The 44,950-nt window shown below is 44.4% G+C and carries 40 protein-coding genes (1 of these 40 cut by a window edge); 26 read left to right on the forward strand and 14 right to left on the reverse strand.

All coding sequences use genetic code 11. The features are described 5' to 3' along the window. From zapD to nadC, 7 genes are all read right to left on the reverse strand, one after another. Nucleotides 1-281, reverse strand: the start of a protein-coding gene (gene zapD, locus HW45_RS02055; RefSeq protein ID WP_031494891.1) for a cell division protein ZapD. It extends 460 nt beyond the left edge of the window; 281 of the gene's 741 nt are visible here — the first part of the coding sequence; its start codon is at nucleotides 279-281; its stop codon lies beyond the left edge, outside the window. Between the two features lie 31 nt (nucleotides 282-312). Then, the gene (coaE, locus tag HW45_RS02060; protein WP_038224313.1) at nucleotides 313-921 is read right to left on the reverse strand and encodes a dephospho-CoA kinase; all 609 of its coding nucleotides are present in this window, start codon (nucleotides 919-921) and stop codon (nucleotides 313-315) included. A 2-nt stretch (nucleotides 922-923) separates the two neighbouring features. Then, nucleotides 924-1,793 carry a prepilin peptidase gene (locus HW45_RS02065; protein WP_038224315.1) on the reverse strand — a complete coding sequence of 290 codons (870 nt, stop codon included), beginning with the start codon at nucleotides 1,791-1,793 and terminating at the stop codon, nucleotides 924-926. 42 nt (nucleotides 1,794-1,835) lie between these two features. Further along, nucleotides 1,836-3,062: a type II secretion system F family protein gene (locus tag HW45_RS02070; protein WP_038224317.1), complete on the reverse strand. Its 1,227-nt coding sequence runs from the start codon at nucleotides 3,060-3,062 to the stop codon at nucleotides 1,836-1,838. A 10-nt stretch (nucleotides 3,063-3,072) separates the two neighbouring features. Beyond that, nucleotides 3,073-4,764 carry a type IV-A pilus assembly ATPase PilB gene (pilB, locus tag HW45_RS02075; protein ID WP_038224379.1) on the reverse strand — a complete coding sequence of 564 codons (1,692 nt, stop codon included), beginning with the start codon at nucleotides 4,762-4,764 and terminating at the stop codon, nucleotides 3,073-3,075. Further along, nucleotides 4,764-5,243, reverse strand: coding sequence for a pilin (locus tag HW45_RS02080; protein ID WP_038224319.1), 480 nt, complete (start codon nucleotides 5,241-5,243; stop codon nucleotides 4,764-4,766). The genes pilB and HW45_RS02080 overlap by 1 nt, the downstream gene beginning before the upstream one ends. Before the next feature lie 241 nt (nucleotides 5,244-5,484). Next, entirely contained in the window at nucleotides 5,485-6,375 is an 891-nt protein-coding gene (gene nadC, locus HW45_RS02085) for a carboxylating nicotinate-nucleotide diphosphorylase (protein WP_006074430.1), read from the reverse strand. A 135-nt stretch (nucleotides 6,376-6,510) separates the two neighbouring features. Between nadC and ampD the strand changes: the two genes are divergently transcribed. The 5 genes from ampD (at nucleotide 6,511) to lpdA (ending at nucleotide 14,660) form a co-directional block, all read left to right on the forward strand. Beyond that, entirely contained in the window at nucleotides 6,511-7,095 is a 585-nt protein-coding gene (gene ampD, locus HW45_RS02090; protein WP_006074431.1) for a 1,6-anhydro-N-acetylmuramyl-L-alanine amidase AmpD, read from the forward strand. Between the two features lie 384 nt (nucleotides 7,096-7,479). Then, on the forward strand, nucleotides 7,480-8,247 hold the full coding sequence (gene pdhR, locus HW45_RS02095) for a pyruvate dehydrogenase complex transcriptional repressor PdhR (RefSeq protein WP_006074432.1): 768 nt from the start codon (nucleotides 7,480-7,482) through the stop codon (nucleotides 8,245-8,247). A gap of 56 nt (nucleotides 8,248-8,303) precedes the next feature. Continuing rightward, a complete protein-coding gene (gene aceE, locus HW45_RS02100; RefSeq protein ID WP_038224321.1) occupies nucleotides 8,304-10,967 on the forward strand; it encodes a pyruvate dehydrogenase (acetyl-transferring), homodimeric type in 2,664 nt (887 codons plus the stop codon). Nucleotides 10,968-10,997: 30 nt separating this feature from the next. Beyond that, complete coding sequence (gene aceF / locus HW45_RS02105) at nucleotides 10,998-12,908, forward strand: pyruvate dehydrogenase complex dihydrolipoyllysine-residue acetyltransferase (protein ID WP_038224323.1); 1,911 nt, start codon at nucleotides 10,998-11,000, stop codon at nucleotides 12,906-12,908. A gap of 324 nt (nucleotides 12,909-13,232) precedes the next feature. Then, complete coding sequence (lpdA, locus tag HW45_RS02110; RefSeq protein ID WP_006074435.1) at nucleotides 13,233-14,660, forward strand: dihydrolipoyl dehydrogenase; 1,428 nt, start codon at nucleotides 13,233-13,235, stop codon at nucleotides 14,658-14,660. Nucleotides 14,661-14,760: 100 nt separating this feature from the next. On the opposite strand, the gene HW45_RS02115 is transcribed toward lpdA, so the two are convergent. Then, on the reverse strand, nucleotides 14,761-15,381 hold the full coding sequence (locus HW45_RS02115) for a LuxR/HapR/OpaR family quorum-sensing transcriptional regulator (RefSeq protein ID WP_006074436.1): 621 nt from the start codon (nucleotides 15,379-15,381) through the stop codon (nucleotides 14,761-14,763). 527 nt (nucleotides 15,382-15,908) lie between these two features. On the opposite strand from HW45_RS02115, the gene hpt reads away from it, so the two are divergent. Next, the gene (gene hpt / locus HW45_RS02120) at nucleotides 15,909-16,439 is read left to right on the forward strand and encodes a hypoxanthine phosphoribosyltransferase (RefSeq protein WP_038224325.1); all 531 of its coding nucleotides are present in this window, start codon (nucleotides 15,909-15,911) and stop codon (nucleotides 16,437-16,439) included. A gap of 64 nt (nucleotides 16,440-16,503) precedes the next feature. Here hpt and can read toward each other — a convergent pair whose 3' ends face one another. After that, a complete protein-coding gene (gene can, locus HW45_RS02125) occupies nucleotides 16,504-17,163 on the reverse strand; it encodes a carbonate dehydratase (protein WP_006074438.1) in 660 nt (219 codons plus the stop codon). A 232-nt stretch (nucleotides 17,164-17,395) separates the two neighbouring features. Here can and HW45_RS02130 point away from each other — a divergent pair, with 232 nt between their 5' ends. From HW45_RS02130 to hldE, 5 genes are all read left to right on the forward strand, one after another. Beyond that, entirely contained in the window at nucleotides 17,396-19,042 is a 1,647-nt protein-coding gene (locus tag HW45_RS02130) for a SulP family inorganic anion transporter (protein WP_038224327.1), read from the forward strand. A gap of 165 nt (nucleotides 19,043-19,207) precedes the next feature. Beyond that, the gene (locus HW45_RS02135) at nucleotides 19,208-20,128 is read left to right on the forward strand and encodes an ABC transporter ATP-binding protein (RefSeq protein ID WP_038224329.1); all 921 of its coding nucleotides are present in this window, start codon (nucleotides 19,208-19,210) and stop codon (nucleotides 20,126-20,128) included. A 5-nt stretch (nucleotides 20,129-20,133) separates the two neighbouring features. Continuing rightward, complete coding sequence (locus tag HW45_RS02140) at nucleotides 20,134-20,904, forward strand: ABC transporter permease (protein WP_006074443.1); 771 nt, start codon at nucleotides 20,134-20,136, stop codon at nucleotides 20,902-20,904. 91 nt (nucleotides 20,905-20,995) lie between these two features. Next, nucleotides 20,996-23,845 carry a bifunctional [glutamate--ammonia ligase]-adenylyl-L-tyrosine phosphorylase/[glutamate--ammonia-ligase] adenylyltransferase gene (gene glnE / locus HW45_RS02145; protein WP_038224333.1) on the forward strand — a complete coding sequence of 950 codons (2,850 nt, stop codon included), beginning with the start codon at nucleotides 20,996-20,998 and terminating at the stop codon, nucleotides 23,843-23,845. A 121-nt stretch (nucleotides 23,846-23,966) separates the two neighbouring features. Then, nucleotides 23,967-25,397 (forward strand): bifunctional D-glycero-beta-D-manno-heptose-7-phosphate kinase/D-glycero-beta-D-manno-heptose 1-phosphate adenylyltransferase HldE, encoded by a 1,431-nt coding sequence (gene hldE / locus HW45_RS02150; RefSeq protein WP_038224335.1) that lies wholly within the window; start codon nucleotides 23,967-23,969, stop codon nucleotides 25,395-25,397. A 65-nt stretch (nucleotides 25,398-25,462) separates the two neighbouring features. Here hldE and tolC read toward each other — a convergent pair whose 3' ends face one another. After that, complete coding sequence (gene tolC, locus HW45_RS02155; RefSeq protein ID WP_038224336.1) at nucleotides 25,463-26,776, reverse strand: outer membrane channel protein TolC; 1,314 nt, start codon at nucleotides 26,774-26,776, stop codon at nucleotides 25,463-25,465. A 236-nt stretch (nucleotides 26,777-27,012) separates the two neighbouring features. Here tolC and nudF point away from each other — a divergent pair, with 236 nt between their 5' ends. The 6 genes from nudF to parC all read left to right on the forward strand — a co-directional run bounded on the left by nudF (nucleotide 27,013) and on the right by parC (nucleotide 33,929). Beyond that, the gene (gene nudF / locus HW45_RS02160; protein WP_038224338.1) at nucleotides 27,013-27,636 is read left to right on the forward strand and encodes an ADP-ribose diphosphatase; all 624 of its coding nucleotides are present in this window, start codon (nucleotides 27,013-27,015) and stop codon (nucleotides 27,634-27,636) included. Nucleotides 27,637-27,645: 9 nt separating this feature from the next. Continuing rightward, entirely contained in the window at nucleotides 27,646-28,092 is a 447-nt protein-coding gene (locus HW45_RS02165; RefSeq protein WP_006074454.1) for a DUF1249 family protein, read from the forward strand. 28 nt (nucleotides 28,093-28,120) lie between these two features. Then, nucleotides 28,121-28,945: a 3',5'-cyclic-AMP phosphodiesterase gene (gene cpdA / locus HW45_RS02170; protein WP_038224340.1), complete on the forward strand. Its 825-nt coding sequence runs from the start codon at nucleotides 28,121-28,123 to the stop codon at nucleotides 28,943-28,945. Further along, entirely contained in the window at nucleotides 28,945-29,532 is a 588-nt protein-coding gene (gene yqiA, locus HW45_RS02175) for an esterase YqiA (protein WP_038224341.1), read from the forward strand. Before cpdA ends, yqiA begins: the two co-directional genes overlap by 1 nt. A gap of 237 nt (nucleotides 29,533-29,769) precedes the next feature. After that, a complete protein-coding gene (gene parE / locus HW45_RS02180; RefSeq protein WP_038224343.1) occupies nucleotides 29,770-31,650 on the forward strand; it encodes a DNA topoisomerase IV subunit B in 1,881 nt (626 codons plus the stop codon). A 2-nt stretch (nucleotides 31,651-31,652) separates the two neighbouring features. Continuing rightward, complete coding sequence (parC, locus tag HW45_RS02185; RefSeq protein WP_038224345.1) at nucleotides 31,653-33,929, forward strand: DNA topoisomerase IV subunit A; 2,277 nt, start codon at nucleotides 31,653-31,655, stop codon at nucleotides 33,927-33,929. A 100-nt stretch (nucleotides 33,930-34,029) separates the two neighbouring features. Here the strand turns inward: parC and degS are convergent, their stop codons facing one another. From degS to zapG, 3 genes are all read right to left on the reverse strand, one after another. Next, entirely contained in the window at nucleotides 34,030-35,094 is a 1,065-nt protein-coding gene (degS, locus tag HW45_RS02190; RefSeq protein WP_038224347.1) for an outer membrane-stress sensor serine endopeptidase DegS, read from the reverse strand. 241 nt (nucleotides 35,095-35,335) lie between these two features. Further along, nucleotides 35,336-36,703, reverse strand: a complete 1,368-nt coding sequence (locus tag HW45_RS02195) for a Do family serine endopeptidase (RefSeq protein WP_006074467.1) — start codon at nucleotides 36,701-36,703, stop codon at nucleotides 35,336-35,338. 115 nt (nucleotides 36,704-36,818) lie between these two features. After that, nucleotides 36,819-37,277: a Z-ring associated protein ZapG gene (gene zapG, locus HW45_RS02200; protein WP_038224349.1), complete on the reverse strand. Its 459-nt coding sequence runs from the start codon at nucleotides 37,275-37,277 to the stop codon at nucleotides 36,819-36,821. 140 nt (nucleotides 37,278-37,417) lie between these two features. Here zapG and zapE point away from each other — a divergent pair, with 140 nt between their 5' ends. The 9 genes from zapE to HW45_RS02245 all read left to right on the forward strand — a co-directional run bounded on the left by zapE (nucleotide 37,418) and on the right by HW45_RS02245 (nucleotide 44,224). Continuing rightward, nucleotides 37,418-38,521, forward strand: a complete 1,104-nt coding sequence (gene zapE / locus HW45_RS02205; RefSeq protein WP_038224351.1) for a cell division protein ZapE — start codon at nucleotides 37,418-37,420, stop codon at nucleotides 38,519-38,521. Between the two features lie 202 nt (nucleotides 38,522-38,723). Beyond that, a complete protein-coding gene (gene rplM, locus HW45_RS02210; RefSeq protein ID WP_006075739.1) occupies nucleotides 38,724-39,152 on the forward strand; it encodes a 50S ribosomal protein L13 in 429 nt (142 codons plus the stop codon). Nucleotides 39,153-39,167: 15 nt separating this feature from the next. Beyond that, the gene (rpsI, locus tag HW45_RS02215) at nucleotides 39,168-39,560 is read left to right on the forward strand and encodes a 30S ribosomal protein S9 (RefSeq protein ID WP_006075740.1); all 393 of its coding nucleotides are present in this window, start codon (nucleotides 39,168-39,170) and stop codon (nucleotides 39,558-39,560) included. A gap of 464 nt (nucleotides 39,561-40,024) precedes the next feature. After that, entirely contained in the window at nucleotides 40,025-40,615 is a 591-nt protein-coding gene (gene petA / locus HW45_RS02220) for a ubiquinol-cytochrome c reductase iron-sulfur subunit (protein ID WP_038224352.1), read from the forward strand. Next, complete coding sequence (locus HW45_RS02225) at nucleotides 40,615-41,880, forward strand: cytochrome b (protein ID WP_006075655.1); 1,266 nt, start codon at nucleotides 40,615-40,617, stop codon at nucleotides 41,878-41,880. The genes petA and HW45_RS02225 overlap by 1 nt, the downstream gene beginning before the upstream one ends. Further along, a complete protein-coding gene (locus tag HW45_RS02230; RefSeq protein ID WP_006075656.1) occupies nucleotides 41,877-42,614 on the forward strand; it encodes a cytochrome c1 in 738 nt (245 codons plus the stop codon). The genes HW45_RS02225 and HW45_RS02230 overlap by 4 nt, the downstream gene beginning before the upstream one ends. An 88-nt stretch (nucleotides 42,615-42,702) precedes the next feature. Then, nucleotides 42,703-43,338 (forward strand): stringent starvation protein SspA, encoded by a 636-nt coding sequence (sspA, locus tag HW45_RS02235; protein WP_006075657.1) that lies wholly within the window; start codon nucleotides 42,703-42,705, stop codon nucleotides 43,336-43,338. A gap of 6 nt (nucleotides 43,339-43,344) precedes the next feature. Further along, nucleotides 43,345-43,830: a ClpXP protease specificity-enhancing factor gene (sspB, locus tag HW45_RS02240; protein WP_038224381.1), complete on the forward strand. Its 486-nt coding sequence runs from the start codon at nucleotides 43,345-43,347 to the stop codon at nucleotides 43,828-43,830. A gap of 142 nt (nucleotides 43,831-43,972) precedes the next feature. Beyond that, nucleotides 43,973-44,224, forward strand: a complete 252-nt coding sequence (locus tag HW45_RS02245) for a hypothetical protein (RefSeq protein WP_143696325.1) — start codon at nucleotides 43,973-43,975, stop codon at nucleotides 44,222-44,224. Here the strand turns inward: HW45_RS02245 and HW45_RS02250 are convergent. Next, a partial coding sequence (locus tag HW45_RS02250; RefSeq protein ID WP_235225338.1) for a hypothetical protein occupies nucleotides 44,221-44,950 on the reverse strand: 730 nt, incomplete at its 5' end. The two genes, HW45_RS02245 and HW45_RS02250, sit on opposite strands and share 4 nt — an antisense overlap.

Below are 44,950 nucleotides of genomic sequence, written 5' to 3' on the forward strand. Positions count from 1 at the left end.
AGATCCCTTAAGATCGAGCCTAGCATTTCCTGATCGACGTCATCGACATTAAGCCATGCACGATAAGTTTGACGTTGCTTTTCAAGATCTTTAGCGAGTTCGCTTTTGAGCTGGATTTGTTCAAAGATCTCCAGTAAATCAAACAGTGATTTGAAGAAAATTTGATACTGATAATTATCTGAAAAAGACGAGGAGTGCTGAAGCTGTCTCAATAGAGATTCAACTCTTAGGTACATTCTTGTTTTTTCATTAAGAGGGTGTTCGAATCTATTTGTGATCATCTGCTAGCCTTTAAACGCTTCCCTGCTATTTTCACCGATTTTGTTCGCATAATGCTAGGTACTTTTGGTGTAATTCTGTGACTTGGGACAAAAGTTGAGCGTTATCAGTATTATTATCAATCACATCGTCAGCATGCAATAAACGAGTTTTTCGGTCTACTTGTGCTTTGAGTATAGAACGCACTTGTGACTCAGGCACCCCATCACGTGTCATTGTTCGGTAAATTTGTGTTTCTTCACAGACATCTACAACTAAAACACGGTCAGCCATAGTTTGTAGCCCATTTTCAATGAGAAGTGGAACTACGAATAGGGTATAAGGGCTGGTGGATGCATCCAGTTGTGATTGCATGCGCTCTCTGATCATCGGGTGCAGTAAGTTATTCACCCAAAGCTTTTCGTCCTTGTTAGCAAAGATGCGCTCCCGAAGTGCACTGCGATTAAGGGAACCATCTTTTTGAAGGATCCCAATACCAAAGTGTTGCGTTAAAGCGTCAAGACCTGCCGAACCTACTTCTACTACTTCTCGAGCAACAAGGTCTGCATCGACCAAATCAATAGCAAAATTATCGTGAAAAAGGTTGGCAACGGTGGTTTTTCCGCTGGCAATGCCGCCGGTAAGTCCAATAACAAATCCCATGGTTACACCCCTATATACGACGTTAGGTAGTATTGAATGATTTGCTCGCCCCACAAAGCGCTAATCCAACCAGCAATGGCGAGATAAGGGCCGAAAGGAAATGCAACATCAATCCCTTTCTTTTGCATTCGCAATTGAACGAGACCAAATAAAACCCCAACAACGGATGACATTAAGACGATCAAAGGCAAGTGTTGCCAGCCTAACCATGCTCCGAGAGCTGCCAGCAACTTAAAGTCACCGTAGCCCATGCCTTCTTTACCTGTTAGTAGCTTAAACAGCCAGAAAATGGACCATAAGCAGAGGTAGCCAGCCATGGCACCAATTACAGAATCCGTTAACGAAATTGGAGAGATACCTAATAATGCTAGTGCAATGCCTAACCACATCAGAGGTAAGGTAAGCTGGTCTGGCAACAGCATGGTATCGAAGTCAATGAAAGTGGCACTGATAAGCACGAAGGTAAAGACGATTAACGCTAAGCTGTATTCGCTATACCCAAGTTGCCACGCTACGGTTGCACACATGGCTGCCGTCAGGAGCTCAATAAGTGGGTAACGAGCACTGATTTTATGACTGCAATGATGACACTTGCCCTTAAGTAACAACCAGCTGAGTACAGGAATATTATCGATAATTCGAATCGGTGTATGGCATTTAGGGCATGCCGAGCGCGGCACGCTAAGGTTAAATTTATCTTCTGGAGGGGCAATTTTGTACTCAGGAAAGGCTTCGGCACATTCTTCGCGCCAACCACGCTCCATCATTATCGGTAATCGATAAATGACGACATTCAAAAAACTGCCAACGATCAAGCCGAAGAGAGCCGCAAAAGCAGGGAAGAGCCAAGGATAATAAGAAAATGCGTCCATTCTTGAGTATGAAACCGTAAAATCAGTGAGTTATTGCCTATGTTAGCCTATTACCGACATTAAGTTAAAGATAGGTAAGTACATTGCAATCACTAACCCGCCAATTATTGTGCCAAGGAAGACAATAACTAAAGGCTCGATGATTGTTCCTAAGTTGTCTACGATGTTATCGACATCCGCCTCATAGATGCTAGCGATCTTATTGAGCATTTCATCTAACTTGCCAGTTTCTTCACCTATCATGACCATTTGCAGCACCATCTCAGGGAAAGCGAGACTGTTTCGCATTGCTAAATGAACAGGTACGCCCGCTACGACATGAGTGTGTATAGAAAAAATAGCTTGTTGAAAGTAAGCGTTCTCTGTTGTTCTTGCGCTCGCTTGTATGCCTGTGAGTATCGGTATTCCAGAACTAAAACTGGTCGCTAATGTCCGGCTAAATTTGGCAATGGTTGCTTTGGTAATGATGTCGCCAACAACGGGTAGTTTGATGGCTAATTTACTTATATATAATTCGGCAGTAGCATTTTTAAGGCTAATAAACTTAATGCTAGCAATCAATAAACCTAGAGAAGCAACGCTAACCAGTCCGTATGATTGGCTCCAGTTTGATAGCTCCAGCACCTCGGATGTGAACCAAGGTAAATTGGCATTGAACCCTTTAAACATCGATTCAAATTCAGGAATCACACTCGTGAGCATCAAATAGGTTACGGCACAAGAAACTATCAGCACCATACTTGGATATATCATGGCTTTAACGACTTTAGACTGCAGAGCATCATGTTTTTCACGATATGTTGCTAACCTATCTAACGTCACCGCAATGTTTCCGGACGATTCGCCCGTCGCAATCATATCGATATAGAAGCGGTCAAAATGTGTACTTAGTGCTTGTAGCGCTTGAGCGATAGGGACGCCACTCTCCACTCGGCTAGCGACCTGATTAAGGACCGATTTCATTTCGGCTTTGGAGTGGCTTTCAGAGATAAGCTTAAGGGCTTGAACAAGAGGAACTCTTGTCGTCAGCAAAGTAGCCAATTGCCTAGTGAATAGAGTGATGTCTTTGCGTGAAATCTTGTGGGTTAATCTGGTCCAAAACGAAATGCGATGGCGAGAAATTTTTCTGATATGGATTTGCTGCCGACCTAATTGATTTCTGACCTCCATTTCGGTTAAAGCAAGGATTTGCCCCTTGGCTTTTGCGCCAGATCGATCAACACCTCTCCAGCGGAACTTTCTTAATGGCATAGGAAGCGGGTTAGGCATAGGGGCATTCTCATTCGAAATAAAGGACACGCTGTAGTTCTTGGTAGCTTGTCAGTCCAAGTGTGAGTTTTTCAAGCCCCGCTTGTTTAAGTGTCATCATTCCTTGTGACACAGCGATGACTTCAAGATCTTGAATACTGGCTTTCTGAAGAACGGCAGCGCTTAACTCGTTGGAAAAAACCAGCACTTCGTAAATACCGATACGACCCGAATAACCTCTATTACATTTGCTACAACCAACATCATTGGCTCTGTAAATCTTTTGGCTGGAGGATATATCGAGACTGCGGAGCAGATCTTTAGGGAGGTGATCTGGGCGCTTACATAAAGAGCACAAACGGCGAGCGAGCCGCTGCGCGATAATTAGCGAAAGTGAAGACACGAGGTTGAAGCTCTCTATTCCCATATTTTGTAGCCGTGTGATGGTCTCAAGTGCGGAATTAGTGTGCAAAGTTGACAGAACTAGATGACCTGTTTGAGCCGCTTTAACCGCAATCTCCGCTGTGTCGAGATCTCGTATTTCTCCCACCATAACCACATCCGGATCTTGGCGTAAAAAAGTGCGTAAGGCTGCAGAAAAACCAAAGCCTATCTTAGGGTTAACTTGAACTTGGTTTATCCCATCTAGATGTATTTCAATCGGGTCTTCGGCAGTAGAGATATTTCGCTCTGGGGTATTAAGACGTTTGAGTCCCGCATAGAGGGAGACGGTTTTGCCACTTCCTGTAGGCCCGGTCATTAACACCATTCCTTGGGGCTTGTGCAACGCTTGAAAGTATAGGTCTTGTTGAGTGTCGTTATACCCTAATTGCTCGATATCCAAATGGGCAGAGTTTAGGTCGAGAATTCTCAAAACTACCTTTTCTCCCCACATAGTTGGCAGGGTTGATACCCGGATATCCGTGGTGGAGTGTGGTGATAATTTGAGTTTGATTCGACCATCTTGAGGAAGACGGCGTTCAGCAATATCTAGTTTAGCGAGAATCTTAAGGCGAGCGGATAGTCTGCGGCTTAATTGTATCGATGGCTGATGTGCCTCAATAAGAATACCATCACAGCGAAGTCGAATTCGATACTGGTGTTCGTATGGCTCAAAATGAATATCGGACGCTTTCTTGCTGACAGCTTCTAATAGGATTTGGTGAATGAAACGGCTGACAGGCGAGTCATCCAGCATTAGCTCATCGTAATGCTCAAGTTCACTCTCATTCACTTGTACTAAGTTTGCCAGTTCGTGAGAGGTGAGTTCCTTAGTCTGTTGGCTCCATTGCTCTTGACCCTCTCCATAAATTTTGCGTATTGCGGCGTTTATGTCTTGATGGTTAGCCAAGCTCAGTTCGATTTGCAATCCTGAGGCAAACTTAAAATCACTTTCTAACTGCGAGGGGGTGGGATCGCTGACCGCAACGGTTAGAACGTTGTCGCGCAGTGAAATAGGTAAGGCTTGGTATTGAGTTATGACGTCCCGTAAACCGAGTTGTTGGCACAAACTCGCATAGTCGTTGTCCTTTATCGATACTATTGGGAGTCCAAAAACGTCGGCTAGAACAGCAACAAGCTCTTGAGCCTGACAAAGGTTGAGCTCAGTTGCTCCTTCTGGAACGGAGCAACCAGATAACATGGACAGGTCATATAACGCAGTTTCTTGCGTTTCATCGATGGCGTTAGCCTGTCTTAAAATAGATGGGAGAGTGGACGGGATCATTCAGGTACCGTTACTGAGACGCTTTCGGAATATTGACAGCCCTTTGGTAATACTCCGGATTCTTCCGTGGCAGTACTAATACATGCCCATCCGCCTTGAGCATTTCGTGCTAATGCCAATTTATAATTACTAACCGAAGGACTTGCGTTGGGGACTTGATCAAATGACAAAATAATATTGCCTGCACTGCTGACTCCAGCCTCGGCTTCAATGGCTTCAATAATTGCGTTGGGGAAACCTAATCGGGTTTTTAAGGCTGGTGTAGTTTCGGTATCAGGAAAGCTTCCTTGCTCAAGAGTGTACGCTTCGATATTGGTGCGAAGCCCCGATAAGGTCGCTAAAGCAGAGGCTGCCTCACTTTTTCCAATGTATTTTTGATATTGCGGTAGAGCGACAGCGGCAAGTACACCGATAACGGCAACCACAATCATCAGTTCGATTAAGGTAAACCCTTTTTGGTTAATTCCTTGGTGCATAGTGATTCCTCAGAGACATAAAGCTTGAACAGTAAAGGCATCACCGCTGACGTTGAAGCGACTAGATAAGCGCTTACGAGGAGGCGTGGATAATTAAAAGCAGACTTGCAAAAAATGAGATTGGTGTTGCGGAGCAAGTGGCTATTTCGGGTTTAGAACTCTGGATAGCGTAATTCTGGAAATAAAAAAGCGAAGCTCAAATAGGCTTCGCTTTAGTAAGATTCTCTTATTGATAAATAGACTAGTCTTTAAATCTCATCGACAAGTCCATTGCTTTCAAGTGCTTGGTCAAAGCACCTACAGAAATATAATCAACGCCAGTTTCCGCAAACTCAGCGATGGTGTCCATAGTGACATTTCCTGAGTTTTCTAAAGCAGCACGGCCAGCGTTAATCTCAACCGCCTTGCGCATCATGTCGGTGCTGAAGTTATCGAGCATAATGATATCCGCTCCTGCATCAATAGCTTGTTGCAGCTCTTCTAGAGATTCCGTTTCGACTTCAACTGGTTTGCCAGGATTAAGCTGTTTCGCAGTTTCAATAGCTTTAGTGATACCACCACAGGCAATGATGTGGTTTTCTTTAATTAAGTAAGCGTCAAATACGCCAATGCGGTGGTTAAAGCCACCACCACAAGCGACAGCATACTTCAAGGCACTGCGCAGGCCAGGAATCGTTTTGCGTGTATCTAACAGTCGGCACTCGGTATGCGCAATTTTCTCAGCGTACTGCGCAACCACGCTGGCGCAGCCAGACAGAGTTTGGATGAAGTTCATAGCGTTACGTTCGCCGGTAAGCAAGACTCTCGCAGGGCCTGTTAGTGTGCAAAGCACTTGATTTGGTTCCACCTTGTCACCATCTTGGACATGCCATTCAATGACGACTTCACCACCAAGTTGCTTAAAGACTTCATCAGCCCACATTTGGCCACAGAACACACCGTGCTCACGAGTAATAATCGTTGCAACGTTCTGAGTCTCAGCCGGAATTAAACTTGCAGTGATATCCGCTGTGGCATCTAGTGTACCACCGAGGTCTTCGCGTAGTGTATCTGCCACGGCACGAGAGATTTCTGCTGGTAGTTGCTGCTTAAGATATTCGAGGCGTTCTTGACTGTTATGTGTGTTCTTCATCGCTAAAACTGTCTTTGTGGGGTAACAAAGTGCGCATGATACTCTTGCTTGTGCGGAATTTCAGCATCAATTCTCGCATTTTCTTTGTTGTCGGATAAAATCATAACGACATAAAGGTAGATGGAGTCTAGATGTATGCGCAGTAGCAATACAAATGAAGGTAAACAAAGCTTGGAGCTTATTGATGCTCAAGGGTGGTATTGTCATGCGCGAATTGTCCCATCTCCTCACTATGATGTCCGAACAGACACTAGTGATATATCACTACTGGTTATTCATAACATCAGCTTACCGCCAGGTCAGTTTGGTGGCTCTTACATCGAAGACTTTTTCCTAGGCAAGCTCGACTCGTCAATTCACCCTTTCTTCAAAGTGATTGAGAACATGCGAGTATCTGCGCACTGTTTGATTCGACGTGATGGAGAAGTGGTCCAGTTTGTGCCATTTCTTGCTCGAGCCTGGCACGCAGGAGTATCGAGTTTTGCTGGCCGAGAGAAGTGCAATGATTACTCGATCGGTATTGAGCTTGAAGGGTCGGACTATGTGGCTTACACCGATGAACAGTACCTCAGTCTGCAGCGCCTAAGTAGTGCCTTGATTCAATCGTATCCATTAATTACTCAACCACGTATCACTGGGCATCAATATATTGCCCCGCTGAGAAAGAGTGATCCCGGCCTTGTTTTTGACTGGGCTCGATTTAGAAAATCATTGTCATAAAAAACCATTGTTCAATTACTGAGCGGTTGGGTTTTGCTGCAGATTTATTTTGTTATTCAAATTATTAATAACCCGGCCTTGGGTTATTCCTTCCTTTATTGATATTGGTCAAGTTTCCTTGTCCGACAAAACTATTCCTTTGTTGTTGATTTATAAGTGTTTTTATAGCGCGCAATTTGCCCGATAAGTTTCTTGTATGTAATTGGTCTGACCATGAGTGTTGATGTTTTAATCTATAAATGTTTCAGAATGGTTAATGCAAGGCCGGTTCTATGATTTGAATCAATTTTTCACTAGACATCGGTGTTTTAAATGTGTTAATTTTTACGCCAATTTGAAATTGGTAATACCAATTAACTTCGAAAGAAAAGTAGAATAATAAATATGGCTTATCAAAGGATTCGTCAGCCGAAACTTTCTGATGTGATTGAACAGGAATTGGAACGCTTGATTGTTGAAGGGACACTTTCAGCAGGTCAACAGCTTCCACCTGAACGAGAGCTGGCTAAACAGTTTGATGTTTCTCGACCTTCTATTCGAGAAGCGATTCAGCGCTTAGAAGCGAAGAAACTACTTACCCGCCGCCAAGGTGGAGGTACGTTTGTGAGCGAAAATATTTGGAAAAGTTTCTCGGATCCGTTGCTAGACCTTCTATCTTCCCATAATGAAACGCAGCTTGACTTGCTCGAAGCACGTCATGCTATGGAAGGGATTTCTGCTTATTTCGCAGCATTGCGTGGTACCGATGAAGATTTTGCTCAAATTGAAAATTGCTTAGGCACTATTCGTAAAGTACAAGAAACCGATGACATCGAAGCAGAAGCTGCTGCGGTCATGGCTTTTCTTGTTGCGTTAACTGAAGCTGCACACAATGTTGTTTTGCTTCATATCGTGCGAAGCCTAGCACCACTGCTAGAGCAAAATGTTTTACAGAATTTAAAGTTATTGCACCGCCGAAGTGAAGTGGTGGAGAAAGTCAGTAAACACCGAGCTAATATCGTGGAAGCGATTGTTTCTGGAAAGCCTGAAAAGGCACGTGAAATGTCTCATTCACACTTAGCTTATATCGAAGAAACATTGTTGGATTTGACTAGAGAAGAGTCTCGACGTGAGCGCTCTTTAAGACGAATTCAACAAGATAGTGATTCTTAAAACTAGAAACGCTTACTTTTATTAAGTAGATCCAACCAACAGAAGGAAAGATCGCCATGTCTGACATGAAGCATGACGTAGATGCACTGGAAACTCAAGATTGGCTACAAGCACTTGAGTCCGTTGTTCGCGAAGAAGGTGTAGAACGCGCGCAGTTCCTACTAGAAACAGTTCTAGAGAAAGCACGTTTAGACGGCGTTGATATGCCAACAGGTATCAACACTAACTACATCAACACTATTCCAGCAGCACAAGAACCAGCTTACCCTGGTGATACCACGCTTGAGCGTCGTATTCGTTCGATTATTCGCTGGAACGCAATCATGATCGTATTGCGTGCTTCTAAGAAAGACCTAGACCTTGGTGGTCACATGGCTTCTTACCAGTCTGCAGCAGCATTCTATGAAGTGTGCTTCAACCACTTCTTCCGTGCTCCTAACGAAACAGACGGTGGCGATCTAGTTTATTATCAAGGTCATATCTCACCAGGTATCTACTCTCGCGCATTCGTTGAAGGTCGTCTAACTGAAGAGCAGCTAGATAACTTCCGTCAAGAAGTAGATGGTAAAGGTATTCCTTCATACCCACACCCTAAACTGATGCCTGAGTTCTGGCAGTTCCCAACAGTATCTATGGGTCTAGGTCCAATTTCTTCGATCTACCAAGCTCGTTTCCTTAAGTACCTAAACGGTCGCGGCCTTAAAGACACTTCAGCTCAACGTGTTTACGCCTTCCTAGGTGATGGTGAGATGGATGAGCCAGAATCACGTGGTTCACTGTCTTTCGCTGCGCGTGAGAAGCTAGATAACCTATGCTTCCTAATCAACTGTAACCTTCAGCGCCTAGATGGACCTGTAATGGGTAACGGTAGCATCATCCAAGAGCTAGAAGGTCTATTTAAAGGCGCTGGCTGGAACGTTGTTAAAGTTATCTGGGGTAACAACTGGGATGCACTACTGGCGAAAGATACGTCAGGCAAACTACTACAGCTAATGAACGAAACTGTAGATGGTGACTACCAAACATTTAAGTCTAAAGATGGCGCGTACGTACGTGAGCACTTCTTTGGCAAGTACCCAGAAACAGCAGCACTTGTTGCTGACATGACAGATGACGAAATCTTCGCGCTTAAGCGTGGTGGTCACGATTCTTCTAAGCTGTATGCAGCGTATAAAAATGCGGCAGAAACTAAAGGCCGTCCTACAGTAATCCTAGCTAAGACAGTTAAAGGTTACGGTATGGGTGATGCAGCTGAAGGTAAGAACATCGCACACCAAGTTAAGAAGATGGACATGACTCACGTACTACACCTACGTGACCGTCTAGGTCTTCAAGACATTCTAACTGATGAGAAAGTAGCAGAGCTTCCATACCTAAAACTGGAAGAAGGTAGTGCGGAATACGAATACCTACACGCTCGTCGTAAAGCACTTAAAGGTTACACGCCACAGCGTCTACCTAAGTTCACTCAAGAATTTAAAGTTCCTGAGCTAGAAGAGTTCGCGCCGCTACTAAGCGAGCAGAAGCGTGACATCTCAACTACGATGGCATACGTTCGTACGCTTAATATCCTGCTTAAGAACAAGAACATTGGTAAGAACGTTGTTCCTATCATCTGTGACGAAGCTCGTACGTTTGGTATGGAAGGTCTATTCCGTCAGATCGGTATCTACAACCCACACGGTCAGGAATACACACCAGAAGATAAAGGCATCGTTTCTTACTACAAAGAAGCAACCTCTGGTCAGGTTCTGCAAGAAGGTATCAACGAGCTAGGCTCAATGGCTTCTTGGGTTGCCGCTGCAACTTCATACAGCACTAACGACCTACCAATGATTCCGTTCTATATCTACTACTCAATGTTTGGTTTCCAACGTGTAGGTGATATGGCATGGATGGCAGGTGACCAACAAGCTCGTGGTTTCTTATTAGGTGCTACAGCTGGCCGTACAACACTAAATGGTGAAGGTCTACAGCACGAAGATGGTCACTCGCACATCATGGCGAACACAGTACCTAACTGTATCTCTTACGACCCAACATTCGCTTACGAAGTTGCGGTAATCATGCAAGACGGTATCCGTCGCATGTACGGTGAGAACCAAGAGAACGTGTTCTACTACCTAACTGTGATGAACGAAAACTACGCAATGCCAGCAATGCCAAAAGGCGCTGAAGAAGGCATCCGTAAGGGTATTTACAAGCTTGAATCTTACGCTGGTGATAAGTCTAAAGTTCAGCTAATGGGCTCTGGTACTATCATGAACGAAGTACGCAAAGCAGCGACTATCCTAAGCGAAGAGTACGGCATTGCATCTGACGTGTTCTCTGTAACATCGTTCAACGAGCTAACTCGAGATGGTCAAGACGCAGAGCGTTTCAACATGCTTCACCCAGAAGCAGAAGCTAAAGTACCTTACATTGCACAAGTAATGGGTACTGAGCCTGCAATCGCCGCGACTGACTACATGAAGAACTACTCTGAGCAAGTTCGAGCGTTCATGCCTTCAGAGTCATATAAAGTACTTGGTACAGATGGTTACGGCCGTTCAGACAGCCGTGAAAACCTACGTCGTCACTTCGAAGTTAACGCAGGCTACGTGGTAGTTGCAGCACTAACTGAACTAGCGAAGCGCGGTGATGTTGAGAAGTCTGTTGTGACTGAAGCAATTGCTAAGTTCAACATCGACACTGAAAAAACTAACCCACTTTACGCTTAATACAGCGCTTAATTAGAAGGTAAATAAGCAATGGCAATCGAAATTAATGTACCTGACATCGGTGCGGATGAGGTTGAAGTTACTGAGATTCTTGTAAGCGTTGGCGACAAGGTAGAAGAAGAGCAGTCTCTTATCACTGTTGAAGGCGACAAAGCTTCTATGGAAGTTCCAGCGTCTCAAGCAGGTATCGTTAAAGAAATCAAAGTAGCGGAAGGCGATTCTGTTACGACAGGTTCTCTTATCATGATTTTCGAAGCCGAGGGTGCAGCTGACGCTGCACCTGCTCCTGCGGCAGAGGCGGCTCCAGCAGCGGCTCCAGCTCCAGCAGCGGCGGCTGAACTTAAAGAAGTTCACGTTCCAGATATTGGTGGCGATGAAGTAGAAGTTACTGAAATCATGGTTAAAGTTGGCGATACAGTAGAAGAAGAGCAATCTCTTCTAACTGTAGAAGGCGACAAAGCTTCGATGGAAGTACCAGCACCATTTGCAGGTACGGTTAAAGAGATCAAGATTACTGAAGGTGATTCAGTAACAACTGGCTCTCTTGTGATGGTGTTCGAAACTGCGGGCTCTGGCGCGGCAGCTCCAATAGCAGAAGCTCCTGCAGCACCTGCGGCGGCTCCAGCAGCATCTGCTGAAAAAGAAGTAAACGTACCAGATATCGGCGGTGACGAAGTTGAAGTTACTGAAGTAATGGTAGCGGTTGGCGATACAGTAGAAGAAGAGCAATCTCTAATCACTGTGGAAGGCGACAAGGCTTCAATGGAAGTTCCAGCACCATTTGCAGGTACAGTAAAAGAAATCAAAATTGCAGCTGGCGACAAAGTAACGACTGGCTCTCTAATCATGGTATTTGAGGTGGCCGGCACTCCGGTTGCTGGTGCGGCTCCAGCTCCTGCTCAAGCGGCAGCACCTGCTCCAGCAGCAGCTCCTGCCGCATCGGCGGACCGTCCAAAAGCTGAAGCTTCAGCAGCTGCACCTGCAGCAAACGATTTCCAAGAAAACAACGATTACGCACACGCGTCTCCAGTTGTTCGTCGTCTAGCTCGCGAATTTGGCGTTAACCTTTCTAAGGTTAAAGGTACTGGTCGTAAGAGCCGTATCCTTAAAGAAGACGTTCAGTCTTACGTTAAAGATGCACTTAAGCGTCTTGAGTCTGGTGCTGCGGCATCTGGCAAAGGCGGTGACGGCTCTGCTCTTGGTCTACTACCTTGGCCGAAGGTTGACTTCAGCAAGTTTGGTGAGACTGAAGTTCAGAAGCTTTCTAAGATCAAGAAGATCTCTGGTGCTAACCTTCACCGTAACTGGGTAATGATCCCGCACGTTACACAGTGGGATAACGCGGATATCACAGCCCTAGAAGCGTTCCGTAAAGAGCAAAACGCTATCGAAGCGAAGAAAGATTCAGGCATGAAGATCACTCCACTTGTGTTCATCATGAAAGCTGTTGCAAAAGCACTAGAAGCATTCCCTGCGTTTAACTCTTCTCTATCGGAAGATGGCGAGAGCATCATTCTTAAGAAGTACGTGAACGTTGGTATCGCGGTTGATACGCCAAACGGCCTTGTTGTTCCAGTATTCAAAGATGTAAACAAGAAAGGCATCTACGAGCTATCTGAAGAGCTAATGGTAATTTCTAAGAAAGCACGTGCAGGTAAATTAACTGCGGCTGACATGCAAGGTGGCTGTTTCACTATCTCAAGCCTAGGTGGTATCGGTGGTACAGCATTTACGCCTATCGTAAATGCGCCTGAAGTAGGTATCCTTGGTGTATCTAAGTCTGAAATGAAGCCTGTGTGGAACGGTAAAGAATTCGAACCACGTCTGCAGCTACCTCTGTCTCTATCATACGATCACCGTGTGATTGATGGTGCAGAAGGTGCACGTTTCATTACTTATCTAAACAGCTGCTTAAGCGATATTCGTCGTCTAGTACTGTAAGATAACTTTCCCTCTCTCGCTCCCCCTTGATTAGGGGGAGAATTTGTTTTCTGATAGTTTCAGCAAAAAAGTCGCGCCCATGATTGGTAAGCGAGTGAGGGAAAAACAAATTCATACAACATTTCCAACGTGAATTGTTGTCTAGCTCACAGGCTAAATTGATTTACTTTTCACACCATTAACATCTCTGTAAAATGTTGGCGGTCTGAAATCATAATTGTTTAAGTTATTTGTTTAATAGAACGTCTGTTTAAAACGAAGTCTAAGCATATAAAAATCAATACCCACTCAGCCTGTTAGGGATAATGACTACAAGAGGTCAAAATGAGCAAAGAAATTAAAGCCCAAGTGGTAGTACTTGGTGCCGGTCCTGCTGGTTACTCCGCTGCATTCCGTTGTGCCGATTTAGGCCTAGAAACCGTTCTTATTGAACGTTATAGCACGCTTGGTGGTGTGTGTCTGAACGTGGGTTGTATCCCATCTAAAGCACTACTTCACGTTGCTAAAGTTATCGAAGAAGCAAAAGCGCTTGCTGACCACGGTATCGTATTTGGTGAGCCACAGACTGACATAGATAAGATTCGTCTATGGAAAGAAAAAGTTATTAACCAACTTACTGGTGGTCTTGGCGGTATGGCTAAGATGCGTAAAGTAAATGTGGTTAACGGTTTCGGTAAGTTTACTGGTCCTAACTCAATTGAAGTTGAAGGCGAAGACGGTAAAACGGTTGTTAACTTCGACAACGCCATCGTAGCTGCGGGCTCACGCCCTATTAAATTGCCATTCATCCCGCATGAAGACCCACGTATTTGGGATTCTACTGATGCGCTAGAGCTAAAAGAAGTACCAGGAAAACTGCTTATCATGGGCGGTGGTATCATCGGTCTAGAAATGGCGACGGTATATCACTCTCTGGGTTCTCAGATTGATGTTGTAGAAATGTTTGACCAACTTATCCCAGCTGCGGACAAAGATATGGTTAAAGTCTACACCAAGCGTATTAAGAACAAGTTCAACTTGATGCTTGAGACCAAGGTAACAGCAGTTGAAGCTAAAGAAGATGGCATCTACGTTTCAATGGAAGGTAAGAAAGCTCCTTCTGAAGCTGAGCGTTACGATGCAGTACTTGTGGCTATCGGCCGTGTGCCAAACGGCAAACTGCTTGATGCAGAAAAAGCGGGTATTGAAGTAGACGAGCGTGGCTTTATCAATGTTGATAAGCAAATGCGCACAAACGTTCCTCACATCCATGCAATTGGTGATATCGTTGGTCAACCAATGCTTGCTCACAAAGGTGTGCATGAAGGTCACGTAGCGGCAGAGGTTATCTCTGGTAAGAAGCACTACTTTGACCCGAAAGTGATTCCTTCAATTGCTTACACTGAGCCAGAAGTCGCTTGGGTTGGTAAGACTGAGAAAGAAGCGAAAGCAGAAGGTATCAACTACGAGACTGCGACATTCCCATGGGCAGCGTCAGGTCGTGCAATCGCATCTGACTGCGCAGACGGTATGACTAAGCTTATCTTCGATAAAGATACTCATCGCGTAATTGGTGGTGCTATCGTGGGTACTAACGGTGGTGAACTGCTTGGTGAAATCGGTCTAGCGATCGAGATGGGTTGTGATGCTGAAGATATCGCATTGACTATCCACGCTCACCCAACGCTTCACGAATCTGTTGGTCTTGCAGCAGAAGTATTTGAAGGCACTATCACTGACCTTCCAAATGCAAAAGCGAAGAAAAAGAAATAATTTCTGAGTGAAGAAAAAACGGCCAGTTTCGTACTGGCCGTTTTTTTATAGATACTATTTAAAATCAAACCCTTAAGCATTTGTGCTCAAGGGCTGTTTTTTAGTGGCGGCTATCTTTCTCGTAGATGCAAACCATATCCATATAGCAGTCGGTCAACGACTTAATGGATTCACCATCACTACTGCGATTAGCTTCAACAAACAGTGAATAGCAAATACCGTGGAATAGGCTAGTAAGATGCTTAGTGTTGTGTTGAGAGCAGACTTCGCCACGTTCAATGGCTTTAATGAACATGTTTTCAATCAGTGCTTGGCTAGTTTTGTTCGATGAAACAAACAATGGCCAAACCTCATCGCGCGTAGATGTACTCCATTCAAACCATACCTTATTCCAATGACAGTCTTCGATCACCATATCCACCACACCATCAAGAATATTGGTTAGGTTTTCTTTGATGTCGACATCAAGGTCAATGGTATTTGATAAAAAGTTGGAATACTGACAGACGACGTGGTTAAGTACTTCATCAACCAAGTCTTCTCGTGTTGGGAAGTAGTTGAATACCGTTGCTACTGAAACTTGTGCAATTTCTGCGATATCCGCGTGACCTCCACGACCAATGCCGCGTTTCGCGAATACTTCTAGTGCAATCTCCATAAGCTGTAACTTGCGCTTTTGTGGAGATAAGCGAGTTCTAGGTCTTTTTACTATTGAGTCCATAATATTTCCTTGCCAACGTTGGTAGGGCTGGTAACTCTATGAGTACGTCCAACTGCGCCCTGTTTGTTATACAGAGTCAGAGATTTGGTCCAATATGAAAGCTGTTATACACAATAACTGGCATATTAATGTTAGTTTTTGGTTAACAATTTCCATTTTGGAAATCACATGCTCTATTTTTTCTTTTGTTTGATAAGTGTAATGGTGCATATGTGCTTTGGTCAATAGTCATACACTGATAATTTTCATAATTAGCATTAATTTACCTGCATATCACACTTTGCGCTGAAAGCGTCATATTCTTTCAACACCATGCGTTAACAAAGATTCGTTCTGGTTTATACCAACAGAGTAATTTGACGCCAGATTTTCGCCTGATTTTTATCCTGAGTCAGAAAGTGATACCATACCGAGCAAATGTGAACGCTTGGTATTTCTTCACTAAAATAGTGTTGTCTGTTTTAGGAGGGGACTCACAGCTACTGTTGCTGTGGCGACCAAGTTAACCAATCAACATCGAGATAGATATGAAACATACTGTTGAAGTCATGATTTCTGAGCAAGAAGTTCATGAGCGTGTAAAAGTGCTAGGTAAAGAAATTACTGAACACTACAAAGGTAGCGAAGATTTAGTTATGGTCGGCTTGCTACGTGGCTCTTTTGTCTTTATGGCGGATTTGGCTCGTGCCATCGAGCTAACTCACTCAGTAGACTTTATGACGGCATCAAGCTATGGCAATACCATGGAAAGCTCACGTGATGTGCGCATCCTGAAAGATCTTGATGATGATATTAAAGATAAAGATATCCTACTGGTGGAAGATATTATCGATACTGGTAATACCTTAAATAAAGTGAAAGAGATTCTATCGCTACGTGAACCAAAATCTATTCAGATTTGTACCTTGCTAGACAAGCCATCACGCCGTGAAGTCGATGTCGATGTTAAATGGATTGGCTTCGAAATCCCGGATGAGTTCGTAGTGGGTGTTGGTATCGATTACGCTCAGAAATATCGCCACTTACCTTACATCGGTAAAGTGGTACCTCAGGAATAAATCTGGTCGTACAAACATAAAAAATGCCCATCTCTGTGAGATGGGCATTTTTCTAAATACTGAATTATTTTAGTACTTCGGTACTCAAAATTTTCGACATGGCAGCTTGGTAATTTACTTCAAGACTCTCTCTGCTTGAACAGCGAACACCGAGATCTTGCAACTTACCATCACCAATGCCATAGACCACACCATGAACTTCAACTTCTTGGCCGCGTTCCCAAGCGTTTTGCATAATGGTTGAGTTACCTAGGTTATACACCTGCTCAGCAACGTTAATCTCACAAAGCTTGTCACCCCACATGTCGCGTGGCAATTCACCGAGCCAGTTACGATGCTTTAAGTACAAATCGCGGATATGTAGAAGCCAGTTGTTAATGAGCCCAAGCTGTGGGTTATCAATAGCAGCATTCACGCCACCACAGCCATAGTGACCACAAACGATGATGTGTTTGACTTTTAGCACATCTACCGCGTATTGCACTACAGATAGGCAGTTAAGATCGGTATGAATGACTTGGTTGGCAACATTACGGTGAACAAAGAGTTCGCCTGAATATAACCCCGTTAGACGCTCTGCTGGTACTCGGCTATCGGAGCAACCAATCCAAAGGAATCCAGGGTTTTGGCCTTCCTCTAGCTTTGCGAAATACTCTGGTCTTTCGGAGCGAATTTCTTCAGACCACTTTGAATTGTTGTCAAAGAGTTGTTTGATTTCCGGCATGATACTTCCCTTCAATAATTCGAGATACTATACACAATGTTACAAATTGAATCTCGAAAAAAAAGTATCAAAATGTACTCATCTGACGTGTTCATGTACCTAAAATCAGTGACTTAACGATTCAGTGAAAAAAACTTATATCTTATGAAAATTGAATGGCCCTTATTAGTTATTAACTTATTGTCACATTTGTTAAGGTGAGGCAATTTTTTGGTTATTTTCAAGGATAGTAATGAAGTTAGGACGTCGTTTTGAAGATATAAACCTTAAAGGGGATGTATTTGGCGGGGTAACTACCGCGATTATTTCATTGCCACTGGCGTTGGCGTTTGGTGTGGCATCTGGAGCAGGCGCAGAAGCAGGGCTGTGGGGCGCAATCATGGTGGGGCTGTTTGCCTCTCTATTTGGCGGTTCTTCTAGCCTTATTTCCGAACCGACAGGCCCTATGACGGTCATCATGACAGCGGTATTGACGGCAATGATGGCTAAGTACCCGGAAACGGGGATGGCGATGACCTTCACTGTCGTTATGATGGCGGGTATTTTTCAAATCTTGCTTGGTACGTTAAAACTCGGAAAATATGTTACCTTGATGCCATACAGTGTTGTCTCGGGGTTCATGTCGGGAATTGGTGTGATCTTGGTGATTCTTCAACTGGCGCCACTATTGGGACAAGCCGCGCCAACGGGCGGCGTTATTGGGACAATCAAGGCATTACCTGAACTGCTGACCCATATCGACTTTTCAGAATTATTCCTTGGGTTACTGACGTTAGCGATTCTATTTCTGTTCCCTAAAAAATACCGTCAACATATTCCTCCGCAGCTTGTCGCGTTAGTGTTAGTCACAGTGATATCTATGCTGTTTTTCAGTAGTGAGAGTATTCGCAGAATTGGCGAGATTCCAGCAGGTTTACCTTCTTTGGTTATACCGCATTTTAACGCCGAAATACTGACTACCATGCTTATCGATGCGCTTGTACTCGGCACATTAGGCTGTATTGATACTTTATTAACGGCGGTTATCGGTGACTCTCTAACTCGTAAAGAGCATGACTCAGATAAGGAGCTGCGCGGCCAAGGGTTAGCGAACCTTATCGCAGGTTTGTTTGGGGCTCTACCGGGAGCGGGTGCGACGATGGGAACGGTGACCAATATCCAAGTAGGGGCTCGCTCTCCATTGTCGGGTGTGGTGCGGGCATTGGTGTTGGCGCTGGTGGTACTGGTGGCAAGTGGTTTAACTGAACCTATTCCAATGGCGGTGTTGGCAGGCATTGCTGTTTATGTCGGTTTCAACATACTGGACTGGAGCTTTATTCAGCGAGCACATAAGGTGAGTTTGGCCGGTATGGCTATCATGTACGGTGTTATGCTGCTGACTGTATTTGTAGATCTTATCGTTGCCGTAGGCCTTGGTGTGTTTATCTCGAACATCATCATTATTGAAAGATTAAGCCGTGAGCAAGCTCGTCAGGTAAAAGCGATCAGCGATGCTGACGACGACGATGTGCCGTTAAGTGAATATGAGCGAGAGTTGCTAGAACAAACCCAAGGTAAGGTACTGTTTTTCTACTTATCTGGGCCAATGATTTTTAGTGTCTCTAAAGCGATTTCAAGACAACACTCAAGTATTGCTGATTATCAAGCGATGATACTAGACCTTACGGATGTTCCTATGATCGACGTAACGGTTGGTCTTGCGCTAGAAAATGCCATCAAGGATGCCAAAGACGCAGAATGTCAGGTGTACTTGTTATGTCCAAATACGCAAACTCGACAGCAATTGGATAAATTCCACGTTATTGATCTTGTTCTGGATGGCAATATCTATCAGCAGCGAGAACACGCACTGGACGCCGCATACAAGGCAACGGTTTAAAAGGGATAAAAAGCGAGTACTAACATACTCGCTTTTTTTATAGCCAATTTATCACCACCACTTGAAAACTTGAGCCATCATCATCATGTGTAAGGGTATATTCAAACTTTTCGATATCATTGGAAATATCAAATTATTCCAATGATGCATTCTACGGTGCAAATTATGATCGCATTAGAAATTGAGCAGTTAAAAAAGACCTATGCAGGCGGTTTTGAAGCGCTTAAAGGGGTGAGTCTTCAAGTTGAGCAGGGAGACTTTTATGCTTTGCTTGGGCCTAATGGGGCGGGTAAATCGACCACCATCGGTATCATTACGTCCCTAGTCAACAAAACATCGGGCAAGGTCTCGGTGTTTGGTCACGATATTGATAAAGAACTTGAACTGGCGAAGCAGCAACTTGGTCTGGTGCCACAAGAGTTCAACTTTAACCAGTTCGAGACCGTTGAGCAGATTGTTCTTCAGCAAGCAGGGTATTACGGTGTGGCTAAGGATGTGGCGAAGCAGCGCGCGCAAAAGTACCTCTCTCAACTAGACCTTTGGGAAAAGCGTAGCGAGCGAGCACGAAACCTCTCCGGAGGAATGAAGCGTCGACTTATGATTGCTCGCGCTCTAATGCATGAGCCCAAACTACTCATTCTTGATGAACCGACGGCGGGGGTTGATATTGAACTTCGTCGTTCAATGTGGGATTTCCTTAAAGAGATTAATCGACAAGGTATCACCATTATTCTGACGACTCACTACCTTGAAGAAGCGGAACTACTTTGCCGTAATATCGGTATTATCCAACGCGGTGAACTGATTGAGAACACATCGATGAAAGCTTTGCTCAATAAGCTGGATGTAGAAACGTTTATTCTCGATATCGACGCAAGCGTTGATATTCCTGAGCTACAAGGGGTTAAATCGCAAAATGTGGTGAATGGCTCTTTGGAGATAGAAATTGAGAAAACTCAGGGGTTAAACCACATTTTCACTCAGCTTTCCGAGGCTGGTATTAAAGTGCTGTCAATGAGGAACAAAGCCAACCGACTTGAAGAGCTATTTGTTTCTATTGTGCGTAACCAAATGGAGGCAAACTGATGAATTTGTACGGTTTGTATTGGACGGCATTTAAAAGCCTTTTGACGAAAGAAATTAATCGCTTTACTCGAATTTGGGTACAAACCCTAGTACCGCCAGCGATTACCATGACACTTTACTTCATCATCTTCGGTAGTCTGATTGGTTCTCGAATCGGTGAAATGAACGGCTTCAGTTACATGGAATATATTGTTCCTGGCCTTATCATGATGTCGGTGATTACTAACTCGTATTCGAACGTTGCTTCGTCCTTCTTTAGTGCTAAATTTCAGCGCAATATTGAAGAGCTCCTTGTCGCACCTGTTCCCAATTACGTCATCATTGCTGGTTTTGTCATGGGTGGTGTTGTACGTGGGTTGCTGGTTGGCACGATAGTGACTTTTGTCTCGCTGTTTTTTGTTGATTTACAAGTTGAACATTGGGCAGTAATTATCGCGACTGTGTTTATGACGTCGGTGGTGTTCTCACTCGGTGGTCTTATTAATGCGGTGTATGCCAAGACCTTTGATGATATATCGATTATTCCCACTTTTGTTTTGACACCGCTGACATATCTAGGTGGTGTGTTTTATTCCATTAGCCTGCTTCCTGAGTTCTGGCAAGGTGTATCCAAAATCAATCCAATCGTTTATATGGTCAATGCTTTCCGTTACGGTTTCTTAGGTGTGTCGGATGTAGGGATTGTGACATCTTTTGGCGTACTCTTGGTGTTTATCGTGGTACTTTATGGAGTAGCCCATCATTTGGTGACTAAGGGTATTGGCCTTAGAAGCTAGAGCAAGATTCTAGCGTAATACACTGATATGTGATCAATGAAGTGGTAGCTGTAGCTGCCACTTTTTGTTTCAGTCGAGACAAGGACGACAAATGCAACTGCCTGCCGAATTACAACACGATGCTCAATCAGCGTTTGAGCGAATTCAACAAGCCTATTCTGACCTATCCCATTGGACTCCAGAGCGACAACAACAGCTAAAGTATGTCATGGCGATGAGCTGTTTCGTGGAAGAGTCACTACTGAAAGACGAAGGGCTGTTCGCGGATCTACCTGACATGCTCTCGCAGCATAGTAGAGCTGAGGATTATCGAGTGCGATTGGCTACTCAACTTGAGTCTTGTGGCAGCGAAACGGAAGGTCATCGTGTGTTACGTCGATTCCGAAATCGTGAAATGACATATATCGCGTGGCGCGATTTTACTAGTGACTGGAGTCTAGAACAAAGTCTGCACCATCTTTCCATGCTAGCTGAAGCGATGATCTTTGAGACTTATCAATGGCAATATAAAGCGTGCTGCTTGGAATGGGGCACACCTTGTAATGCAGAGGGTGAAGCGCAGCCAATGTTGATTATCGGTATGGGGAAGCTCGGTGGCGGTGAGCTGAATTTCTCATCGGATATCGATCTCATTTTCACTTATCCAGAAAACGGCGAAACACAGGGGACTCGTCGCTCAATTGCTAACGCTCAATTCTTTACACGCCTAGGGCAGCGCATCATAAAAGCACTTGATCAGCAGACGTTTGATGGCTTTTGTTACCGAGTGGATATGAGATTACGCCCATTTGGTGAGAGCGGACCATTGGTGATGAGTTATGCGGCACTGGAAGATTACTATCAAGAGCAAGGCCGTGATTGGGAACGTTATGCGATGGTGAAAGCGCGTGTAATGGGCAGTGAGATGTATCCACAATACCAAGAGCTGCGTAAAATGCTGCGCCCTTTTGTGTTCCGCCGTTATATCGATTTTAGTGCCATTCAGTCATTAAGGCGCATGAAATCGATGATCAGTAGCGAAGTTCGCAGACGAGGGTTAGGAAACAATATCAAGCTCGGTCCAGGCGGTATTCGTGAAGTGGAATTTATCGCTCAAGTGTTTCAGCTTATTCGTGGAGGACGTGAACCAAGTTTACGAGGTCGAGGGTTACTGGAAACGCTTGATGCAATCGACACTCTGTCTCTACTAGAGTCAGAAAATGTCCAACAGCTGCGTTCGGCTTATTGTTTCTTACGTCGGTTGGAAAACCTATTGCAAGCCATGGCCGATAAGCAGACTCAAACACTACCTGATAAGCCATGCGACCAGCTCAAATTAGCGTGTGCGATGCAATTTGAAAACTGGTCTACTATGGTTCAAGCAACCGAGCAGCATATGTTGAATGTGCATCAGGTGTTTGCCAACTTGATTGGCGAAGATGAAGACGAAGAAGACGCGAACCCAATCGCTAAACACTTCCATGAGTTATGGGATATGGCGGATCGACCAGAAGTGATCGAGCACTTGCTAGAGCATGATCTTCATGTGGAGAATCCAGCCGACAAACAGAAAACCATTCAGCAGTTTAAAGCGGATCTTGCCAAGAAAACACTAGGCCCTCGTGGGCGTGAAGTACTTAATCGATTGATGCCTAAAGTCTTTAGTGCCATTTATGCCCATAAAGATGCAGAGTTTGGTTTATCGCGAGTGCTGCATGTTTTGCATCGTATTGTAACTCGAACGACTTACCTTGAGCTATTAGATGAGCACCCAGCTGCACTGGTGCAGTTAGTGAGGCTCTGTACGGCAAGTCCAATGATTTCGGAACAGCTTGGACGTTATCCGATCTTGCTTGATGAGTTGCTTGATCCTGCGCATCTCTACAACCCAGTACCTCTTGAGTCTTATAAAACCGAACTACGGGATTATCTAGCTCGTATTCCAGAAGAGGATATGGAGCAGCAGATGGAGGCGCTGCGTCAGTTTAAGCAGACCTGTATTCTGAGAATAGCGGCCGCCGATATTGCAGGCGTGCTACCCGTTATGAAAGTAAGTGATCACTTAACGTACTTGGCTGAAGCCATTGTAGAGGCGGGTATAAACCAAGCTTGGCAGCAAATGGCGGCTAAATATGGTGAACCAACACACTTGAAAGATCGTGGCAGCAAAGGTTTTGCCGTGATTGGCTACGGTAAAGTAGGGGGGTGGGAGCTAGGTTATAACTCTGATCTGGATATTGTGTTTATGCATGATTGTCCGGTAAGTGCTTACACCGACGGCAAAAAGGATATCGACGGTCGTCAGTTCTATCTTCGTTTAGCACAGCGCATTATCCACATATTCTCAACCAGAACAGCATCGGGAATTTTGTATGAAGTGGATACTAGGCTGCGTCCTTCAGGCGCTTCAGGGCTGCTAGTGAGTCCGACTGACGCCTTTGATGAATACCAGCACAATGATGCTTGGACATGGGAGCATCAAGCTTTAGTCAGAGCGCGTATGATATACGGTGATGCACCTCTGCAACACGCATTTGAAAACACCCGCAATGACGTCCTTCGGACCGCTCGTGATGAATTGACATTGAAACAACAGGTGGTCGATATGCGAGAAAAAATGCGCGACCATTTAGGTGGTAAAAAATCGGGGCGATTTATGCTTAAACAGGATGCTGGTGGCATTACTGATATTGAATTTTTAGCCCAGTATTTGGTGTTGCAATACAGTCACGACAAGCCAAAGCTGACACGTTGGTCGGATAATGTACGTATATTTGAGTCAATGATGTCCCAAGGCGTGATGGAAGAAGAGCAAGCGATGGCACTCACTCACGCCTACACCACATTGCGTGATGAAATTCATCATCGTAACTTGCTCAACTTAGACGCGGATGTTGACGATAGTAAGTTTACTCAAGAGAAAGCCATCGTCGTTGAAGCATGGAAACAGTGGCTAGGGTAATTCTTGCTTCAGCTTGGTATTGAAACGAAGAGTTGTGCTACTATCCATTCAATGGCTTAGCCAAAAGATTTAATACAAGAGGGCATAATTAAGCCCTCTTACATCATATTGGAGTACAGAAATGAAACCCATCCTACCGAATTACAGCGACTCTGGCGTATTGATTGTCGGTGACCTTATGTTAGACCGTTACTGGTATGGTCCGACAGGGCGTATTTCTCCAGAAGCCCCAGTTCCTGTAGTAAAAGTAGAAAACAACGAAGAACGTCCAGGTGGCGCTGCCAACGTTGCTATGAATATCGCTTCGCTAGGTGGTCATGCACATACGATTGGACTTGTTGGTATGGATGAACCAGCAAAAGTACTGACTGAAACATTGACGTCTTTGAAAGTCACTTGTGATTTTGTTGCATTACCTAACTACCCAACTATCACCAAACTTCGTGTTTTGAGCCGAGGGCAGCAATTGATTCGTTTGGACTTTGAAGATAAGTTCGAGAATACTGACCCTGAGCTTGTACTAGCTAAGATGGAGCAGGCGTTACCAAACGTGAAGTCTGTGGTGCTATCCGATTACGCTAAAGGTGCGCTAGAGCATGTTCAAGCGTATATCCAGAAAGCGAAAGCCGCAGGTGTTCCTGTATTTATCGACCCTAAAGGGGCTGATTTCGAGCGCTATCGTGGCGCGACATTGCTAACACCAAACATGGCTGAGTTTGAGCACGTGGTAGGCAAAGTGAAAAGCGAAGAAGAGCTTATCGAGAAGGGTAATGCGCTAATTAAAGAGTTCGACTTTGAAGCATTATTGGTGACACGTAGTGAGCATGGTATGACTTTACTTCGTAAAGATCAGGAACCGTTCCATTTGCCAACACAAGCGAAAGAAGTGTATGACGTTACCGGTGCGGGCGATACGGTTATCTCTGTATTGGCTGCATCAGTAGCAGCAGGTAAACCGCTAGATGAGGCGTGTGCATTGGCTAATGCAGCGGCTGGAGTGGTCGTTGGTAAGCTTGGTACATCAACACTATCTACTATTGAACTTGCTGAAGCGGTTCACGGTAGTCAAGATACTGATTTCGGTGTGATCAGTGAAGCTGCATTGATTGAAGCCGTCGCGAAAGCGCGTTCTAAAGGCGAAACCGTCGTGATGACGAATGGTTGCTTTGACATTCTTCACGCCGGACATGTGTCTTATCTAAACCACGCTGCTGAACTGGGTGATCGCTTAATTGTTGCTGTGAACACAGATGAATCTGTTCGAGCGTTAAAAGGACCAGGTCGTCCGGTTAATCCAACCGATCGACGTATGGCTGTTCTTGCTGGTCTAGGGGCTGTTGATTGGGTTGTACCATTCTCTGAAGAAACGCCACAACGCTTGATCTCAGAAGTGCTACCAAGTCTGCTTGTTAAAGGTGGTGACTATAAGCCAGAAGAGATTGCAGGTGGTAAAGAGGTAATCGCTGCTGGTGGTGAAGTAAAAGTACTGAACTTTGAAGATGGCTGCTCAACGACCGAGATCATTGAAGCTATCAAAGGTGGCCGAGGTTAATCCTTCCGTCAGCACAAACAAATAAAAAGGGACGCATCCGCGTCCCTTTTTATTTCAGTTAGCAATTACTTCGCTTTCTTAAGGCCAGCATTGATATCAACGATATCTTGCTCGCTTAATGTACCTACCGATTGACGTAGGTTCAGAATACTAATGATGTAGTCGTAGCGTGAATCAGAAAGGTTGCTCTCGGCGTTATAAAGTGCCTGAGTGGCTTCTAACACGTCAACGATAGTACGAGTACCAACATCAAAACCAGCTTTAGTGGCTTCTAGTGCAGACTCTGCAGAAATCACCGTTTGCTCATAAGCGCGAATAGCACCAATAGAAGAGTTGATATTGTTGTTATTTGCACGAACATTCTTCACAACTGAGCGGTAAGTTTGCTCTAGCTGTTCACTTGCTTCAACGTACGCGAACTCTGCTTGTTTGGTTTGCGAGGTAATGTTGCCACCAGTGTATAGAGGTACTGATAGGTTAATACCTGCATTGAAAGCGTTACTTCCATCAAACTGGCTAGCTACGTTGTTATTGTTACGTTCGTTGCCGTAGTTGTAACCACCATCCAATGTTAGTTTTGGAAGGTGACCAGAACTTGCCAATGTGATGTTGTCTTTAGCAATGTCTTGACCGATACGCGCAGAAAGCAAATCTAGGTTCTTATTCTGGGCCTCTTCGAGGAAGAAAGTCACGGATTGCTCTGGACGCGCTGCTGAGAAGCGGTCGGTATCAAGAACATCGATGTTCTTGTGCTCTTGACCTGTAATTTCGCGAAGCGCTTCATATTGGTTAAGTAAGTTGTTTTCCGCAACAACTTCGTCGGCCAACACTCGGTCGTATTGTGCTTGTGCATCGTGAACGTCAGTAATAGCTGAAAGACCTACTTCAAAACGTTGTTTAGTTTGCTCTAGCTGACGAGCAACCGCCGCTTTGTTAGCACGAACCGATTCAAGGTTATCTTTTGAACGTAGTACTTCGAAGTAAGCTTGTGCAGTACGTAGGATTAGGTCTTGTTGCGCTGCAGCGTATTGTGAGTCTGCTTGACGAGCCGTTTTCTCAGCACTGTCTAGCGTGATCCAACTAGTACGGTTGTATAGCTCTTGTGAGAACCCAACACCAGCACTCAGTTTGTCACTATCGGCAGTATCGATATCGCTTCTTACTGCGTTATAACCAGCTGTTAAGTTAATTTGTGGCAACAGAGTCGCACGAGCAGAGTTAATGGCTTCAAATGCACGATCACGTTGTGCCGCAGCTCTTAGTAGCTGAGGATCGTTTTGTTTAGCTTGATCGTAGATTTCCGTTAGGGAGTCGGCCCATGCCGCTGCACTTACGCTTCCTAATGCAGCTGTGATAAATAATGGAAGCAGTTTTTTCATTTGTCCTAATCCTGCCTGATAATACTGATAAGGGTATGATTCACAGTTTAACTTAAAATGACCGTAATTCACTCGAAACTTTGCACTTTTTTACGCAAGCTCACCTAAAATTGCGACAAATAATTAACCAAAAGCAAATTTTATTTGAATTATTGCGTAAAAAGTTGAACCTTGTCGTTGGTAGAACCCCCTTTCCTTGAGTAGACTATAAGATTAACTTCAGCCAGAGGTCAGTGATGAAAGACTCTTTACAACAGCATGATAAGTTTACATCTGACGATGTAGAAATAATGTCAAAACAAACGGTGTTCAAAGGGTTCTTCGAAATGGTTCTATATCGCTTCAAGCATAGACTGTTTGAAGGCGGTTGGAGTTCCGTAATTGACAGAGAAATGTTAGTTCGCGGTGGGGCTGCTGCCATGCTGCCTTATGATCCTGTTCGTGACGAAGTAGTGTTAATTGAGCAAATCCGAGTTGGTGCCCTTGAGCATGAAAATCCATGGCAGGTTGAGATTGTCGCAGGCATTGTTGACAAAGATGAAACGATTGAAGAGCTAGTCCGTCGTGAATCAGTAGAAGAAGCTGGGGTAGATGTTAAGACTTTAGTCCCCATCACTCGCTACTACCCTTCCTCTGGTGGATGTTCAGAACGCATCTCTGTATTTGTCGGGCATGTTGACGCATCTCTCGCTAGTGGCGTCCATGGCCTGGAGACAGAAGGAGAGGATATACGAGTTCGCGTTGTGTCTCGTGAAGCAGCGTATCAGATGGTAGAAAGCGGAGAAATTGAAAATGGAGCTTCGATCATTGCATTGCAATGGTTAGAGCTTAATTACCGCAAATTACAGGCAAATTGGTAGGAATTTTCTATGGTAGGCGTTGTCGATAGTAATACGTATCATGTTGATCTTGCGGAGCTAATGCGGATCTATGAAACGAATTACGCTAAATTGAATCGCTTGATTCCAACAACACCGACGGTTGGAGATGTCCGTTGCTACCAAGCGGCAAATTTGACCTATCAATTGGAAGTTCTAGAAGTGACGAAGTACACAACATTGGTCGAAATTTGCCAAGATGATGAGCTTCCTGTTTTTCCATTGCCTAAAATGACGGTACGACTCTATCACGATGCTAGGGTCGCAGAAGTTTGCAACTGTGAGCAAACTTCGCGAGTAAATGCGCGTTATGATTATCCCAACGCCAAAATGCTGCAAAAAGATGAAAAATTTCAGTTCAATCAATTTCTAAGTGATTGGCTAACTTTTTGCTTAAAAAATGGAATTAGTCGAGCTCCGATTATGTATCGAAGCTGAAAGAATTTGATGTTCAGGTTTCTATATTTTGAAAACAACACCCAGTGATGAATCTCAGTTAAGTAGCGTCAGGTTGCTGCAATTGACCGACACGCATCTATTTGCGCCGCAAGATGGCTGCCTACTGAGTGTTAATACCCAAGAAAGTTTTAATGCTGTTGTGGCTGAAATCGTTGCACAAGGCACGCAATTCGATGCCTTGCTTGCGACTGGTGATATTTCACAAGACCACACAGAAGCTTCATATGAGAAATTCGTTGCGGGAATTGAGCCGTTAGCTCTTCCTTGCTACTGGTTGCCAGGCAATCATGATTACAAACCTTGTATGAATAGCGTGGTGAGCTCGCCGCTTATTCAAGATGTTACCCATGTTCTTCTAGGAGAGAAGTGGCAGGTAGTGCTGCTTGACTCTCAGGTCGTGGGAGTACCTCATGGTCGACTGAGTGATAGCCAACTCGAGTTTTTAGACCGTATGCTTTCTACGCATTGTGACAGACATACCTTAGTATTGCTGCATCACCATCCATTGTTAGTAAATAGTGCTTGGCTCGATCAACACTCGCTAAAAGATGCGGATGAGTTTTGGAATGTTGTCGAAAAGCATGACAATGTTCGCGCCGTACTTTGTGGCCATATTCATCAAGAACTAGATGAAATGCGTGGCGGAGTGCGTGTGCTGGCAACGCCTTCAACTTGTGTGCAGTTTAAACCGAACTCGAACGAGTTCGCGCTAGACGTCCGCTCTCCGGGTTGGCGTGAGCTGGAACTAAGAGAGGATGGTCGCTTGCACACCGAAGTGAAACGCCTAGCTAACGGCTCGTTTAGACCTGACTTTAACGCGGAAGGCTACTGATGACGAAAAAGAAGCCGCTGCTTTTATATATTCATGGTTTTAACAGCTCGCCTCTATCGGCTAAAGCGCAGGTAATGTCGGAATACTGCCAGAAGCATCGTCCTGATATCAAAGTGTTAGTGCCGCAAATGCCTTGTTTTCCTCAACAAGCCGCTGAACTACTAACGCAATTGATAGAGCGCTATCACAATGACTATCAAATTGCGTTAGTTGGTAGCTCTCTTGGTGGTTATTTGTCAACTTGGCTCAATGCTCATTATGGATTGAAAGCAGTGTTGGTGAATCCTGCTGTTAAACCCTATGAGTTGTTGCTTGATTTTCTCGGTGAGCAAGAGAACCCTTATACTCACGAACGTTATACCCTTGAGCATAAGCATATCGATGAGCTTAAGATATTAGATGTGCCAGTGCTTAAAAAACCTGATGACTTTTGGTTATTGCAACAAGAAGGTGATGAAGTCTTAGATTATCGTCAAGCCGTGGCAAAGTATCAGCACAGTAAGCAAACGGTGGAAGCTGATGGAGATCATAGCTTTATAGGTTTTGAGCGCTATCCAGAAAGGATAATTGAATTCTTAGCGCTTTAAAGTGGTGCTTTTTTCGTCTCTGCTTGAGGAGACAGTCATAAATTTATCCCCAACTTTGGCTTGAAACTTGACAACACTTCCTCAGAGCCAGAGTATGATGTGTCTGTACTTACGCGTAAGCCTTGGAAGTTTGTCATATTTTGACAGTAAAGTGTCTTCTAACAGGCGTGGTATAAAGCCACAATCTCTATTTTTGCTGCTAAGTATCAATCTTTATTTGAGTAAAATTTCCGTATTATGACAGAACAATATAATGCTGGAGCCATTGAGGTACTCAATGGGCTTGAGCCAGTACGTCGCCGACCAGGGATGTATACGGATACAGTGCGCCCAAACCACTTGGGCCAAGAAGTCATCGATAACAGTGTCGATGAAGCGCTAGCCGGACATGCCTCTAAGGTACAAGTAATTCTGCACGCAGACCAATCTTTGGAAGTCATCGATGATGGTCGAGGCATGCCAGTTGATATCCACCCAGAAGAGAAGATTTCAGGCGTAGAGCTGATTTTTTGTAAGCTGCACGCGGGTGGTAAGTTCTCAAACAAAAACTACCAGTTCTCTGGTGGTCTACATGGTGTAGGTATTTCGGTTGTAAATGCCCTGTCCAAGCGTGTTGAAGTTACTGTCCGTCGTGATGGTCAAGTCTATGAAATGGCTTTTGAAAACGGCAACAAAGTTGAAGAGCTGACCGTGACTGGCACATGTGGTCGCCGCAATAAAGGCACCAGTGTCCACTTCTGGCCAGACGCTAGCTATTTTGATTCGGCTAACTTCTCTGTTACAAGACTTATCAACAACCTACGCGCTAAAGCGGTGCTTTGCCCAGGTCTTGAAATCACCTTTACCGATAAGGTGAATAACAAGGACTATAAGTGGTTTTATGAGGATGGTTTAAAAGACTATCTGGCAGAAGGCGTAAAAGGTTATGCGGTTCTTCCTGAGCAACCATTTACTGGCGAGTTTTCCGCAGAAACTGAAGCGGCAACGTGGGCAGTAATTTGGCAGCCAGAAGGCGGTGAGATGATCACCGAAAGCTACGTCAACTTGATCCCAACGGCTCAAGGCGGTACGCATGTTAATGGTCTTCGCCAAGGTTTGCTTGACGCAATGCGCGAGTTCTGTGAGTTCCGCAATTTATTGCCTCGCGGCGTGAAGCTAACGGGTGATGACGTGTTCGAGCGTTGCTCATACGTTCTCTCTATCAAGATGCAAGACCCGCAATTTGCTGGGCAGACCAAAGAGCGTCTCTCTTCACGTCAATGTGCAGCGTTTGTATCTGGTGTCGTTAAAGATGCGTTTAGCCTATGGCTAAATGAAAAGCCGCAGCTAGCAGAACAGTTAGCGGAAGTCTGTATTGCCAATGCGCACCGCCGTATGCGAGCGAGCAAAAAGGTCGTGCGTAAGAAAGTGGCTTCAGGCCCAGCGCTTCCGGGTAAGCTGACAGACTGTTCGCAACAAGATCTAAATCGTACAGAAATCTTCTTTGTGGAAGGGGATTCTGCGGGTGGTAGTGCTAAGCAAGCACGTGACCGTGAGTTCCAAGCGGTGATGCCATTGCGTGGTAAGATTCTCAACACTTGGGAAGTGTCTGCGGACCAAGTGCTAGCATCGCAAGAAGTGCACGATATCTCGGTAGCACTGGGTATTGACCCTGACACCGAAAATCTTGACGGCCTGCGTTACGGTAAAGTTTGTATTCTTGCCGATGCGGACTCGGATGGACTTCACATTGCGACACTGTTGTGCGCTCTGTTCACCAAGCATTTCCGTTCTCTTGTTGCTGCTGGCCATGTCTATGTAGCGATGCCTCCTTTGTATCGTATCGACTGTGGCAAAGAAGTGTTCTATGCCCTAGATGATGATGAAAAAGATGGCATTCTTGAGCGCTTAAGCAAGAAGAAAGCGAAAATTAATGTACAGCGATTCAAAGGTCTGGGTGAAATGAACCCGCTTCAACTTCGCGAAACTACGATGGATCCAAACACTCGTCGTCTGGTTCAGTTGACTATTGATGACGATGAAGCGACCGATGAAATGATGGATATGCTGCTAGGTAAGAAACGAGCAGATGATCGCCGTAGTTGGCTGCAAAACAACGGTGATATGGCTGAGGTATAACAATGTCCACTGAAATGTCTTTTGATGGCGTAGAACAACTGCCTCTGCGAAAGTTCACCGAAGACGCCTATTTGAATTATTCAATGTACGTCATTATGGATCGTGCATTGCCTTATATTGGCGATGGCCTAAAACCAGTTCAACGTCGTATTATTTATGCGATGTCAGAACTTGGTTTGTCAGCCGCAGCCAAGTACAAAAAGTCTGCTCGCACAGTTGGTGACGTTCTAGGTAAATATCACCCGCACGGTGACTCGGCTTGTTATGAAGCTATGGTCTTGATGGCTCAGCCGTTTTCCTACCGCTACCCTTTAGTTGATGGTCAGGGAAACTGGGGTGCGCCAGACGATCCTAAGTCATTCGCTGCCATGCGTTATACCGAAGCAAAACTGTCTAAGTTCGCGGAAGTCCTGCTAGGTGAGATTGGTCAAGGTACGGTTGAATGGCAACCAAACTTTGATGGCACCATGAAGGAGCCAAAGATTCTGCCAGCTCGTTTACCACATATCTTGCTCAATGGTATTACCGGTATTGCCGTTGGTATGGCAACCGATATTCCGCCACACAATGTGCGTGAAGTTGCGGATGCGACCATTCATCTTATCGACAATCCTAAAGCCGATCTGCCGCAAGTGATGGACTTTGTTAAAGGTCCAGACTATCCAACGGAAGCGGAAATTATCTCGCCAAGTGCTGACTTAGAGAAAATTTATCGTACCGGTCGCGGCAGCGTCAAGATGCGTGCTGTATGGCATAAAGAGGGTTCTGATATTGTTATCACTGCCTTGCCACACCAAGTTTCGGGCGCAAAACTGCTAGAGCAAATTGCCAACCAGATGCGTGCTAAGAAGCTACCTATGGTCGATGATCTACGCGATGAGTCAGACCATGAAAATCCGACTCGTATTGTCGTGGTGCCACGTTCAAACCGCATCGATTGTGATCAGCTAATGAACCACTTGTTTGCATCGACCGATCTTGAGAAGAACTTCCGAGTTAACCTCAATATGATTGGTCTGGACAATCGTCCACAAGTGAAAGGTTTGGTTCAAATCCTATCTGAATGGATTCAATTCCGTCGCGAGACAGTACGTAAACGCCTTCAATATCGTCTAGATAAAATCCTAGCTCGTTTGCACATTTTAGAAGGTTTGTTGGTCGCGTATCTAAACTTGGATGAAGTGATTGAAATCATTCGTACCGAAGACGAGCCTAAAGCTGTGCTTATGGAGCGTTTTGGAATCACAGATATTCAAGCTGATGCTATTTTAGATACCAAACTTCGTCATCTTGCTAAGCTTGAGGAAATGAAAATCCGTGGCGAGCAAGAAGAATTAGAAAAAGAGCGTGAGAAGCTAGAAAAACTTCTAGGCTCTGAGCGTCGCATGAATACTCTGCTCAAGAAAGAGATTCAAGCGGATGCAGAGAAATACGGCGATGACCGCCGCTCACCAATTGTTGAGCGTGCAGAAGCAAAAGCAATGACCGAGCGTGACCTTGTTCCGAGTGAACCAATTACGGTTGTACTGTCTGAAAAAGGCTGGATTCGTCATGCTAAAGGGCATGACGTGGATGCTAGCAGCTTGAACTACAAAGCTGGTGATAAGTATCTGGCTAGCGCGCGAGGCAAGAGCAACCAGCCTGCGGTATTCCTGGGCAGTGATGGCCGAAGTTATTCGCTTGAGTCACATTCGTTGCCATCAGCAAGAAGTCAGGGCGAACCAATTACTGGTCGTTTGAACATTAATGCTGGCACGAGCATTCGCCAAGTAGTGATGGGTGAAGAGTCTCAGCTATGGCTGGTGGGATCTGATGCAGGCTATGGCTTTGTTTGTAAGGGCTCGGATTTGCTTTCTAAGAACCGTAGCGGCAAAGCACTTGTCACGCTTCCACAAGGAGCTGAAGTGATAACGCCGTCGACGATCGGTGACCTAGAATCAGACGAGATTCTTGCCATCACTAACCAAGGGCGTATGTTGCTGTTCCCGATTAAAGACTTGCCTCAACTTGGTAAGGGCAAAGGGAACAAGATTATCAACATTCCGTCCGCCAAAGCGAAAGCCCGAGAAGAGTTTGTTTCGCACCTTATGGCATTGCCACAAGGCGCGACTATCACGCTCTATGCAGGTAAACGCAAGCTTGGTTTGAAGCCTGCTGATCTAGATAACTTCCGTGGTGAGCGCGGTAGAAGAGGCGGTTTGCTGCCTCGTGGATTGCAGCGTGTCACACGCATTGAAGTCGACTCAGGTGAAAGTGCCTCAGAAGAAGTTCAAGAATAACTCGAACTTTACGACCAAATAAAAAATCTCCGAGCTAGCTCGGAGATTTTTTTTTTGAGTTCAAAGGATTAACTTAGTCTGGTCGTTAAATGAATACCTTTTACTCGCGAGTATCTTCGCCTACCGTAACCGGTACGGTGAGTTCTTTGCCATCACGAAGTAGCTTAACGTCAACGGTGGTTCCGGGTCTTAGGTCTGTTACTAAATCTAACACGCCCTGACGTCCATTGAGTTTGTTGCCATCTATCATGAGGACGATGTCTTGAACTTTAATTCCTGCTTTTGCCGCAGGGCCTTCAGGGTCTAGGCCAAGCACAATAATACCGCCAATGTGTTCATTCCCGAGTAACCGAGCGGTTACCGAGTTAATGTCCTGCCCATCGATACCAATATAGCCACGAATCACTCGACCATCGGCAATAATCTTTTCCATGATTTTGCTGGCTAACTGGTAAGGAATTGCAAAAGAAATGCCATAGGTTTCAAGGTCGGTTGCTTGTTGGAAAGAAGCTGTATTAATGCCAACTAGCTCACCAAGTGTGTTGACTAGAGCGCCCCCCGAATTACCTTGGTTGATCGCCGCATCTGTCTGGATGAACGCTTGAATTCCACCGGCACTAATAGAAGAGCGTCCGGTTGCTGAAATAATACCAAAAGTAGTGGTTTGTCCCAGGTTATAAGGGTTACCAATTGCTAAGACAACATCACCAACTTTAGGGGAGTAATTAGGGTTGAGTGGGATAACGGGTAGGTTACCACCTTCAATGCGTAGAACCGCAATATCCGTGCGCTGATCTTTACCAACCAGTTGTGCCGCTGCCACTCGACCGTCTTGCAGCGCGACTATGATTTGGTCAGCATTCGCGACCACATGATAGTTAGTAATGATGTAGCCTTTGTCGCTAACAATAACGCCAGAACCCAATCCTTGTGTGGATAAAGTGGTGCGGTCATTTTCTTTATACTGACGACTATAGATATTCACAACCGCAGGTGCTGCTTTACGCACAGCTTGGTTAAATGAAATCTGTAGGCTGCTATTGTCTGCAGGTTGAGCAGTCAAGTTTTGAGGTATGATGTTCTGTCTTAGAGAAGGGACTGCCAATAGCACTAATAGTGCGGTTATTAGACCCATAGATACCGATCGGATTAGAAAATTCAGCATCATTTCCTCTATTCAAACGCAAAAACCGATGTCGTTAACGTGTTCTTTCAATGACTTCTACTTTGCAAGCATAGTATTGAGAGGCGACTCAAACGAGTTAATTTCATGATATTAACTAAAAAACTCGTGTACATGAAACGACAGCTATAAAGCCAGAGGATATCATTTAAAACTTAAATAATAAAAGAGCAGCCCTAATCGGAGCTGCTCTTTCACTTAGAATTTACAATTTTGTGAGCTTCTAGCGTACAACTAAGTAAATGCTTCGGTCATCACGCTGGATATTGAGAGCTAAAACGCCAGGTTTCTTCTCAAGTATCTTACGTAGTTCGCCAACATTCTTCACTCGAGTACGGTTCACTCCGATAATGATATCGCCTTGCTCAAGTTGATATTGAGCAGCTGGAGACCCTTCCGCTACCGATTTCACTTTGACCCCTTCAACAGGGTCGCTCTTATCAGTGTTTGCGAACTCTGCGCCTGTTAGCCCTTCATGAAGCTTATCGGCCTTGGTAATGGTTTTAGCAGCTTCAGTGAGGGTGACGTTAAAGGATTTTTCTTTGCCGTCACGTATAATACCGAGCTTAACCGTTTTACCGGCACCAAGCGTTGCCACTTTGGCTCTGAGCTCGCTGAAGGTCGAGATCTTCTTACCGTTAACAGACACAATGATGTCACCCGCTTCAAGTCCAGCTTTATCAGCTGCGCTGTCAGGGACAACTTGGCTTACGAAAGCACCTTTACTGGAATCGTAACCTAGGGCTTCCGCAAGTTCCGAAGTGACTTCTCCACCTTGAACACCCAGCATACCGCGTTTCACTTCGCCAAACTCGATGATTTGTTCGGTTAAGTTCTTCATCATATTTGAAGGGATTGCGAAGCCTATCCCGACGTTACCGCCGTTAGGGCCAAGAATCGCGGTATTGATACCGATGAGTTCACCTTTCAGGTTAACTAATGCGCCACCTGAGTTACCACTGTTAATTGCAGCATCGGTTTGAATGAAGTTCTCAAAATTTTCTAGATTTAGTCCACTACGACCCAATGCGGAGACGATACCAGAGGTAACAGTTTGTCCCAATCCAAACGGGTTACCAATTGCTACCGTAAAGTCACCGACGCGGAGTTGATCTGAGTCGGCAATTTTGATTTCTGTGAGGTTTTTAGCGCCATCAACTTTTAGTAATGCCACATCTGACATTTCGTCACCACCGACAAGCTCAGCATCGTACTCTTTACCATCATGAAGTTTAACGCGGATGTCTTCTGCGCCATTGATGACGTGATAGTTAGTAACGATATAGCCTTTGTCAGCATCTACGACTACACCAGATCCTAACCCTCTAAAAGGCCTTTCTTGTAATTGCTCGGTTGGGAAGTCAGGACCAAAGAAAAAACGGAATTGCTCAGGCAAACTTTGACGGGAAACCTGAGTACCTTCAACAGCAATACTAACAACTGCGGGCGTAACTTGCTCTAGCATAGGTGCAAGGCTTGGAAGCTGTTCGCCATCGACAGATAAAGGTAAAGCAGCGGTTGCAGGTAGTGGGGCGATGATTGAACTCAAGCTTAACGATAGAACAGTTAATGCAAGCAATGGTTTTTTCATCATAAAACTCCTCTATGGATCAGTAAGGGTTATGACTCAACGAATTCTATAAAGTTCACTTGGGGTGGTGAATTGGCCAGCAATTTGTGTAATTGCTGGCCAACAGATGAGGATGTTACGAAGCTTTAGCGGTGACGGGCTCTTGTGAGACAGCTTCTGGAGCTTCAATCACTTCCTTCTTCTCTTCTCTAAGAAGTCCTGTCGCGCCATTAACGTAATCCTTTGGCGGTTCTTCTGTAGTGTTAACATCGTTTATCGTTTCTACATTGTGTTCAGCAATCTTTTTGACAAACGGGTTATCTTGCTCGGGTAGGTTTGGCAGCAGCTCCGAAGAGGTCTTCGCCATGTGTTGATAAAGCTTAGTGTAGTCTTTCCCCAATGTATCAAGCATTTCAGCGGTTTGTGCGAAATGATCAGACAATTCTTGACGCTGTTGCTCCAGTGCAAACTTCGCGGACTCAAGGTCTTTTTGGATGGTCTTTTGTTTCTTGTATTGTGGAGTAGTCAGTCGAGAAATCACAATTCCTAGAATAGCACCAACTAGCAAGCCGACAATGGCATATATCCAAGGCATAACAGCTCCTTTATAATGTTTATTAACATGTGCGTTACCAAGCGGTTACACACGTCGTTTAGCCATGTTACTATGAGAATTCAAGCCAATAAAGCAAAATACGCTAATAATAACAGTTGGATCAGTGTTGCGAGTTATCCATGACGCCCATAGAAAAATACAATAATGATATTGAAACAAATGGTTTCCAAAGCGACCCCGCACAGAGGGCTGCCGTTGAAGCCTTAGACCGTTTGCATCATGAGTATGTCGATTATTTGAACTTCGAAGCCCCTGCGTTAAGTATGATGCAGAAGCTGCTAGGAAAATCACCCGAGCAAGCTACTCCGCCACAAGGGTTATACTTTTGGGGTGGGGTAGGTCGAGGGAAAACCTATTTAATGGACGCATTTTTTGACAGTCTGCCGACGTCTCAAAAGATGCGAGTTCATTTCCACCGTTTTATGTATCGAGTTCATGATGAACTAAAGCGCTTAGGTGATGTGCAAGACCCTCTGGAGCAGGTCGCAGATACGTTTGCTTCGGAAGCGAAAATCATCTGCTTTGATGAGTTTTATGTTTCTGATATTACGGATGCCATGATTCTTGCCACTTTATTGCAAGCTCTATTTAAGCGTGGTGTTGTACTGGTAGCGACGTCGAATATTCCTCCAGAAAACCTATATCGAAACGGTTTGCAGCGTGCAAGGTTCCTTCCTGCTATTACTATGATTCAGAAAAACTGTCATGTACTGAACGTCGATAGTGGTATTGATTACCGTTTGAGAACATTAGAACAGGCGGAGATCTATCATTACCCGTTAGATGCCGCTGCGTATGCCAATCTCAAACGTTATTTTGGTCAGCTAGTAACAGAGGATCGAGTTCAAGAGCGATCAATAGAGATTAATCATCGAGACATCGAAGTGATTGCCTCTGCCGATGATGTGCTCTACGCCAGTTTTGCACAGCTTTGCCAAACCATGCGCAGCCAAAATGATTACATCGAGATATCGAGAATTTATCACACTGTATTGCTGGCTGATGTTAAGCAGATGGATGCTAAGTTAGATGATGCAGCAAGGCGCTTTATTGCCTTAGTTGATGAATTTTACGAGCGAAGAGTAAAACTTATCATTTCTGCTGAGGTAGCCCTTGAGGATATCTATACTGAAGGTCAGCTGGAGTTTGAATTTAAGCGCTGTATTTCGCGATTAACGGAGATGCAAAGCCATGACTATTTGGCATCAGAGCACTTAGCTTGAGGTTTTTACCAATTTTGTCCAAAAAATAGATGATTTTTTCTTCGAGCTTCTCTATAATCCTGCGACCCACCGTTACTGCAGGCTAGTTTCTCTGAAACAAATAGCCGAGAGTTTCAACACTCGAAGGGGTGATGTATGGGCTCTTAGACAGTGGGAGCGAAAGCTCCTTAAGTGTAAATTTAATTAACGGGTTATTATTAGCATGAAAACTTTCGTTGCTAAACCAGAAACTGTAAAACGCGACTGGTACGTTGTAGACGCTGAAGGTAAAACTCTTGGCCGTCTAGCAAGTGAAATTGCATCTCGCCTACGTGGCAAACATAAAGCTGAATACACTCCACACGTTGACACTGGTGATTACATCATCGTTGTAAACGCGGAGAAAGTTACTGTAACTGGTAACAAGGCTAAAAACAAAGTTTACTACCGTCACTCTGAGTTCCCAGGTGGCCTAAAATCAATCACTTTCGAAAAGCTGATTGATCGTAAGCCTGAAATGGCTCTTGAGCTAGCGGTTAAAGGTATGCTACCACGTGGTCCTCTAGGCCGTGCTATGTACCGTAAGCTTAAAGTTTACGCTGGCGCTGAGCACAACCATGTTGCTCAACAACCACAAGTACTAGACATCTAATCGGGGATTTCGAAAATGGCAGAGAATCAATACTACGGCACTGGCCGTCGCAAAAGCTCAGCTGCTCGTGTTTTCATCAAACCAGGCACTGGCAACATCGTAGTTAACAAGCGTGATCTAGAAACTTACTTCGGTCGCGAAACTTCTTGCATGGTAGTTCGTCAGCCTCTTGAGCTAACTGAACTAACTGAGAAGCTAGACCTATTCGTTACTGTTAAAGGTGGCGGTATTTCTGGTCAAGCAGGTGCTATCCGTCACGGTATCACTCGCGCGCTAATGGAATACGATGAGACTCTACGTCCTGCTCTACGTGCAGCTGGCTACGTTACTCGCGACGCTCGTTGCGTTGAGCGTAAGAAAGTTGGTCTACGTAAAGCACGTCGTCGTCCACAGTTCTCTAAGCGTTAATTTTCTCCTTATCGAGAAGATTATGCTTTCCAGTTTCGACTGGATTGTGGATCAAAAAGCTCAGCCTTATGGCTGGGCTTTTTTGTTTATTGCGTTTATCTAACCTCTGAAAATTGCTCAACTCCTCATAACAGACTGTCCTTTTCCTCCCTTTTGTGAACTAGCAAGCGATTTCCTGCTATAGATGTTACGAAAAGGTAGCTTTATCTTGTCAAAAAGTAGGGTTTTCTTTATCATTTGCTATCAAATAAATACAACAAAAATTTGTACTTTGTTAGCCATGCTCTGCTGGTCGGAATCGATGTCTGAGCTGACTCAAGTAGCCAAAATAATAAACTAGATTTGGCTCGTTCAATTCAAGGAAAATAACCCAAGGAATGGTTCCCCGTAAGGTTATTTAACATGAAAGAGCAACTTGGATTCGCTCGGTATTGACCCAAAGGAGCAAATGGGAGAAATGTTGGATGAGCAATGCGCCTTTAAATAACGGTCGCAGGCGTTTCCTAACTGCTACAACTGCGGTTGTTGGTGGTCTGGGGGCAGCTGCAGTCGCCGTTCCTTTTATTAAATCTTGGAACCCAAGTGCCAAAGCTAAAGCTGCTGGTGCCCCTGTAGAGGTGGAAGTCAGTAAGCTCGAAGAAGGCCAAATGGTCCGTGTCGAATGGCAGGGTAAGCCCGTTTGGATCGTACGTCGAGCTCAATCAGTTTTGGACAACCTGACTACTATCGATGGTCAGTTACGAGATCCTAAATCTGTTGAAGAACAGCAACCTGAATATGCACAAAATGAATTCCGCTCAATTAAACCTGAGTATTTTGTTGCCGTCGGTTTCTGTACCCACCTAGGATGTTCACCTACTTATCTACCAGACACTTTTAGTGAACAAGTTCAAGGTGTACGTTCTGGATTCTTCTGTCCATGCCACGGTTCTAAGTTCGACATGGCGGGACGTGTATTCCAGAGTGTTCCTGCGCCACTTAACCTAGTGGTCCCTAAACATATGTATTTGAGTGACACGAAAATACTCATTGGTGTTGATGAGGGGGATGCATAATGCAAGCGTTACTTGATTGGGTAGAAAAACGTATACCTGCAATGAATGCTTATAAAAAGCATTTATCTGAATACCCGATGCCAAAGAACTTCAACTTTTGGTATCTATTTGGCTCTCTAGCCATGCTTGTTCTGGTTAACCAAATCCTTACAGGCATTTGGCTAACCATGAACTACGTACCTTCTGGCGAAGGTGCATTTGCATCTGTTGAATACATCATGCGTGATGTGGAATACGGTTGGCTACTGCGTTATATGCACTCTACGGGTGCTTCAGCATTCTTTGTTGTCGTCTATCTTCACATGTTCCGTGGCTTGATTTATGGTTCATACCAAAAGCCTCGTGAGCTACTGTGGGTATTCGGCATGCTCATCTTCCTAGTATTGATGGCAGAAGCTTTCATGGGTTATCTATTGCCATGGGGACAAATGTCATACTGGGGTGCTCAGGTAATTATCTCACTATTTGGTGCGATTCCTGTTATTGGCGACGACCTTACTCTTTGGATTCGTGGTGATTACATCATCTCTGGAGCGACGCTCAACCGCTTCTTTGCTCTGCATGTTATTGCTCTGCCTATCGTGCTACTTCTTCTTATCGTTTTACACGTTTTGGCACTTCACGAAGTCGGTTCGAACAACCCTGATGGCATTGAGACTAAGCTACCGAAAGGGACAATGGGCGACGATTATAAGACGCAGTTTAAGTTCCACGATTACTACAGCAAGAAATATGACATCATCGATTCCATTCCATTCCATCCTTATGGAACCGTTAAGGATATGGTGGGTATCGCAGGCTTCTTCTTCTTGTTCTGTTATGTATTGTTCTTCAATCCAGAAATGGGCGGCTATTTCCTTGAGCCACCTAACTTTGAAGCGGCAAACCCTCTGAAAACGCCTGAGCATATTGCTCCTGTATGGTACTTCACACCGTTCTACGCGATTCTTCGTGCTGTACCGGACAAGTTACTAGGTGTTGTTGCAATGGGACTATCGATTGTATTCCTATTCCTATTGCCATGGTTCGACCGTTGTAAAGTACGCTCTTATCGCTACAGAAGTAAGATTCATCTACTGAACATCATCCAGTTCACCATCAGCTTCATTGCTTTGGGTATTCTTGGTGCGCTACCTGCAACACCAACGTATACGCTGCTGGCTCAGATCTTCAGTTTAGGTTACTTCATGTTCTTCGTTCTGTTGTATTTCTACAGTAAGAATGAAAAAACTAAGCCATTACCAGAGAGGGTGACTTTCAAATGAAAAAGTGGATTGTAGTACTTTTCGCATTGCTACCATCTCTAGCGCTAGCTGCTGGTGGTAATGTACATCTAGATAAAGCAAACAACGATCTTAGTGACCAAGCATCACTTCAAAATGGCGCTAAGCTGTTTATGAACTACTGCTTTGCATGTCACTCGACGCAATATCAACGTTATGAGCGTGTCGCGAATGACTTAGGTATCCCAGTAGATCTCGCAAAAGAAAACCTTGTTTTCGACCCAGAAGCGAAGATTGGTGATTTGATGGTGAATGCAATGCCACAGAAGCAAGCAGCGGCTTGGTTTGGTGCTGCGCCACCTGATCTAACACTTGTTGCACGTGTTCGTGGTGTTGATTGGCTATATACCTATCTGCGTTCATTCTATGTGGACCCAAGCCGTCCATTTGGCGTGAACAACGTGACGTTCCCGAACGTAGGTATGCCACACGTTCTTGAAGAGCTTCAAGGCATTCCAACTCCAATCTATGAGACGCAAGTTGTTGATGGTCAAGAAGTCCAAGTGGTTGTTGGTACAGAAACTGATGGCCGTGGTGAACTGAGTTCGAGTGAGTATGATGATGCCGTTCGCGACTTGGTGAACTTCCTAGAATACTCTGGTGACCCAGTGAAACTTGAGCGTCATGCGCTTGGTTGGTGGGTGATGGGTTTCCTAGTCATCTTCACCATTGTTGTAGTGTTGCTCAAGAAAGAGTATTGGCGTGATGTTCACTAATTGTGCTATAATCTCGCGCTAATTCCAAATTTGTTCACAATGGAGGCGTCGCCTCCATTGTTTTTTTGTAAGTATCCCGGAGGGCTCCATGGCTGTAGCTGCCAATAAACGTTCTGTGATGACTCTTTTCTCAAGTGCTACCGATTTATATAGCCACCAGGTTCGAATCGTTCTAGCTGAAAAAGGTGTCAGTGTTGAAGTTGAGTTAGTGGATGAAATGAACATCCCTGCTGAGCTTGCTGAGCTAAACCCATATAAGACCGTTCCTACTTTGGTTGATCGTGAGCTAGCCCTTTACGATTCAAAGATCATTATGGAATATCTTGATGAGCGTTTCCCTCATCCGCCACTTATGCCTGTTTACCCAGTTGCACGTGGTAATAGCCGACTAATGATCTACCGTATTGAGCGTAACTGGTACACGCTTGCGGAGAAAGTTATGAAAGGTTCTGCAGAAGAATCTGAGGCGGCTCGCAATAAACTACGCAATGATCTTCTGACACTTGCACCGATTTTTGCTGAGTACGAATACTTCATGAGTGAAGAATTCAGCTTGATCGATTGCTACCTAGCACCACTACTATGGCGCTTACCTGAAATGGGTATCGAGCTAATTGGTCCAGGATCTAAAGAGATCAAAGTTTACATGAATCGCGTATTCGAACGTGATTCATTCCTTGCTTCACTGACTGAAGCTGAACGTGAGATGCGTTTGGTTCGCTAAGTGACCATGGATATTGAAAAAATGACTCCTCGCCGACCATACATGCTGCGTGCATTCTATGATTGGCTGGTGGAAAATGATCTAACGCCACACATTGTTGTCGATGCAATGTTACCTGGCGTTCGCGTTCCTCAAGAGTTTATTCAAGATGGTCAAATCATCCTGAATATTGCTCCTAGAGCAGTGGGTCAACTCGAACTAGGCAATGAAGCGATCACCTTCCATGCTCGATTTGGTGGCCGACCACACTCGGTTATCGTGCCTCTCTATTCTGTACAAGCTATTTATGCTCGTGAGAATGGTGCAGGAACAATGTTCGAGCCAGAAGATGCTTATCTTTCAATTGAGGAAGAAGATATTGATACAGCATCATCGGTTGGTTTGACAGTTGCTTCAGATGCTTCAGTAGAAGAGGACGCAAATGAATCAGAGGGTGATGATAGTCAGCCTCCAAAACCTAAAGGCAGACCAAGCCTACGTGTTATCAAATAAAAAAAGCTGCCAAAGGCAGCTTTTTTTTTAATACTTAAACGAAAAATAATAAAAGAAAATACTGGCTCTGATGTATTCGCTAGTTGGAATAAAAGCTGATAGATTAAATTTATACCAGCTAATTATTGTACTAGGTGTGGTCATGTATGCTCAAGTAATTAAAATGCCAAGAGATCTCCAGAGAGACCTATTCGATCATTCTTCTGAGTTTTTTGAACTCGCAAAAGCGATTAAATATCTTATCAGAGGGAAACTTCTCACTAAAGTTATTGCTATCCAAGAAAAGTTGATTTGGATTGAAGTAAATTTTCTGGATAAAAAGGAGTATGAACAATCATATTGTGTGGCGTTTTCAGAAAAAGAGCTAAAGCTTATTGCTTTGTCATATCGTTAAGTAGGCTTGGAGTAATAGTTTAAATAAGGTGAAGCGCGCTTGCAGTAACTAGAGAAAGAATTTATCCAAAAAGGGTTCACTTGATTAAGTGCTAATACTGAATCTAATTCCTTCCAAGGAGAAAGACATTCAGCGCTATTATTCAAGTTAGCGATTCTATGATAAACATATTTGGCGGAAACAATATTGATAAGCGACATTAGAGATTTCATATAATACTCTAGGAACTTGTTTTCATCAGATAAGCGGATTGATATATCCGATCGGACTAAATATAAAAATGAATTATCGATCATTTTTATCGATTCAGATTTGATAAAATAACGTTCAGAATTATAGAAGTCATTAACTCGATAAAATAACAAAGATAGCCAAATATCGACATCCCTTTGGAACTCGGTATTGCTAGCTTCGAGTAGATATGCCCATTTTCGAACAATTTCATTTGAAATAGTTGTATTAGAAAGCACATAAGGAGTGAGATAATTTATCTCGTCGATGTCAGCATATCCTCTTTGTAGAATTTTATCGATAGAATATCGATGAGGGTTATTTGTGAGTTCATAAAGGTTTGACTGAGGAGTATAACAACTACCATTCTTTATACTAAAAAAATTTACAATATGAGCGTTTATTTTCTTAACGGATTCCTTTATATCTCTAGGATCAATGATTGATTTATAACGATATGATAATTTTTTACTCATATTGTCTACTATATTAATT

It is taken from the genome of Vibrio sp. ER1A, from assembly GCF_000733315.1.
Classification (GTDB): Bacteria; Pseudomonadota; Gammaproteobacteria; order Enterobacterales; family Vibrionaceae; genus Vibrio; species Vibrio mediterranei.

Bases quoted from the DNA above. Each gene is read 5' to 3' on its own strand.
- HW45_RS02230 (WP_006075656.1), top strand. From the start codon at position 41,877: ATGAAAAAGTGGATTGTAGTACTTTTCGCATTGCTACCATCTCTAGCG.
- tolC (WP_038224336.1), bottom strand. From the start codon at position 26,776: ATGAAAAAACTGCTTCCATTATTTATCACAGCTGCATTAGGAAGCGTA.
- petA (WP_038224352.1), top strand. From the start codon at position 40,025: ATGAGCAATGCGCCTTTAAATAACGGTCGCAGGCGTTTCCTAACTGCT.
- rpsI (WP_006075740.1), top strand. From the start codon at position 39,168: ATGGCAGAGAATCAATACTACGGCACTGGCCGTCGCAAAAGCTCAGCT.
- nudF (WP_038224338.1), top strand. From the start codon at position 27,013: ATGAAAGACTCTTTACAACAGCATGATAAGTTTACATCTGACGATGTA.
- can (WP_006074438.1), bottom strand. From the start codon at position 17,163: ATGCCGGAAATCAAACAACTCTTTGACAACAATTCAAAGTGGTCTGAA.
- zapG (WP_038224349.1), bottom strand. From the start codon at position 37,277: ATGCCTTGGATATATGCCATTGTCGGCTTGCTAGTTGGTGCTATTCTA.
- aceE (WP_038224321.1), top strand. From the start codon at position 8,304: ATGTCTGACATGAAGCATGACGTAGATGCACTGGAAACTCAAGATTGG.
- nadC (WP_006074430.1), bottom strand. From the start codon at position 6,375: ATGAAGAACACACATAACAGTCAAGAACGCCTCGAATATCTTAAGCAG.
- sspA (WP_006075657.1), top strand. From the start codon at position 42,703: ATGGCTGTAGCTGCCAATAAACGTTCTGTGATGACTCTTTTCTCAAGT.
- sspB (WP_038224381.1), top strand. From the start codon at position 43,345: ATGGATATTGAAAAAATGACTCCTCGCCGACCATACATGCTGCGTGCA.
- HW45_RS02165 (WP_006074454.1), top strand. From the start codon at position 27,646: ATGGTAGGCGTTGTCGATAGTAATACGTATCATGTTGATCTTGCGGAG.
- yqiA (WP_038224341.1), top strand. From the start codon at position 28,945: ATGACGAAAAAGAAGCCGCTGCTTTTATATATTCATGGTTTTAACAGC.
- aceF (WP_038224323.1), top strand. From the start codon at position 10,998: ATGGCAATCGAAATTAATGTACCTGACATCGGTGCGGATGAGGTTGAA.
- pdhR (WP_006074432.1), top strand. From the start codon at position 7,480: ATGGCTTATCAAAGGATTCGTCAGCCGAAACTTTCTGATGTGATTGAA.
- HW45_RS02070 (WP_038224317.1), bottom strand. From the start codon at position 3,062: ATGCCTAACCCGCTTCCTATGCCATTAAGAAAGTTCCGCTGGAGAGGT.
- HW45_RS02195 (WP_006074467.1), bottom strand. From the start codon at position 36,703: ATGAAAAAACCATTGCTTGCATTAACTGTTCTATCGTTAAGCTTGAGT.
- HW45_RS02225 (WP_006075655.1), top strand. From the start codon at position 40,615: ATGCAAGCGTTACTTGATTGGGTAGAAAAACGTATACCTGCAATGAAT.
- ampD (WP_006074431.1), top strand. From the start codon at position 6,511: ATGCGCAGTAGCAATACAAATGAAGGTAAACAAAGCTTGGAGCTTATT.
- rplM (WP_006075739.1), top strand. From the start codon at position 38,724: ATGAAAACTTTCGTTGCTAAACCAGAAACTGTAAAACGCGACTGGTAC.
- coaE (WP_038224313.1), bottom strand. From the start codon at position 921: ATGGGATTTGTTATTGGACTTACCGGCGGCATTGCCAGCGGAAAAACC.
- glnE (WP_038224333.1), top strand. From the start codon at position 20,996: ATGCAACTGCCTGCCGAATTACAACACGATGCTCAATCAGCGTTTGAG.
- zapE (WP_038224351.1), top strand. From the start codon at position 37,418: ATGACGCCCATAGAAAAATACAATAATGATATTGAAACAAATGGTTTC.
- HW45_RS02065 (WP_038224315.1), bottom strand. From the start codon at position 1,793: ATGGACGCATTTTCTTATTATCCTTGGCTCTTCCCTGCTTTTGCGGCT.
- parE (WP_038224343.1), top strand. From the start codon at position 29,770: ATGACAGAACAATATAATGCTGGAGCCATTGAGGTACTCAATGGGCTT.
- parC (WP_038224345.1), top strand. From the start codon at position 31,653: ATGTCCACTGAAATGTCTTTTGATGGCGTAGAACAACTGCCTCTGCGA.
- hpt (WP_038224325.1), top strand. From the start codon at position 15,909: ATGAAACATACTGTTGAAGTCATGATTTCTGAGCAAGAAGTTCATGAG.
- hldE (WP_038224335.1), top strand. From the start codon at position 23,967: ATGAAACCCATCCTACCGAATTACAGCGACTCTGGCGTATTGATTGTC.
- HW45_RS02115 (WP_006074436.1), bottom strand. From the start codon at position 15,381: ATGGACTCAATAGTAAAAAGACCTAGAACTCGCTTATCTCCACAAAAG.
- HW45_RS02080 (WP_038224319.1), bottom strand. From the start codon at position 5,243: ATGCACCAAGGAATTAACCAAAAAGGGTTTACCTTAATCGAACTGATG.
- HW45_RS02135 (WP_038224329.1), top strand. From the start codon at position 19,208: ATGATCGCATTAGAAATTGAGCAGTTAAAAAAGACCTATGCAGGCGGT.
- HW45_RS02130 (WP_038224327.1), top strand. From the start codon at position 17,396: ATGAAGTTAGGACGTCGTTTTGAAGATATAAACCTTAAAGGGGATGTA.
- HW45_RS02245 (WP_143696325.1), top strand. From the start codon at position 43,973: ATGTATGCTCAAGTAATTAAAATGCCAAGAGATCTCCAGAGAGACCTA.
- degS (WP_038224347.1), bottom strand. From the start codon at position 35,094: ATGCTGAATTTTCTAATCCGATCGGTATCTATGGGTCTAATAACCGCA.
- lpdA (WP_006074435.1), top strand. From the start codon at position 13,233: ATGAGCAAAGAAATTAAAGCCCAAGTGGTAGTACTTGGTGCCGGTCCT.